General features: G+C 65.8%; 49 protein-coding genes, 2 tRNA genes and 1 pseudogene (2 of these 52 running past the window's edge). 21 read left to right on the top strand and 31 right to left on the bottom strand.

What is annotated here, in order from left to right:
- On the top strand, positions 1-1,304 hold the 3' portion of the coding sequence (gene pknB, locus AC5RVV_RS10345; RefSeq protein ID WP_494001215.1) for a Stk1 family PASTA domain-containing Ser/Thr kinase. It extends 619 nt beyond the left edge of the window; the window shows 1,304 of its 1,923 coding nt (coding positions 620-1,923); the start codon falls outside the window, past its left edge; it ends in the stop codon at positions 1,302-1,304.
- Between the two features lie 128 nt (positions 1,305-1,432).
- On the opposite strand, the gene AC5RVV_RS10340 is transcribed toward pknB, so the two are convergent.
- Positions 1,433-2,077, bottom strand: coding sequence for an anthranilate synthase component II (locus AC5RVV_RS10340; RefSeq protein WP_494001214.1), 645 nt, complete (start codon positions 2,075-2,077; stop codon positions 1,433-1,435).
- A 268-nt stretch (positions 2,078-2,345) separates the two neighbouring features.
- Here AC5RVV_RS10340 and AC5RVV_RS10335 point away from each other — a divergent pair, with 268 nt between their 5' ends.
- Together AC5RVV_RS10335 and AC5RVV_RS10330 are read left to right on the top strand one after the other, a co-directional pair.
- Positions 2,346-2,597 (top strand): cell division protein CrgA, encoded by a 252-nt coding sequence (locus AC5RVV_RS10335; RefSeq protein WP_494001213.1) that lies wholly within the window; start codon positions 2,346-2,348, stop codon positions 2,595-2,597.
- Positions 2,598-2,603: 6 nt separating this feature from the next.
- Positions 2,604-3,596, top strand: a complete 993-nt coding sequence (locus AC5RVV_RS10330) for a magnesium and cobalt transport protein CorA (protein WP_494001212.1) — start codon at positions 2,604-2,606, stop codon at positions 3,594-3,596.
- Between the two features lie 84 nt (positions 3,597-3,680).
- Here AC5RVV_RS10330 and AC5RVV_RS10325 read toward each other — a convergent pair whose 3' ends face one another.
- From AC5RVV_RS10325 to AC5RVV_RS10315, 3 genes are all read right to left on the bottom strand, one after another.
- Positions 3,681-4,856 (bottom strand): NAD(P)-dependent malic enzyme, encoded by a 1,176-nt coding sequence (locus AC5RVV_RS10325; RefSeq protein ID WP_494001211.1) that lies wholly within the window; start codon positions 4,854-4,856, stop codon positions 3,681-3,683.
- A 742-nt stretch (positions 4,857-5,598) separates the two neighbouring features.
- A complete protein-coding gene (locus AC5RVV_RS10320; RefSeq protein ID WP_494001210.1) occupies positions 5,599-6,456 on the bottom strand; it encodes a rhomboid family intramembrane serine protease in 858 nt (285 codons plus the stop codon).
- Positions 6,457-6,516: 60 nt separating this feature from the next.
- Positions 6,517-7,059, bottom strand: coding sequence for a peptidylprolyl isomerase (locus AC5RVV_RS10315; protein WP_494001209.1), 543 nt, complete (start codon positions 7,057-7,059; stop codon positions 6,517-6,519).
- 119 nt (positions 7,060-7,178) lie between these two features.
- Between AC5RVV_RS10315 and AC5RVV_RS10310 the strand changes: the two genes are divergently transcribed.
- Together AC5RVV_RS10310 and AC5RVV_RS10305 are read left to right on the top strand one after the other, a co-directional pair.
- A complete protein-coding gene (locus AC5RVV_RS10310; protein ID WP_494001208.1) occupies positions 7,179-8,192 on the top strand; it encodes a hypothetical protein in 1,014 nt (337 codons plus the stop codon).
- Between the two features lie 126 nt (positions 8,193-8,318).
- Positions 8,319-9,158: a glycosyltransferase family 2 protein gene (locus AC5RVV_RS10305; protein WP_494001207.1), complete on the top strand. Its 840-nt coding sequence runs from the start codon at positions 8,319-8,321 to the stop codon at positions 9,156-9,158.
- Between the two features lie 3 nt (positions 9,159-9,161).
- Here AC5RVV_RS10305 and AC5RVV_RS10300 read toward each other — a convergent pair whose 3' ends face one another.
- From AC5RVV_RS10300 to dnaA, 12 genes are all read right to left on the bottom strand, one after another.
- Positions 9,162-10,067, bottom strand: coding sequence for a DMT family transporter (locus AC5RVV_RS10300; RefSeq protein ID WP_494001206.1), 906 nt, complete (start codon positions 10,065-10,067; stop codon positions 9,162-9,164).
- Positions 10,068-10,175: 108 nt separating this feature from the next.
- A tRNA-Ala gene (locus AC5RVV_RS10295) sits at positions 10,176-10,248 on the bottom strand.
- 37 nt (positions 10,249-10,285) lie between these two features.
- Entirely contained in the window at positions 10,286-10,402 is a 117-nt protein-coding gene (locus AC5RVV_RS10290) for a DLW-39 family protein (RefSeq protein WP_494001205.1), read from the bottom strand.
- A 35-nt stretch (positions 10,403-10,437) separates the two neighbouring features.
- Positions 10,438-10,511, bottom strand: a tRNA-Ile gene (locus AC5RVV_RS10285).
- A gap of 60 nt (positions 10,512-10,571) precedes the next feature.
- Positions 10,572-11,135, bottom strand: a complete 564-nt coding sequence (locus AC5RVV_RS10280; protein WP_493978245.1) for a DUF3566 domain-containing protein — start codon at positions 11,133-11,135, stop codon at positions 10,572-10,574.
- Positions 11,132-13,807, bottom strand: a complete 2,676-nt coding sequence (gene gyrA, locus AC5RVV_RS10275) for a DNA gyrase subunit A (RefSeq protein WP_494001204.1) — start codon at positions 13,805-13,807, stop codon at positions 11,132-11,134. The genes AC5RVV_RS10280 and gyrA overlap by 4 nt, the downstream gene beginning before the upstream one ends.
- A 74-nt stretch (positions 13,808-13,881) precedes the next feature.
- A complete protein-coding gene (gene gyrB / locus AC5RVV_RS10270; RefSeq protein WP_494001330.1) occupies positions 13,882-15,906 on the bottom strand; it encodes a DNA topoisomerase (ATP-hydrolyzing) subunit B in 2,025 nt (674 codons plus the stop codon).
- A 315-nt stretch (positions 15,907-16,221) separates the two neighbouring features.
- Entirely contained in the window at positions 16,222-16,860 is a 639-nt protein-coding gene (locus AC5RVV_RS10265) for a DciA family protein (protein WP_494001203.1), read from the bottom strand.
- Positions 16,850-18,037 (bottom strand): DNA replication/repair protein RecF, encoded by a 1,188-nt coding sequence (recF, locus tag AC5RVV_RS10260; RefSeq protein WP_494001202.1) that lies wholly within the window; start codon positions 18,035-18,037, stop codon positions 16,850-16,852. Before recF ends, AC5RVV_RS10265 begins: the two co-directional genes overlap by 11 nt.
- A 10-nt stretch (positions 18,038-18,047) precedes the next feature.
- Positions 18,048-18,965, bottom strand: a complete 918-nt coding sequence (gnd, locus tag AC5RVV_RS10255; RefSeq protein ID WP_494001201.1) for a phosphogluconate dehydrogenase (NAD(+)-dependent, decarboxylating) — start codon at positions 18,963-18,965, stop codon at positions 18,048-18,050.
- 39 nt (positions 18,966-19,004) lie between these two features.
- Positions 19,005-20,129: a DNA polymerase III subunit beta gene (gene dnaN, locus AC5RVV_RS10250; RefSeq protein ID WP_494001329.1), complete on the bottom strand. Its 1,125-nt coding sequence runs from the start codon at positions 20,127-20,129 to the stop codon at positions 19,005-19,007.
- Between the two features lie 537 nt (positions 20,130-20,666).
- Complete coding sequence (dnaA, locus tag AC5RVV_RS10245) at positions 20,667-22,109, bottom strand: chromosomal replication initiator protein DnaA (protein WP_494001200.1); 1,443 nt, start codon at positions 22,107-22,109, stop codon at positions 20,667-20,669.
- Between the two features lie 401 nt (positions 22,110-22,510).
- On the opposite strand from dnaA, the gene rpmH reads away from it, so the two are divergent.
- The 8 genes from rpmH (at position 22,511) to AC5RVV_RS10205 (ending at position 28,271) form a co-directional block, all read left to right on the top strand.
- A complete protein-coding gene (gene rpmH / locus AC5RVV_RS10240; protein WP_127513203.1) occupies positions 22,511-22,648 on the top strand; it encodes a 50S ribosomal protein L34 in 138 nt (45 codons plus the stop codon).
- Positions 22,649-22,719: 71 nt separating this feature from the next.
- Positions 22,720-23,124 (top strand): ribonuclease P protein component, encoded by a 405-nt coding sequence (gene rnpA, locus AC5RVV_RS10235; protein ID WP_494001199.1) that lies wholly within the window; start codon positions 22,720-22,722, stop codon positions 23,122-23,124.
- Positions 23,121-23,519 (top strand): membrane protein insertion efficiency factor YidD, encoded by a 399-nt coding sequence (gene yidD, locus AC5RVV_RS10230; protein ID WP_494001198.1) that lies wholly within the window; start codon positions 23,121-23,123, stop codon positions 23,517-23,519. The genes rnpA and yidD overlap by 4 nt, the downstream gene beginning before the upstream one ends.
- A complete protein-coding gene (gene yidC / locus AC5RVV_RS10225) occupies positions 23,519-24,484 on the top strand; it encodes a membrane protein insertase YidC (protein ID WP_494001197.1) in 966 nt (321 codons plus the stop codon). The genes yidD and yidC overlap by 1 nt, the downstream gene beginning before the upstream one ends.
- A complete protein-coding gene (locus AC5RVV_RS10220; protein ID WP_494001196.1) occupies positions 24,481-25,047 on the top strand; it encodes a Jag family protein in 567 nt (188 codons plus the stop codon). The genes yidC and AC5RVV_RS10220 overlap by 4 nt, the downstream gene beginning before the upstream one ends.
- A gap of 34 nt (positions 25,048-25,081) precedes the next feature.
- A complete protein-coding gene (rsmG, locus tag AC5RVV_RS10215) occupies positions 25,082-25,723 on the top strand; it encodes a 16S rRNA (guanine(527)-N(7))-methyltransferase RsmG (RefSeq protein ID WP_494001195.1) in 642 nt (213 codons plus the stop codon).
- Positions 25,724-25,907: 184 nt separating this feature from the next.
- On the top strand, positions 25,908-26,909 hold the full coding sequence (locus AC5RVV_RS10210; RefSeq protein ID WP_494001328.1) for a ParA family protein: 1,002 nt from the start codon (positions 25,908-25,910) through the stop codon (positions 26,907-26,909).
- A gap of 84 nt (positions 26,910-26,993) precedes the next feature.
- On the top strand, positions 26,994-28,271 hold the full coding sequence (locus tag AC5RVV_RS10205) for a ParB/RepB/Spo0J family partition protein (RefSeq protein WP_494001194.1): 1,278 nt from the start codon (positions 26,994-26,996) through the stop codon (positions 28,269-28,271).
- Positions 28,272-31,235: 2,964 nt separating this feature from the next.
- Here the strand turns inward: AC5RVV_RS10205 and AC5RVV_RS10200 are convergent.
- The 6 genes from AC5RVV_RS10200 to AC5RVV_RS10175 form a co-directional block, all read right to left on the bottom strand.
- Positions 31,236-32,423: an N-acetylmuramoyl-L-alanine amidase gene (locus AC5RVV_RS10200; protein WP_494001193.1), complete on the bottom strand. Its 1,188-nt coding sequence runs from the start codon at positions 32,421-32,423 to the stop codon at positions 31,236-31,238.
- Between the two features lie 4 nt (positions 32,424-32,427).
- Positions 32,428-32,754, bottom strand: coding sequence for a thioredoxin (gene trxA / locus AC5RVV_RS10195; RefSeq protein WP_493978232.1), 327 nt, complete (start codon positions 32,752-32,754; stop codon positions 32,428-32,430).
- Positions 32,755-32,777: 23 nt separating this feature from the next.
- Positions 32,778-33,761, bottom strand: coding sequence for a thioredoxin-disulfide reductase (gene trxB / locus AC5RVV_RS10190; protein WP_494001192.1), 984 nt, complete (start codon positions 33,759-33,761; stop codon positions 32,778-32,780).
- A 142-nt stretch (positions 33,762-33,903) separates the two neighbouring features.
- Positions 33,904-35,430 (bottom strand): ABC transporter substrate-binding protein, encoded by a 1,527-nt coding sequence (locus AC5RVV_RS10185; RefSeq protein ID WP_494001191.1) that lies wholly within the window; start codon positions 35,428-35,430, stop codon positions 33,904-33,906.
- A 93-nt stretch (positions 35,431-35,523) separates the two neighbouring features.
- On the bottom strand, positions 35,524-37,224 hold the full coding sequence (murJ, locus tag AC5RVV_RS10180; protein WP_494001190.1) for a murein biosynthesis integral membrane protein MurJ: 1,701 nt from the start codon (positions 37,222-37,224) through the stop codon (positions 35,524-35,526).
- Positions 37,225-37,276: 52 nt separating this feature from the next.
- A complete protein-coding gene (locus tag AC5RVV_RS10175) occupies positions 37,277-37,801 on the bottom strand; it encodes an NUDIX hydrolase (RefSeq protein ID WP_493978228.1) in 525 nt (174 codons plus the stop codon).
- Between the two features lie 103 nt (positions 37,802-37,904).
- On the opposite strand from AC5RVV_RS10175, the gene AC5RVV_RS10170 reads away from it, so the two are divergent.
- Together AC5RVV_RS10170 and AC5RVV_RS10165 are read left to right on the top strand one after the other, a co-directional pair.
- Positions 37,905-39,371 carry a CCA tRNA nucleotidyltransferase gene (locus AC5RVV_RS10170; protein ID WP_494001189.1) on the top strand — a complete coding sequence of 489 codons (1,467 nt, stop codon included), beginning with the start codon at positions 37,905-37,907 and terminating at the stop codon, positions 39,369-39,371.
- Position 39,372: 1 nt separating this feature from the next.
- Positions 39,373-39,975: a histidine phosphatase family protein gene (locus tag AC5RVV_RS10165; protein WP_494001188.1), complete on the top strand. Its 603-nt coding sequence runs from the start codon at positions 39,373-39,375 to the stop codon at positions 39,973-39,975.
- Positions 39,976-39,978: 3 nt separating this feature from the next.
- Here the strand turns inward: AC5RVV_RS10165 and AC5RVV_RS10160 are convergent, their stop codons facing one another.
- Entirely contained in the window at positions 39,979-41,217 is a 1,239-nt protein-coding gene (locus AC5RVV_RS10160) for a DUF418 domain-containing protein (RefSeq protein WP_494001187.1), read from the bottom strand.
- A gap of 606 nt (positions 41,218-41,823) precedes the next feature.
- Between AC5RVV_RS10160 and AC5RVV_RS10155 the strand changes: the two genes are divergently transcribed.
- The 3 genes from AC5RVV_RS10155 to AC5RVV_RS10145 all read left to right on the top strand — a co-directional run bounded on the left by AC5RVV_RS10155 (position 41,824) and on the right by AC5RVV_RS10145 (position 44,813).
- Positions 41,824-42,294 (top strand): hypothetical protein, encoded by a 471-nt coding sequence (locus AC5RVV_RS10155; RefSeq protein WP_494001186.1) that lies wholly within the window; start codon positions 41,824-41,826, stop codon positions 42,292-42,294.
- Positions 42,295-42,617: 323 nt separating this feature from the next.
- On the top strand, positions 42,618-42,878 hold the full coding sequence (locus AC5RVV_RS10150) for a GlsB/YeaQ/YmgE family stress response membrane protein (RefSeq protein ID WP_493978224.1): 261 nt from the start codon (positions 42,618-42,620) through the stop codon (positions 42,876-42,878).
- Positions 42,879-43,124: 246 nt separating this feature from the next.
- A complete protein-coding gene (locus AC5RVV_RS10145) occupies positions 43,125-44,813 on the top strand; it encodes a formate--tetrahydrofolate ligase (RefSeq protein WP_494001185.1) in 1,689 nt (562 codons plus the stop codon).
- Positions 44,814-44,840: 27 nt separating this feature from the next.
- On the opposite strand, the gene AC5RVV_RS10140 is transcribed toward AC5RVV_RS10145, so the two are convergent.
- From AC5RVV_RS10140 to AC5RVV_RS10105, 8 genes and pseudogenes are all read right to left on the bottom strand, one after another.
- Positions 44,841-45,941 (bottom strand): acyltransferase, encoded by a 1,101-nt coding sequence (locus tag AC5RVV_RS10140; RefSeq protein ID WP_494001184.1) that lies wholly within the window; start codon positions 45,939-45,941, stop codon positions 44,841-44,843.
- Positions 45,942-46,029: 88 nt separating this feature from the next.
- Complete coding sequence (locus tag AC5RVV_RS10135; RefSeq protein WP_494001183.1) at positions 46,030-47,115, bottom strand: inositol-3-phosphate synthase; 1,086 nt, start codon at positions 47,113-47,115, stop codon at positions 46,030-46,032.
- Positions 47,116-47,244: 129 nt separating this feature from the next.
- Entirely contained in the window at positions 47,245-48,492 is a 1,248-nt protein-coding gene (locus AC5RVV_RS10130) for a DUF6716 putative glycosyltransferase (RefSeq protein WP_494001182.1), read from the bottom strand.
- Entirely contained in the window at positions 48,489-49,604 is a 1,116-nt protein-coding gene (locus tag AC5RVV_RS10125; RefSeq protein WP_494001181.1) for a hypothetical protein, read from the bottom strand. Before AC5RVV_RS10125 ends, AC5RVV_RS10130 begins: the two co-directional genes overlap by 4 nt.
- A gap of 10 nt (positions 49,605-49,614) precedes the next feature.
- On the bottom strand, positions 49,615-50,967 hold the full coding sequence (locus AC5RVV_RS10120; protein ID WP_494001180.1) for a polysialyltransferase family glycosyltransferase: 1,353 nt from the start codon (positions 50,965-50,967) through the stop codon (positions 49,615-49,617).
- Positions 50,964-51,935 carry a glycosyltransferase family 2 protein gene (locus AC5RVV_RS10115; RefSeq protein ID WP_494001179.1) on the bottom strand — a complete coding sequence of 324 codons (972 nt, stop codon included), beginning with the start codon at positions 51,933-51,935 and terminating at the stop codon, positions 50,964-50,966. Before AC5RVV_RS10115 ends, AC5RVV_RS10120 begins: the two co-directional genes overlap by 4 nt.
- Before the next feature lie 9 nt (positions 51,936-51,944).
- A complete protein-coding gene (locus AC5RVV_RS10110) occupies positions 51,945-52,862 on the bottom strand; it encodes an N-acetylneuraminate synthase family protein (RefSeq protein ID WP_494001327.1) in 918 nt (305 codons plus the stop codon).
- A 114-nt stretch (positions 52,863-52,976) separates the two neighbouring features.
- A pseudogene (locus tag AC5RVV_RS10105) lies at positions 52,977-54,089 on the bottom strand (cytidylyltransferase domain-containing protein); the annotation flags it as partial.
- A 139-nt stretch (positions 54,090-54,228) separates the two neighbouring features.
- Between AC5RVV_RS10105 and AC5RVV_RS10100 the strand changes: the two are divergent.
- The 3 genes in view from AC5RVV_RS10100 to AC5RVV_RS10090 are tightly spaced (at most 39 nt apart) and all read left to right on the top strand, a layout consistent with a single transcriptional unit that may run on beyond the window.
- Positions 54,229-55,818: a glycosyltransferase family 87 protein gene (locus AC5RVV_RS10100; RefSeq protein ID WP_494001178.1), complete on the top strand. Its 1,590-nt coding sequence runs from the start codon at positions 54,229-54,231 to the stop codon at positions 55,816-55,818.
- Complete coding sequence (locus AC5RVV_RS10095; protein ID WP_494001177.1) at positions 55,815-57,254, top strand: phytoene desaturase family protein; 1,440 nt, start codon at positions 55,815-55,817, stop codon at positions 57,252-57,254. The genes AC5RVV_RS10100 and AC5RVV_RS10095 overlap by 4 nt, the downstream gene beginning before the upstream one ends.
- A gap of 39 nt (positions 57,255-57,293) precedes the next feature.
- Positions 57,294-57,671, top strand: the beginning of a protein-coding gene (locus AC5RVV_RS10090; protein WP_494001176.1) for a PHP domain-containing protein. Its footprint extends 642 nt past the window's final position; only the first 378 of its 1,020 coding nucleotides appear in the window; the start codon lies at positions 57,294-57,296; its stop codon lies off the right edge, out of view.

Raw genomic sequence — 57,671 nt, 5'->3', positions numbered from 1 at the left:
CCTGCCTGCTCTACGAAATGCTTGCCGGTCGTCCGCCCTTCATCGGTGACAGCCCGGTGTCCGTGGCCTACCAGCACGTCCGCGAACTCCCCGAACCGGCGAGCCGCTTCAATCCTGACGTTACGCCTGCCTTGGATTCCGTGCTGGAACATGCGCTGCAAAAAGACAAGGCGGACCGGTTCCAGACGGCCGCTGCCTTCGCGGACGCACTGCGTGCGGCGCTGGGCGGGACGCCGCACCAGGCGGCCGGGCCGGCGACGGAAGCGTTTCCCGCACTGGCTCCCGCCACCGAACTAATCACCCAGCCGGCCCACGCCGTGGCCGGGGAAACTCCTGACCTGTCCCACACCGCCTACTCGCCTGATGACGACGCCGGGCCGGAAACGGCCTCCTACGACCGCGGGCAGTTTCCCACCGCCTTGGCCGTGGGCAGTGAAGACGACATCGAACCCGAGCGCCGGGCCAAGCGCCGGGCATGGATCGTTACGCTGATCATTGCCTTGCTGCTGGTCCTGGTGGGCGGAGGCTACTACGTCTACAACATGCTGGTGCATAACGCCGTCCCGGATACGGTTGCCGTTCCGGCTGTGGCGGGGATGGACCAGAACGCCGCCACCAACGCCATCTGGGCAGCGGATCTCAAGCCACGGGTTGAACAGGAGTTCAGCGACGACGTCGAGGCGGGCATGGCAACCCGAACCGATCCGGACGTCGGAGAACAGCTGGAACCGGGCAGCCAGGTCGTGGTCTACATCTCCGAGGGTAGCGAATTTGCTACCATTCCCAAGGACCTGGCCGGCCGCACCGAGGCGGAGGTCCGGGACAAGCTCCGGAATCTGGGCCTGGAACCGGGGGAAAACGTCCCGGCGAACAGTGCCTCCATGCCGCGCGGGAATGTGGTGACCACCAAGCCCGCCCCCGGCGAGAAGGTCAAGACCGGTTCCACGGTGGACCTGGTCATCTCGAACGGCATGGTGCGCGTTCCGGCCCTGATGAACAAAACTGTTGAAGAAGCCGGCACGATGCTGGAAGACGCGGCCGTTGCCCTGCCCTACCGGGTACAAGAGGTCGACAACGAGGTGGTCGCACCCGGCACCGTCGTCGGCCAGAGCGTTAAAGCGGGAACGGACGTCGAACAGGGGACTGAGATAGTCCTGACCGTTGCGGTTGCACCGCCGCCGCCCGAGCCCTCCGAAACGCCTGCGCCCGACCCGGATGAGGGCTCCGACAGAGGCAACAACTCCGGCAACGGGAACGGCCGCGGCAACGGGAACGGCCGGGGCAACGGGAACAGCGACGACTGACAGCATCCGTGGCAGCCGGTCCCGCGACCGGCATCCGCGTTCGGGCCGGTCCCGTGTTCGGGTTGGTTCCGCGTTCCGGAGCGGTCCCGCCTCGGTGGCCCCCCGGGTGGTCCCGCCCCTGGAGCGGTTCAGTGGGTAATGAGCGGGCTGAGCGTGGCGGCGCGTTCGGCCGTTCCCTCCGCACCGAGCGACTCCAGCCAGTTACCGAGCATCAGGTAGCCGCCTTCGGTCAGCACCGATTCGGGATGGAACTGCACGCCCCACAGCGGCGCGCTCCGATGGGCCAGCCCCATCACGACTCCGCTGTCGGTCTCTGCGGTGATTTCGAGTTCGGCCGGGATGGTACTGCGCACGGCCGCCAGCGAGTGGTAGCGGGTGGCCGTGAACGGGTTCGGCACGCCCAGGAAGGCGTTCTGGTCGCCGTGAGTCACGTGCGAGGTCTTCCCGTGCATCAATTCGGGGGCATGGGTGACGGTGGCGCCGTAGGCCTCGGCCAGCGCCTGGTGGCCCAGGCACACGCCGAACATCGGCTTTGCTTCCCGGCCGCACCAACGGATCAGCTCGATGCAGATGCCCGCCTCGGACGGCGTTCCCGGGCCGGGGGAGACCAAGACCCCGTCGCGGACTCCGGCCAGTTCAACAGCTTCCTCGAGGGTGACGTCATCGTTGCGCACCACAGTCGTTTCCGCGCCGAGTTCCTGAAGGTAGCCGACCAGGGTGTAGACGAAGCTGTCATAGTTGTCGATGACGAGGATGCGCGGAGTCTTGCTCATGTGACGGTCGTGCCAATCGTGGAGTTGTTCCGGGACGGGGGACTGCGGGAGCCGGTCGGCACTCCGTCGGGGGAACGGGAGCCAAGGCGGCAACAGCAGCACTCACACTATGATCGGTCCCGCGCGGTGATCCCGGCAAATGCGCGGCGGCGAACGTCACATACATTGGCTAGACTAAACAGCTAGACGGTCGGCGGCGGCGGACTCGCGTGAAGATCGCGGCCCCGGCCAGCCAGTGCCAACCACCCCTTGATGCCCCGGAGGATCTGTGCCCGAGTCGAAGCGCCGCAAGAGGACCGAACGGCGTCCCGAGGAATTGACCGCCAAGGGCAATAAGCCCAACCCCGTGTGGTTCAAACCGGTCATGTTCGGCCTCATGATCATCGGCCTGCTGTGGATCATCGTTTTCTACATCACGCAGGGAGCGTGGCCGCTGCCGGCAGCAGGGTCCTGGAACATCATGATCGGGTTCGGCATCGCCATCGCGGGCTTCCTGATGACGACCAGGTGGCGCTCGTAGGCAGTCATGCTGGTTGATAACGGCATCTACGTCGACGGCGTCCGTGCCGCCACGCCCGAAACCCTGGAGCAGACGTTCAGCGAGCTGCACCGGTACTCGGGCATGGCGTGGATAGGCCTCTACCGGCCGAGCGAGCCGGAGCTGGCCGCCGTGGCAGCGGAGTTCGATCTTCACCACCTGGCCGTGGAGGACGCCTTGCGCGGCCATCAGCGGGCCAAGCTGGAACAGTACGGCCGCACGCTGTTCACCGTCCTCCGGCCCGCGCGCTACATCGACGAAACGGAGAAGGTGGAGTTCGGCGAACTGCATGTCTTCATGGGCCGGGACTTCCTGATCACCGTCAGGCACGCGGAGTCGCCGGATCTGGCCCACGTGCGGCAGCGTATGGAGTCCGTGCCCGACCTGCTGGCGACGGGACCGCAGGCGGCGCTCTACGCGGTCCTGGACCAGGTCGTCGACGAGTACGAACCCGTGGTGCTCGGCCTGGAGAACGACATCGATGAGATCGAAGACCAGCTCTTCGGCGGCGATCCCGACGTTTCCCGACGGATCTACGAGCTGCTGCGCGAAGTCATCGAGTTCCAGCGTGCCCTGCACCCGCTGGAGGGGATGATCGCCGTCCTCGAACGAGGCACCAAAAACCCTGACCTGGACCTTGAGGTGGCCCGCGGCCTGCGTGACGTCGAGGACCATGTGATCCGGCTGAACGAGCGTGTCGACGCCTTCCGTGCCGTCCTGCAGAACGCCCTGAGCCTCAGCTCCACTCTGCAGGCCCAGAAACTCACCGAAACCAGTGTTGCCCAGAACGAACAGGTCAAGCGCATCTCGTCCTGGGCGGCCATACTCTTCGCCCCGACTTTGGTGGCCGCCGTCTACGGGATGAACTTCACGGTGATGCCGGAACTGGACTGGGCGTTCGGCTACCCGATGTCGCTGGTTCTGATGTTCCTGACGGCCCTCGGGCTTTACTGGTTCTTCAGGCGCAACCGATGGCTCTAAAGCCCGCCTGACCGGGCAGGTGCGCCGGAAGCCCGCTCCCGGGATACGGGAACGGGCCCCGGCAGGGCGGCTGCCAGGGTAGGCTCAGCCGACGTCTGCGGCGGCCATCACGGCAGCGGTAACGGCCGGGGCCACCCGGGGGTCCAGCGGGCTGGGGATGATGTAATCGGCCGCGAGGTCTTCCCCAACGATTCCCGCGATTGCCTCGGCCGCGGCAACCTTCATGGCCGGGGTGATGCGGCGGGCGCCCGCGTCCAGTGCGCCGCGGAAGATGCCCGGGAAAGCCAGGACGTTGTTGATCTGGTTGGGGAAATCGCTGCGGCCGGTGGCCACAACCTTCGCGAACTTCGCGGCGGTCTCCGGGTGTACTTCCGGATCCGGGTTGGACAGCGCGAAGATGATGGCGTCGTCGGACATCTTCTCCAGGGTCTCTTCCGGGATCGTGCCGGAGGAAACCCCGATCAGCACGTCTGCCCCGTCGAGTGCCTGCGCGCTGCCGCCGGTGACTCCGCGCGGGTTGGTGCGGGCAGCATAGGCGGCCTTGACCTCGGTCAAATCGCCGCGGTCGCTGTGGATGATGCCGCGCGAATCCAGCAGGATCACGTCGGCAACGCCGGCTGCCAGGAGGATTTCGGCGACGGCGATGCCCGCCGCGCCCGCACCGGAAATAACCACCTTGAGCGACGCCAGCTCGCGGTTGACCACCTGGGCGGCATTGGTCAGCGCCGCAAGGGCTACGACGGCGGTGCCGTGCTGGTCGTCGTGCATGACCGGCATGTCCAGGGCCTCGATGAGGCGGGCTTCGAGCTCGAAGCAGCGTGGCGCCGAAATGTCTTCAAGGTTGACGGCGCCGAAGCTCGACCGCAGCCGCACCAGGGTCTCAATGATCTCGTCGACGTCGGTGGTCTCGAGTACCAGCGGGATGGAGTCCAGTCCGGCAAACTGCTTGAAGAGGGCAGCCTTCCCCTCCATCACCGGCAGTGAGGCAGCCGCCCCGATGTTGCCCAACCCCAGCACCGCGGTGCCGTCGGAGACCACTGCCACCAATCGGGCGGCCCACGTGTACTTCCCGGCCATTTCCGGGTCGGCGTTGATGGCGCGGCTGACTTGGGCCACACCCGGCGTGTAGGCGATGGAGAGATCGCGCTTGGTTTCCAGCGGTGCGGTGAGGCCAATCTGCAGCTTGCCGCCCTCATGGGCGCTGAAGATCTCCTCGCGGGTGAGGTCGATTCGTGTGGAGTTGCCGGTTTCGGTAGTCACGTAGATTCCTTCTGTTGTTCCTTCCCTTCACGGGAGGGAGCTTGGACGGCCCGGCCTGCGACAGGCCGGCAGGAAGCAGATCCTCCGAGAGGCCGCGGCTGGCCGTTCACAAGGCATGGGGCGCGGCGCATTCGATCCGACTATCGCCTGGGTCCGGGACGGCCGCGTGGGCCCCGTGGCTGGTCGAGCGAGGGGACCGGATTTCAAGGCTACCTGAAGGCCGGTTTGCAGGGTCTGCATATGTCTTCGGCCGGAGGAATGTTTCGCCTTTTCCGCTGCAGTGCTCGGCTAATTGCAGGGGCTGCAGGCTTAGTTGTCCACGTTTTCACAGTTGTAGACCGAAGTTATCCACAGGCGTGCATAACTTTGGGGATTACTTCCGTCCACCCCTTCTGTCCCCCGCCATCGCGTTATCCACAGCTGTGGAATTACATGTGTGTAACTTATCCTCACTGTGCATAACTCCTGTGGATAACATCCTTTCACCTCAGGGAGGGCCGCGGAACTTTCCACAGCCAGCCCACAGGATGGGGAAAGCAGGTTGGGGAAAACGCGCAGTTGCACGGCACGCGCGCCGGAGGGAGTGAGAGGGGCTCGGGCACAGCGTGCGCCTACAGCCAGCCCCCGGGCGGGGTTGCCCGGAGATTGCCGGTCCGGCCAACGGGACCACACAGGAAAGGCGGGCAGGAACCGCGTCCTCCAGGACACTTTTCCTGCCCGCCTTGGCGGAAGCCGGCCGGGGTTACGTCATCGCCTTCAGGGCAGTGACCGCCACCAGCACCAGGAGTATGGCAGCCAGCCCGGTGAACTGGACGACGCTTCGATTCTTTCCCTTCGGCGCGTAGGCCAGCACCACAGCGGACAAGGCACCAACCAGCAGTCCGCCCAAGTGCGCCTGCCAGGCAATGCCGGAGACCACGAATCCGAGCACCGCGTTGATGCCGATCAGCACCAACAGCGATCTGACCTCGCCGCCGCGTTGCCGCTGCACGATGAACAGTGCGCCGAAGAGGCCGAAAATGGCCCCTGAGGCGCCGACCACGGGAATGTTGGGAGCGGAGAGCAGGAGTACGCCGACCGAGCCGCCGAAGCCGGAAAGCAGGTACAGCGCAAGGAACCTCAGCCGCCCCAACAGGGGCTCCAGGTGCCGGCCCAGGATCCACAAGGCGTAGAGGTTGAAGGCAATGTGCAGGAGGAAATTCGGCGAATGCAGGAAAGCCGAGGTGATCATCCGCCACGGTTCCGGCGCGTAGAACGGATTTGGAAGGGTGTAGACCGGCGCGTACAGGAACCTTTCGGTGAAGCCGGGAACGACCCACTGCAGCAGATAGGCAACGGCGCAGATGCCGATCAGTGTCAGCGTGACCACGGGACGGCCGACCGCGGCCACCCCGCCATAGACGGTACGGACAGTCGGCATGCTGCGCGCCGCTTCGTTGACGCAGTCGACGCACTGGACGCCAACCGACGCCGTGCGCTGGCATTCCGGACAGGCCGGGCGTCCGCAACGCTGGCAGCGCACGTAGGAGACGCGGTCCGGATGCCGCGGGCAGACGGGGACATCGGTCTGCGGCGGTTCGGCCGGCATTCCGTAGGACATGGAGGCGCTCCTGCTGGGAAAAGGTCCCCGCCCGGGTTCCGGGCGGGGACATTAGGCAACTTAGAGCTGCTCGACCGTGATGTTCTTGATGACCACGTCTTCCAGCGGCTTGTCCCGCTGGTCGGTAGCCACCGCGTTGAGGGAATCGACGACGGCGCGCGAAGCTTCGTCCGTGACGTCGCCGAAGATCGTGTGCTTGCCCTGCAGCCAGGTGGTGGGAACGGTGGTGATGAAGAACTGCGAGCCGTTGGTGCCGCGGCCCCCCTGGATGCCGGCGTTGGCCATGGCCAGCTTGTAGGGCTCGTTAAAGTTCAGGTCGGGGTTGATTTCGTCGTCGAACTGGTAGCCCGGGCCGCCGATGCCCTGGCCCAGCGGATCGCCGCCCTGGAGCATGAAGTCCTTAATGATGCGGTGGAAGATGACGCCGTCGTAGAGCGGTGCGTTCGTCTCTTCGCCGGTCTGCGGGTGCTTCCAGGTGATCTCGCCGGTGGCCAGCCCGATGAAATTCTTCACGGTTTTCGGGGCGTGGTTGCCGAACAGGTTCACCACGATGTCGCCGTGGTTGGTGTGGATAGTGGCCTTAGCTGTAGCAATAGCAGTCATGGCACCATTCTTCCACGGCGATTCCCCTGGGTTCCCGCCGGCGGCCGGTTCCGCGATGAGTGAAAATCCCGCGCGTTTCATCGCCGGCATAGCCGTCTGCAAGTGCAGGAAGTAGGCTGATGAACGACCGTCACCATTTCCGGGAGGTAGTAGTGAAGAAGACCAAACGAATAGCTCACGACGCAGAAGGCAATGTTTTTGTCCTCGTGGGAACAGCCAAGGACTGGGCCTCTCCCAAGATGGCAGCCGCGCGGAATTGGGCCGTCCCGCGGATCGAAAAGAGCATTGAGACCGCTTCACCGCGCATCCAGGGGGGGCTGCAGAAGGCCGCCAAGGATCTTTCCCACTCCGTAGTAACTGTGACGCCGAGGATCCAGGAGGGATTGGACAGCCTGGCCCCGAAGATTTCCCACGTTGTGGATGAGGCTGCTCCGCGCATCCAGGAGACCCTGGACCGGGCGGCCCCCGCCATCACACATGCCCGGGACAAAGTAGTCGACGAGTACATCCCGACCGTCTCAGCACGGCTCGCCGCTACCGCAGACCAGGTCGCGAAGACACTGGACAAGACCGCGCTGCCCGTTTCGGTGCAGGCCGCCGTCGTCAAGGCGGGCGGATCCAAGCGCGCCCTCAAGAAAGCCCAAAAGGCAGCCGCCGGGCATGCCAGGAAGGCTGCCAAGGAGCTGAAAAACCAGCAGAAGTCCGGGGGCGGCAAGGGTTGGCTGATCGTGGGCATCCTCGCGGCCGCGGCGACGGCGGGAGTGGCCGCATGGCGGGCTGCCCGGCCGGTCGAAGATCCGTGGAAGACGCCGGTCCAGCCGACGAGTGCGACTCCGTCACCGGGTCAGGTTTCCACCACCACCAGTCCGTCGAGCTCGAGCTCCGCCTCGACTTCCACAACTTCCACCTCGACAGGTACCGCCGCGGCTGCCGAGACCGCAACAGCCAAACATGCTGCAGCCCCGGCCACCTCGGATGCCGCAGCGGGTACCTCTGTCTCCGATAAGGGTTCCGACGCCGCAGCAGCCACGGCCAAGACGACCGGCAACGGCCCCACCCGCTCCGCGCGGGCGGCCGGCCAGAAGGCTGCCGAAGCTGCCGACGCTGCCGCCGAGAAGGACACCAAGAAGTAGTTTTCCTTCAGCACACGCCGTAATGGGAGCTCCCCGATGGGGGAGCTCCCATTGTGCTCTCCCGGCCGATCCCCTTCACGACCGGCTTCCCGGACTCCCGGCAAGCCTGCTGGTAGATTTCATGCCGTGAGAAGTGCTGCGCCCAGCGTGTCGATCGTCATCCCGGCCTTCAATGAAGAGTCGGTTATCCGCCAATGCGTCTACGCCGCGGTATGCCAGTCCGTGGCACCCTGGGAAATCATCGTCGTGGACAACAAATCGACCGACGGGACAGCCGACCTGGTCCGGGCCATGCAGGCCGAATACCCCGATGTTCCCCTGATCCTGCTCGAGCAGGATGCGGAGCAAGGCCTGATCCCCACGCGCAACTTCGGCCTGGACCATGCCACCGGAGAAGTCCTGGGCAGGATCGACGCTGATTCCGTCCTGGAGCCCGACTGGGTTGAGCGCGTGCAAGCGGCTTTCGCCGACCCGGAAGTGATGGCGTGCACCGGTCCGGTGCTGTACTACGACATGCCGCTGCGGCGCTTCGGCCTCCAGGCCGACGACCGCCTGCGCCGCTTCGTTCTGAAACTGGCCAAGAAGCAGTACCACTTCCTCTTCGGATCCAACATGGCCATCCGCCGCGGAGCCTGGGACATTATCCGCAACGAGGTTTGCCGTGATGAGGCGGACGAGATGCACGAGGACATCGATATCTCCGTTCATCTGGCCGACCACGCGCTCAGGATCCAATACGTGCCGGAAATGATCAGCGGCATGTCGGCCCGGAGGCTGGAAGATTCGCCCAAGGACTACCGGTACTACGTCACGCGCTTCGAGCGCACCTATAACGTCCACAAGATCGACCGCCGCATGGCGCGGGTGCCGATGCTGATCTTCATGAGCGTCTACTACCCCGCAAAGCTGCTGCGCCGGGTCCACCAGGCCCGCACGCAGGTCCGCGTGACGCGCGGCGGGCTGTAGCCGTTAGTCCCTCCCGGGTCCGCTGGCTTCCGGCACCGGGTTGCGTCCCTGCACCTTCGACCTGTTCTGGGAAAGCACGACGGCGGCCAGGCCCGCCAGGATCAGTGCCAGCCCCGCGTAGGTGCCCCACGGAAGGGTCTCGCCGAGGAACAGGGCCGCCAGGGCGGCGGCTCCGGGGATTTCCAGCAGGATGATCATTGAAACCACCAGCGGACTCAGGACAGCCAGCAGGTGGTTCAGCACCGAGTGGCCCAGCAACTGGGCCACCACGGTCACGGCCAGGATCCCGGCCCAGGCTTGGGGCGGGAACCCGGCGAGCGGCTGTCCGAAAGCCAGCGCCATAGCCAGCAGGATGAGTGCGCACAATCCGTAACAGATGGTGGTGTACGGTCCGGTGGACAGCCGGCGCCGTACCCGGCCGCCGGCCATCGTATACACCCCTGCCATGGCCCCGCCGACCAGGCCGAGCAGGTCGCCCAGCAGTGCCTCCCTGGAGAGCCGCAGGTCGAACCCGGAGATCACCAGTACGCCGGCGAACGCGAGCCCGACACCGCACAAGATCAGCCGGGACGCCTTGATGCCGCGCAGCCGGTTGAACAGGACGATCCAGGCCGACTGCAGGCAGACCAAAGCAGTCGCCGCCGCAACCGAGGTCAGCTGCAACGCGGTGATGAAACACGCGAAGTGGAGCGCCAACGCGACGGCCGCCACCGCGCTGAAGCCGATGTCCGACGTCGTCAGCTTCCGGAACTCCTGGCGCCGGCCGATCGCCGAGGGTACTCCCATCACGACGGCGCCGATGATGTTCCGCCAGAATGCGATGGCCAGGGCGGGGGCGGCAGTGGCAGCCATGATGGGACCGGACGCGGAGATGCCGAGCACAGCCAGTGTGGCCAGGAAGATGATCACACCTTCAGCCTAGGGGTGAACCCGGCCAACCCCCATCCCGCCGCGGCCCTAGGAGGGGAGCGAACGCAGCGAGGCCCCGATCCGTAGATCGGGGCCTCGCGTTTCCGGTGGAGGCAAGGGGACTCGAACCCCTAACCCCCTGCTTGCAAAGCAGGTGCGCTACCAATTGCGCCATGCCCCCGGAGGGTCCGGCCGGTCGGACCGGCCGATGCTTTGAGTCACTCGACCTTGTCGGTCGCGCGGCTCCAAGCGGATTTCTCCGCTTCGGATTCCTGCCACTTCTTGTACGCGAAGACACCCGCGGCCGCGGCCGCCATCAGCAGCAACTTCTTCACGGTGTCCTCCCGACATCGGTGGGATCAGTCATCCGTGGGCGTACCAGGACTTGAACCTGGGACCTCTTCGTTATCAGCGAAGCGCTCTAACCGCCTGAGCTATACGCCCCCTGCCCTTGCGGGCCGAGATACGACTTTACAGTACGCCGGGCCGGAACTTCAAATCCGCTCAGTCGTCTGTCAGCGTGACCCCGATGCCGCCGACCAGCGTCGCCGAGATGTTGTAAAGCACCGCGGACAGCATGGCCAGTGCGGTCAGCAGGACCACGTTCACGACGGCGATGATGGTGGCGAAGGACGCTACCTGTCCCAGCGAGGCGTAGGACCGCAGGTCGAATCCGCCGCCCTCGGTGCCCGCGACTTCCGTCAGCAGCCCGTTGACCCGGTCAAAGATGCCCGTGATGTCCAGCGTCGTCCACAGGACGATGGAGGCCACCACGGTGACGATGCCGAGGGCGACGGACAGCAGGAAGGCCATCTTCAGCACCGACCACGGGTCTACCTTGCTGACCAGCAGGCGGGCACGGCGGACCTTGGCCTTCGGGGCCGGGCGCACGAGTCCTGGGCGGGCGGGCTGGCCGGCGGGGCGCTGGGCGCCGTTGGCCGGACGCTGTCCGCTGTTCGCCGGGCGCTGGGCCGGGCGTGCCGGCGTGCCGCCGCTGCGAGTGGTAGCCCGGGGCGCGTTGGCCGGCTGCGGGCGCGTGCCCGGCCGTGGCGTTTTAGGTGTACTCACTCGTTACCTCCGATTTCCGGCGCCGGCGTTTCGGCTGCGGACTGCGTCATGTCTGCGTTCAACGGTACTTCATCGGTTGCCTGCTGCGCAGATTCGGCGCCGGTTGTGCCGCCGGTTTCGGGACCTTGGGGCGCGTCCGGCGTGTCGGTGCCTTCCTCGTCCGCGGCCAGGCCTCGTTCGGAGTTCCGGGCGACGGCGATGATGCGGTCTTTCTTGTCCGGCTTGGCGAAGATGACGCCCATGGTGTCGCGGCCCCTGACGGGGACACCGGCGACGGAGGAGCGGACCACCTTGCCGCTTTCCATCACCACCAGCACCTCGTCTTCCTCCTGCACAATGAGTGCGCCGACCAGATGCCCGCGTTCTTCCTGGTACTTGCCCACCTTGATGCCCAGGCCGCCGCGCCCCTGGACCCGGTATTCGTCTGCCTTGGTCCGCTTGGCGTAACCGCCGGCGGTCACGATGAAGACGTAGGAGTCCTCGCGCAGCACGCCGGCCACCAGCAGTTCGTCGTCCTCGCGGAACTTCATGCCGGTCACACCGGACGTGGCGCGTCCCATCGGCCGCAGTGCCTCGTCCGTCGCGGTGAAGCGCAGGGACTGGCCGCGCCGGGAAACCAGCATCATGTCGTCGGTCTCGGCGACCAGCCGCGCCGAAACGAGCTCGTCTCCGTCGCGCAGGTTGATCGCGATGACGCCGGCGGAACGGTTCGTGTCGTAGTCCTCCAGCCGGGTCTTCTTGATCAGGCCGCGTTTGGTGGCCAGCACCAGGTAGGGGGCCTGCTGGTAGTCCTTCAGGTCCATGACCTGGGCAATGTGCTCGTCCGGCTGGAAGGCCAGCAGGTTCGCCACGTGCTGGCCCTTGGCGTCGCGGCCGCCTTCGGCCAGCTCGTACGTCTTGGCCCGGTACACCCGGCCCAGGTTGGTGAAGAACAGCAGCCAGTGGTGCGTCGTGGTGACGAAGAAGTGCTCGACCACGTCGTCGCCGCGGAGCTGGGCGCCGCGTACTCCCTTGCCGCCTCGCTGCTGGGACCGGTAGTTGTCGCTGCGGGTGCGCTTGACGTATCCGCCGCGGGTGATGGTCACCACCATCTCCTCTTCGGGGATGAGGTCTTCCATGCTCATGTCCCCGCCGTAGCCCATCATGATCTGGGTCCGGCGGTCGTCACCGTACTTGCCGGTGATCTCGGCGAGTTCCTCGCTGACGATGCTGCGCTGGGCTTCTTCGGACGCGAGGATGCGGTTGAACTCCTGGATCATCCGCTCGAGCTCGGCGTGGCGGTCCTGGATCTTCTGCCGTTCCAAGGCGGCCAGCCGGCGCAACTGCATGTTCAGGATGGCCGAGGCCTGGTCCGTGTCGATGTCCAGCAGCTGCATCAGGCCGTCGCGGGCTTCTTCCGTGGTGGACGAGGCGCGGATCAGGGCGATGACTTCATCGAGCGCATCCAGGGCCTTGAGCAGGCCACGCAGGATATGCGCTTCTTCCTCGGCCTTGCGCAGCCTGAAGCGGGTGCGCCGGACGATGACTTCCAGCTGGTGGGTGACCCAGTGGCGGATAAAGGCGTCGAGGGTCAGGGTGCGGGGCACCCCGTCGACGATCGCGAGCATGTTGGCCGCGAAGTTCTCCTGCAGGGAGGTGTGCTTGTAGAGGTTGTTCAGCACCACCTTGGCCACGGCGTCGCGCTTGAGCACGATGACCAGGCGCTGTCCCGTGCGGCCGGAGGTCTCGTCGCGCAGGTCGGCGATGCCGGCGACCCTGCCTTCCTTGGCCAGCTCGGCGATCTTCATGGCCAGGTTGTCCGGGTTCGCCTGGTACGGAAGTTCCGTGACCACCAGGCAGGTCCGGCCCTGGATTTCCTCCACGTTGACCACGGCGCGCATGGTGATGGAGCCGCGGCCGGTGCGGTAGGCGTCCTCGATGCCCTTGTGGCCCAGGATCTGAGCGCCGGTGGGGAAGTCGGGCCCCTTGATCCGCTGGATCAGCGCTTCGAGGAGTTCTTCACGGCTGGCGGTGGGATTGTCCAGGTACCACTGGACGCCGTCGGCCACTTCGCGCAGGTTGTGCGGCGGGATGTTGGTGGCCATGCCGACGGCGATGCCCGAGGAGCCGTTGACCAGCAGGTTCGGGAAGCGGGCCGGCAGTACGGTCGGTTCCTGGTTCTTGCCGTCGTAGTTGTCCTGGAAATCGACGGTGTCCTCGTCGATGTCGCGGACCATTTCCAGCGCCAGCGGCGCCATCTTGGTTTCCGTGTACCTGGGGGCGGCCGCGCCGTCGTTGCCGGGCGAGCCGAAGTTGCCCTGCCCCAGCGCCAGCGGGTAGCGCATGGTCCAGTCCTGGATCAGGCGGACCAGGGCATCGTAGATGGCCATGTCGCCGTGCGGGTGGTACTGGCCCATGACCTCGCCCACCACGCGGGCGCACTTGTTGAAGGATCGCTCGGGGCGGTAGCCGCCGTCGAACATCGCGTACAGCACCCGCCGGTGCACCGGCTTGAGGCCGTCGCGGACGTCCGGCAGGGCGCGCCCGACGATGACCGCCATGGCATAGTCCAGGTAGGACCGCTGCATTTCGGTCTGGAGGTCGACCTGCTCCACCCGGTCGGTCAGGATTTCGCCCTCGATCGGCTCATCGCCGGTGCCTGCGGGCAGGTCGGGCGTCTCTTCGTCGCTCATCGTTTAAGTTTCCTTTGCGTCAAAACCTTGGTGCGGCCCGGTCAGCGGCCGGCGGCCGGCCGGCTGCGGCGGGACTAAATGTCGAGGAAGCGGACATCCTTGGCGTTCTGCTGGATGAAGGTGCGCCTGGATTCGACGTCTTCGCCCATCAGGATCGAGAAGGTCTGGTCCGCGGCGGCGGCATCCTCCATCGTCACCTGCAGCAGCGTCCGGTGGTCGGGGTCCATGGTGGTGTCCCACAGCTCCGTGTAGTCCATTTCACCGAGGCCCTTGTACCGCTGAATGCCGTTTTCCTTGGGCAGCCGCTGGTTGTTCGCCAGGCCGCGGCGGACGGTCTCGTCCCGCTCACGGTCGCTGAAGACATAGTCGTGGGGGTGGTTGGACCATTTGATCCGGTAGAGCGGCGGCTGCGCCAGGTAGACGTAACCGTTCTCGATCAGCGGGCGCATGTAGCGGAACAGCAGGGTCAGGAGCAGCGTGGTGATGTGCTGGCCGTCCACATCGGCGTCGGCCATCAGCACGATCTTGTGGTACCGGGCCTTCTCCACGTCGAAGTCCTCGCCGATGCCGGCGCCGAACGCGGTGATCATGGCCTGGACCTCGGCGTTACCCAGCGCGCGGTCCAGCCGGGCCCGCTCCACGTTCAGGATTTTGCCCCGCAGCGGCAGGATGGCCTGGGTCTCCGGGTTCCGGCCGCGGACGGCCGAACCGCCTGCGGAGTCGCCCTCCACGATGTAGATTTCCGACTTGGATGGATCGCGGGACGAGCAGTCCTTGAGCTTGCCCGGCATGCCGCCGGATTCGAGCAGCCCCTTGCGCCGGGTGGATTCGCGCGCTTTCCGGGCGGCCAGCCGGGCCTGCGAGGCTTGGATCGACTTGCGGATCACGTCGCGGGCCGGGCCGGGATTGCGCTCCAGCCAGTCGCCGAGTTCGTCCGTGACCACACGCTGCACAAAGCCCTTGGCCTCGGAGTTGCCCAGCTTGGTCTTGGTCTGGCCCTCGAACTGGGGCTCGCCCAGCTTCATGGAGATGACGGCGGTGAGGCCCTCGCGGATGTCGTCGCCGGTGAGGTTTTCTTCCTTCTCCTTGATCAGGTTTTTCTCGCGCGCGTAACGGTTGATCAACGAGGTCATCGCGGCGCGGAAGCCTTCTTCGTGCGTGCCGCCTTCGTGCGTGTTGATGGTGTTCGCGTAGGTGTGGACGCTCTCCGAGTAGGAGGTGGTCCACTGCATCGCGACTTCCACCGAGAGCTTGCGCTCCGTGTCCTCGGTCTCGAACGCGATGACCTCGGGGTGGATGACCTCCACCTTCTTGGAGGAGTTCAGGTGCGTGACGTAGTCCAGCAGGCCGTTGTCGTACTTGTAGACCACCTGGCGGTGTTCCGCGGTGGTTTCGACCTCGGTGCCGGGCGTCGTGTCCAGGTCCACGTCCTCGGCGTCCGGTGCGTGGACTTCCGGACGGCGCTCATCGGTCAGGACAATTTTGAGGCCCTTGTTCAAGAAGGCCATCTGCTGGAAGCGGGCGCGCAGCGTCTCGAAGTCGAATTCCGTGGATTCGAAAATCTCGGGGTCCGCCCAGAAGGTCTGCGAGGTCCCGGTCTTGGTGGTCTCCTCGCCGCGGCGCAGGTCGCCCACCGGGAGGCCGCCGTTGGCGAACGACTGGTGCCACACGTAGCCCTGCCGGCGGATCTCGGTCTCCACCCGCGCGGACAGCGCGTTGACCACCGAGATGCCTACGCCGTGCAGGCCGCCGGAGACCGCGTAACCGCCGCCGCCGAACTTGCCGCCTGCGTGCAGGATGGTCATCACGACCTGTACGGTCGGTTTGCCCTCGGTTGGGTGCATGTCCACGGGAATGCCGCGGCCGTTGTCCACCACCCGGACGCCGCCGTCGGCCAGCAGCGTGACGTTGATGGTGTCGCAGTAGCCGGCCAGCGCTTCGTCGACGGAGTTGTCCACCACCTCGTACACGAGGTGGTGCAGCCCGCGCGGACCGGTGGAACCGATGTACATGCCCGGGCGCTTGCGGACGGCTTCCAGGCCTTCAAGGACGGTGATGTCGCTGGCGTCGTAGTGCTTGCCGTCGTTGCCCTCTGTCATTTGGGGTTCTGCGCCGGTGTTTTCCAGCTCATTGTCCTCTGCCACAGTTGCCGTTGACTCCTTGTGTTCCGTCCGGGGGACTCGTGTGTCGGCGCCCTTCCGGATAGAGGACGGGCGCCGCCTAGTCAATTCTACCGTGTCAGGGCGGTGAATCCTGCACGAACATGGCTCTATGCGGCACGGAAACCGGGTTTTGACGCCGCCGCCGGGTGCCCGATGGGACCGTGTATGTCCGCGGACGTCTCCAGCGTCCTACACGCCGTCTAAGCGAGCCGGTGCCGGCTGCTTCCGGCCGGCCTCCCGCGAGGGGCGAAATCAGCCGTAGGTGTCCCGCGGTCCGCGGCCGCTCACGGACCTCTTGCCCTTGCGCCAATTGGGCGCTGCCGGCGCCAGCACCTGGATTTTAGTGACGACGCCGGGGCCCAGCTTTTCGTCGAACCGCTTCAGCAGGGCGGTGCTGAGCAATCGCAGCTGCGTGGCCCAAGCCGTTGAGTCGCAGCGGACCTGCACCGTGGTTTCCTCGAAGCTCTCCGGACGGCAGTGGGCGGCGATGTCCGCGCCGACCAATTCATCCCACCGCGAAATGACCGAGCCGACGGCCACCGGGGAGTTCCAGCCGCGTTCTGCGACGAACCGGTCGAACACGCGCCCCAAGCCCTGGGGGTCGCGGCCGAAATCCTGCGGGCCGGCGGACGGCCGCGCCCCCCGGGATGCGCGGCGGCGGCTGTTGGCCCTCGTGCGCACGTCGCCGCGGGCCGCCGCTGCAAGGCGTACCCGGTTCAGGACGGCTTTCGCGGCGTCCAGGTCTTCGACAGCTCCTTCGTCACGGGACGGCTCCGCTCCCGCCGGTCCCGCGGGCGGGGGAGGCACCGCCGGATCGGGCAGGCCCGGCCGCCGTCCCGCAGGCGCTGCCGGCTCCTGCGGCCGGGCCCGGTCAGGTGGTTTAGTGGCCATTGGCCACGCCTCCCGGCACTACCATGAACTGTTCCCCCGCCAACGCGTCGGGGATGTCTTCGGCCACCGCGGCTGTGACGATCACCTGCTCGGCGCCGGCCACGATGTCCGCGAGTTTTGACCGGCGCTGGTTGTCCAGTTCGGCGAAGACATCGTCCAGGATCAGGACGGGAGTCGCGCCGGGCGCAGCGTCGTCGTCGCAGAAGACGTAGTACGAGGCCAGCCGGAGGGCCAACGCCAGAGACCAGGTTTCGCCGTGCGAGGCGTAGCCCTTGGCCGGTGCCTGTCCCAGCAGCAGCTCCAACTCATCGCGATGCGGCCCCACCAGCGAGATGCCCCGCTCCGTTTCCCGCTTGCGCTGCTGTTTGAAGGCGGCAAGGTAGAGTTCCGCCAGTTCGGCCGTTCCCAGGCTTGCCAGCGGGGGAAGGCCCGCCCCGCCGTCGTTCTCCACCTCGCCGTCATCCGACAGCTGGCTGTGGATGGTGGAGCGGTAGACGGCGGCCGCATGTTTGGAGCCATCGGTAAGGGCGGCGTACGCCGCGTCCAGGTGCGGCTGCAGCAGGTCCACCAGTTCCAGCCGGGCCTTCAGCAGGGCGGCCCCTGCCTGTGCCATGTGCTGATCCCACACCTCCAAGGTAGCTTCATGGGCGGCGGTAAACCGTCCGCTGGCGCGCGCCGATTTGAGCAGGGCATTGCGCTGTTTGAGGACGCGTTCAAAATCGCTGCGGGTGGCCGCATGGTGCGGGACCAAACTGGCCAGCAGCTCATCGAGGAAGCGGCGCCGGTTGGACGGGTCGCCTTTGACCAGCGCGAGGTCTTCGGGGGCGAAGAGCACCGTGCGCAGGTGCCCGAGGATTTCCCGCGCGCGCACAGGGTTGGCGCGGTTAATCCGGGCCCGGTTGGCCTTGCCCGGGGTGATTTCCAGTTCCAGCGAGGTGCTGCGCCCGCCCCGGTCCACCCGTGCCCGCACCAACGAACGCGGTTGGTCGAAGCGGATGAGGGGTGCGTCATTGCTGACCCGGTGCGACGAGAGCGACGCGAGGTAGCCGATGGCCTCGACAATGTTGGTCTTGCCGACCCCGTTGGCTCCGACAAACACCGTAATGCCGGGCTTCAGGGCGATGTCGAGCTGCGGGTAGGTGCGGAAATCGGTCAGGGACAGGTATTCAACAAACAATGCGTTACAGCTACTTCGACTCGTTGCTTCGGCCGGCCTGGTCTTGTGCAGGCTTTCTGACTGCGTGGCCGCCAAACTGGTTACGGAGGGCGGCCACCATCTTCATGGCGGGCGCGTCGTCTTGGCGCGACGCGAACCGTGCGAACAGCGCGGCGGTGATGGCCGGGGCCGGGACACCGTGTCCGATCGCCTCCTCGACAGTCCACCGGCCTTCACCGGAATCCTCGACGTAACCGCTGACCTGGCTCAATCCCGGGTCCTCGTCGAGGGCCTTCACCATCAGGTCCAGCAGCCAGGAGCGGACCACCGTCCCCTTTTGCCAGGCCCGGAAAGTCCCCGGAACATCCTTGATAATGTCCTTGGCTTCCAGCAGTTCGTACCCTTCGGCGTACGCCTGCATCAGCCCGTATTCGATCCCGTTGTGCACCATCTTGGCGTAGTGGCCGGCGCCGACGTCGCCCACGTGGGCGAAGCTTTCCTCCCGGGGGCCCTCCGGCCGCAACGCGTCGAAGACCGGCATCGCTGCCTGGATAAGGTCGGCGCTTCCGCCGGCCATCAGGCCATAACCGTTCGCCAGGCCCCAGACGCCGCCGGACACGCCGACATCAATGAAACCTATCCCGCCTTCGGCCAGGAGGGCTTCGTGCTTTTGGTCTTCGGTGAACTTCGAGTTGCCGCCGTCGATCACCACGTCTCCGGCGGAGAGCTTGCCGGCCAGCTCTGTGATGACCGTGTCGGTGACCTCGCCGGCGGGCACCATGACCCACACGGTGCGCGGAACCGGCAAGGCCCGGATCATTTCGTCAACGGTCCCGGTGTCACTGACCTCCGGGTTCCGGTCAAAGCCGGTTACCTCGATGCCGCCGTCCCGAAGACGCTGCCGCATGTTGAAACCCATCCGGCCCAAGCCGATCAGTCCGATGTGCATCCGAGTCACTCTTTCCTCTCGTCCATGGGTCGGCGGGTATTACTGGTTGGGCAACCTCACCGGCATGAGCAGGTACCGGTAGTCTTCCTTGTCGTCGCCCTCAAGGTCGTCCTGGGCGGATATGACCGCAGGCTTCGGCGGCGTGGTAAAGGAAAACCGGACGTACTTGCTGTCAAAGGCGCTCAAGCCTTCGGACAGGTAGTGCGGGTTGAAGGCGACGGTGATTTCATCCCCGGAGAGCGACGCTTCGATCGCCTCCGACGCTTGGGCGTCTTCGCCGGTTCCCGCGTCCAAGGTCAGGAGGCCGTCGGTGAAGGCCAACCGGACCGGGGTGTTGCGCTCGGCCACGAGCGACACGCGGCGGACGGCTTCGATCAGTGTGGTCGTTTCGACTGTCGCATGGATCGGGGTGTTGTCCGGGAACAGTGAGCGGATCTTGGGATAGTCACCGTCCACCAGGAGCGACGTCGTGCGGCGTCCGCCGCTTTCGAAACCGATCAGTTCGCTATTGTCCGAAAGCGCGATGTTCAGGTCGCCGGAACCACCCAACGTCTTGGCTACTTCGCTCAAAGTCTTGGCTTTGACCAGCGCGCTCGTGGAAATGCCCGGTGTGGCCGGACGCCAGGACAGCTCCCGGAGGGCCAGGCGGTAGCGGTCGGTGGAGAGCAGAGTAATCAGGTCGTCTTCGATTTCCATCCGGACGCCGGTCAGGATGGGCAGGGTGTCATCGCGGCTGGCCGCAATGATGACCTGGCTGACAGCCTGGGCGAATGCTTCGCCGTCCACGACCCCGCTGACTTCCGGCAGCGCAGGGAGTTCCGGATAATCGCCCTCGGGCATGGTGGCGAGGTTGAACCGGCTGTTGCGGCAGGTGAGGGCAACCTTCGAACCGTCGGTTTCGATGTCGACAGGCGCCGACGGCAAGCTTCGGCAGATGTCTGCCAAGAGGCGTCCGGAGACCAGGATGGTGCCTTCTTCAGTGACGTCCGCCGGGATCTGGAGACGGGCGGAAATCTCGTAGTCGAAGCTGGCAAGGCTCACCATGCCGCCTTCGGCCCGGATGAGCAGGCCCGACAGAACGGGGACAGGCGGACGTGGTGACAGGGAACGGGCTGTCCATGTCACGGCTTCCGCCAGAACATCCCGATCAACTCTGAACTTCACTGAAGTAAGCCACCTTTCACAACGAACATGCCGGGGAAGACCGCCTGCGTCTGGCCGGGGTGCAGCGAATGGGACTGCGAACACCAGGTTGAAGCAGATGGCAACGATTCTCTGTGCAAGCTTAGCCGCAGCAACCGTCATTGCGCACCGAGAGTGCGCGGAGGTCCTGTTCGGCCGATTCGGCACGATGCATGGGAACCGGAACAGGGTCAAATGTTATTTGGAAGAACATCAATAAATGGGATTCGTAGTGTTAATAACTGCTGTGGATACTGTGGAAAACCTCGGTACGGCCTGCGCCTGAGCCGAAGTTGGGTGTTCACAAGATGTGCAGGGCGGTCGTCGCAAGCACTGGCAGCCTGTGGATGCAGATCCTTGTAATTTCGGGCGTCCACAGGGGACAGGGCACTTTTCCTCTTAAGGACTCGGGTTGTCCACTTAAGAATCCACAACCTTATCCACACCTGTTAATTTCACCGGTGTAGTTCCGGGCGGGGGCCGCCGCAGCCGCAGCCTCGGCCGCAGCCGCCCGGGAAGCTAGCTTTCGCGCTGTTGCTGCTTGATGCGGTTGGTCAGCTCCGTGACCTGGTTGTAGATGGCTCGACGCTCGGCCATCAACTCACGGATCTTCCGGTCGGCGTGGATGACGGTCGTGTGGTCGCGGCCGCCGAGTTCCTGGCCGATCTTCGGCAGGGACATGTCGGTCAGTTCACGGCACAAGTACATGGCAATCTGGCGCGCAGTTACCAGCGTCCTGGTCCGGGACTTGCTGGTCAGCTCCTCCATGCTGAGCTTGAAGTACGCGGCGGTCTGGCCAAGGATCGTGGCCGATGTGATCTCCTGTGCCCCTTCGTCGGTGATCAGGTCTTTCAGAACTATCTCGGCGAGACCCATGTCCACTGCCTGCTGGTTCAGGCTGGCGAACGCGGTGACGCGGATGAGCGCGCCCTCGAGCTCACGGATGTTGGTGGAGATCTTCGAGGCGATGTACTCGAGGACCTCGTCGGGGACGGACAGCCCCTCGCTGATGGCCTTCTTGCGCAGAATCGCAATACGGGTCTCCAGCTCCGGCGGCTGGATATCGGTCAGCAGTCCCCACTCGAACCGGGACCGCATGCGCTCCTCGAAGCCGGAGAGCTGTTTCGGCGGCAGGTCGGAAGTGATGACCACTTGCTTGCTGTGGTTGTGGAGGGCGTTGAAGGTATGGAAGAACTCCTCCTGCGTCGCGTCCTTGTTGGCCAGGAACTGGATGTCGTCGATCAGCAGGATGTCGACGTTGCGGTACAGCTGCTTGAAGCTGGCGCCCTCATCGTCGCGGATGGAGTTGATGAAATCGTTCGTGAACTCTTCCGAATTCACGTACCGGACGCGGATGCTGTTGTAGAGATGGCGCGCATAGTGCCCGATGGCGTGCAGCAGGTGGGTTTTTCCCAGGCCCGAGTCGCCATAGATGAATAGCGGGTTGTACGCCTTGGCCGGCGCTTCGGCCACCGCGACGGCCGCCGCGTGGGCAAAGCGGTTGGATGAACCGATGACGAAGGTGTCAAAAATGTATTTCGGGTTGAGCCTGCCCAGTTCAGGGGAAGCGGCTTGCGCCGCCGGCTGGGGAAGTGACTCGCTGCGCACGACCGCCGGGGCCGGGCGGGGCTCCTGTTCAGGTTCCGGTTCCGCCTGCGGAGCCATATCCGTGTCGACGCTGAAAGCGCAGAGGATGTCGTCCTTGAAGACTTCGAACAGGGCGTCGTGCAGAGGGTCTTTGAGCTGTTGCGACTGGAAGACTTCGCGTGTCAGTTCGTTGGGCACGGCCACCAGCAGGGTTGTGCCGATCAGGCCTTTGGCCTGCGCCAACACGATGAAGCCGCGCTGCCGGGGGGAGACACGATCGTCCTGTTCCAGCGTCCGGACCACTTTGCGCCAGGAACTTCCGACGTCATTTATCTGGTCCGTGTCCACGTAGTACCCCTCAGAAATGCTCAGCATGCTTCGGCATTTGCCGACAGCCAGCCCGAAATCCACAGACTTATTCACAGACGGTGGATAAGGGGCTCCTGCCAAGAGTAGAGCATGAATCTGCTGGACGACAGTTGGGATGCAGGCCCCTGTGGACGTCGCTTTCGAGAGGCGCTCCGGCCGCTCAAAGCGGCTTTGGCGTGGAGTTGTCCACAGGGGTTATCCACGGAAACGCCCGGGTGCGGAGAAGGCCGGTTTGACGGTACTCGCCGGCATCGCCTAACGTTGACTAGTCCTTCATGTCTACTTTGTTGTCCTTGTGCGTCCAACGCCCTGGCAATGGAATAGACCCCATATAGAGCGCCGACCTGTTCTTCCCCCTTGTTGCAATGGGTCCAACCGCATCTGTCGATCGTCTTGGAGTAACCACCGTGAGCAAGCGGACTTTTCAGCCGAATAACCGCCGTCGTGCCAAGAAGCACGGCTTCCGCCTTCGCATGCGCACTCGCGCCGGCCGCGCCATTCTGGCCGCACGCCGCAGCAAGGGCCGCACCGAACTGTCGGCCTAAATAGCCAGTTTGTCGACTCGGCTGTGAGGTTCAGTTCCCGCAGCGGCGTGTTTCGGCGGGCTGGGTAGCACATGCTTCCCAGCCAGCACCGGATGCGCACCTCGGCGGACTTCTCAACAACTGTACGTTCCGGCGCCCGCTCAGGGCGCCGGAACTTAGTGTTATATGCGGCGGCAGCAGACCCGGCCCGACCGGCATCTTTCGGCTTTATCGTCTCGAAGGCCGTCGGGAACGCCGTCATGCGCAACCGCGTTAAAAGGAGACTGCGGGAACTGGCAGCAGCCGGCTTAAGGGAGAATGGGTATTCCCGAGGGATCACCGTGGTTGTGCGGGCCCTTCCGGCAGCTGCCGACGCAGACTTCAACGCTTTGGAACTGGATTACCGGAAGGCTCTCAAGGCCGCCCTCGGCAAGTTGACCTTAACGCGCACCGCAACGACGGAAGCTGCGCACGGAGAGAAGGGGAGAGCCGAATGAGTGCCCGTGCCGTACCGGTTCCCGCCCATGCCGCCGTGCCCAGGAGGACCACGAGTCCCCTGCAGTATGCGCTGATCGGCGTGCTGCGCGTGTACCGCAAACTCGTTTCGCCCCTGTACGGCCAGGTGTGCCGTTTCTTCCCGTCCTGTTCCGCGTACGCATTGGAAGCAGTGACGGTCCACGGGGCCGCCAAGGGCAGCTGGCTGGCCGCCCGCCGCCTGCTCCGATGCCACCCATGGAACCCCGGCGGCGTGGATCATGTTCCGGCGTCTGTATCCTTCAACCTGTGGCTGCAGGAGAACCCTTCCAGAATCCCCCGGATCGTGGAGCTTAACCACCCACTCATTCCGGCCGACGATGAAGGCCGCGGCGCGGCCCGAGGAGCAAATCAGTAATGGACTTCTTAAACACCATCCTGACCCCGTTCACGTGGGTCGTCTCCGGGATCCTGTGGGCCTTCCACGCCGGCTTCTCCTGGCTTGGGATGGACCCGGCCAACGGCTGGACGTGGACGTTCTCAATCATCGGGCTGGTGCTGGTGATCCGCGCGGCCCTCATTCCGGTCTTCGTCAAGCAGATCAAGGCCCAGCGGGGGATGCAGGCACTGCAGCCCGACCTCCGGAAGCTGCAGCAGAAGTACAAGGGAAAGACCGACCAGCTGTCGCGTCAGGCCATGACGCAGGAGCAGATGGCGCTGTACAAGAAGCACGGCACCAACCCGTTCTCGGCCTGCCTGCCGATGCTGGTGCAGATGCCGTTCTTCTTCGCGTTGTTCAGCGTGCTGAACAACGCTTCGCGCGCCAGCGAGAACGGCGAGGGCATTGGCGCCCTGTCGCCCGAACTCATCCGTCAGTTCGACGACTCGTCCATTTTCGGTGCGCCGCTTTCCGCATCCCTCCTGCACGGCGGCGGGGGCGAGCAGCAGGTCGCCGTGGTCATCCTGTCGATCATCATGATCTTGGCGATGACTGCCTCGCAGTTCATCACGCAGAAGCAGATCATGGCGAAGAACATGTCCGCCGAAGCAATGCAGTCACCGTTCATGAAGCAGCAGCAGATGATGCTCTACATCCTGCCTCTCGTGTTCGGCATCGGCGGCATCAACTTCCCCATCGGTGTGCTGATCTACTGGACAACCACCAACGTGTGGACCATGGCACAGCAGTTCTTCGTGATCCGGCGCATGCCCACTCCGGGTTCGCAGGCTGCCCGCGAACTGGCAGAACGCCGTGCAAAGAAGGGCCTGCCGATGGTACCGCTGCTGGGCGAGCGGAAGACCGAGGCGCCGGCGGCCGATTCCCCGGCAGAGGTGAAAGGCCAGCGCCAGCAGCCACAGCGGAAGAACAGGAAGAAAAAATGAGCAGCGAAAGCGTATCCGAAGTGACTGAAGAACTTCCCGACGAAGAGGCTGCAGCGGACGAACAGCAGGAGGAAGCTGTTTCGAATTCTGCCAAACGTCTGGAAGAAGAAGGAGACGTGGCTGCGGACTACCTGGAAGAGCTGCTCGACATCGCCGATATCGATGGGGACATCGACATCGAGGTCCGCAACGGCCGCACCTACATCTCGATCGTCTCCGAAGAGGAAGACAACGACGCGCTCAAGGCGCTCGTGGGACCGGATGGCGAAGTCCTCGAAGCCTTGCAGGAGCTGGCCCGGTTGTCGGTTCTCACGACGACCGGCAACCGTTCCCGCCTTGTTTTGGACATCACTGGCTACCGCGAAGGACGCAGCGAAGAACTACAGAAGATCGCTGAAGACGCCGTCGCCGAAGCCAAGGAAACGGGCCGCGATGTAGCGCTCGAGCCGATGAGCGCGTACGAGCGAAAGATCGTCCATGACGCGGTTGCCGAGCTCGGCCTGATCAGCGAATCCGAGGGCGAAGGATCCAACCGCCACATCGTGGTGTCGGTGGAGTCCTGATCTTGTCCGGCGGAATGGTCTGATAGGCAGAGGTATGTCGGTAGTTGAAATGACTGTGGCAGAGTCCAGGGCTGCCCACGCGGTTTTCGGTGAACGCCTGGGCCTGGCGGAGCGATACGTTGCGCATTTGGCCACCTCAGGCATCGAACGGGGTTTGCTGGGCCCCCGGGAAGTTCCGAGATTGTGGAACAGGCACGTCCTCAACTGCGCCGTCGTCGCACACCTGATAGGGCGCGACGCCGCGGTCGCGGATGTCGGAAGCGGGGCCGGCCTGCCAGGACTGACGTTCGCGTTGGCGCGACCGGACTTGCGTTTGACCCTGATCGAGCCGTTGGAACGAAGGGTTGCCTGGCTCAACGAAGTCATTGAGGATCTCGCGCTGGACAACGTCACGGTGCTGCGGACGCGGGCAGAGCTGGCGGGGGACGACGTCACAGCTGACGTCGTGACGTCTCGAGCGGTGTCGGCACTCGACAAGCTCGCCCGCCTCTCAATTCCACTGCTGCATGGCACGGGCGAAATGCTGGCAATCAAGGGCCGCAGCGCAGCTGACGAGGTTCAGAAGGCCGAAAAGGTCATCAGGAAGCTCGGTGGCCGAGAAACAGAGGTCTTGACCGTCGGGGACGATCTCTTGGAAGAGCCGACGACGGTAGTCCGCATCCGTGTTGATGCTTGACCTGGTCCCCCACACACCCATGCAGCGCCCCGTGAATCCGGCCGCGCAACGATAGGCTAGGAGAGGTCGGTGGCGGACAGTGAAAGCGGGCGGAATCCAAGTGGCGATCAACAACACGGTGTCGGGTTTCACCGGGACCAAAGCCGAAGAGTCGTCGCACCTCGGAGTGGCTGAACAACCGAACATGGTTGCGCTCATACCCCCTAGCGGTCCTGTTTCACGTGAAACTTCCCCTGGGAACGAGGCTGAGATAGCCAACTCCAACATGAAGATAGAGGCTACGGTTTCAAACGTTATGGATTCGATTGACGAAAGCACACCGCTCGCGCAGGAATTGGCGAGCGAAAACCGCCGGCGTGAGAGGCTGAAGGCCAAGGAGCTTCCCAGGCCCGCCCAGACCAGGGTGTTGACGGTCAGCAACCAAAAGGGTGGGGTCGGCAAGACCACGACAACGGTCAATATCGCTGCTGCCCTTGCTACGGCCGGCCTGAACGTCCTGGTCATCGATATCGACCCGCAGGGGAACGCGTCAACAGCGCTCGGGGTCGAGCACCACGCTGACGTCGACAGTATCTACGACGTGCTGATCAACGATATGCCGCTCGGGGACGTGATCGCACAATGCCCCGATATAGCCCACCTCGTCGTCGCACCCGCCACGATTCACCTGGCCGGGGCCGAGATCGAATTGGTGTCGTTGGTGGCCCGTGAACAGCGCCTGCGCCGCGCCATCGAGGTTTACGCGCAGGAACGTGAGACGGCAGGACTGCCCCGGCTGGATTACGTCTTTATCGACTGCCCGCCCAGCCTGGGCCTACTAACAGTTAACGCTTTCGTCGCCGCCCAAGAGGTACTGATTCCCATCCAGTGCGAGTACTACGCCTTGGAGGGGCTGAGCCAGCTCCTCAAGAACATCGAAATGATTCAGAAGCACCTCAATGCTGGATTGGTTGTTTCTACGATCCTGCTGACGATGTACGACGGACGAACAAACCTCGCAGCTCAGGTTGCAGCAGAAGTGCGGGAACATTTCCCGAATGAGGTTTTAAGTGCGGTCGTACCGCGCTCGGTCCGCATCTCGGAGGCTCCGAGTTACCAGCAGACAGTGATCACCTATGATCCGTCGTCCAGCGGGGCCCTTTCCTATCAGGAGGCCGCAGCCGAAATCGCCGAGCGCGGCAAGTAACTGTGAAGGCGTACTGCAACGGTAGAATTACGCCTTAAGCGAGCATGTGCATGCTAGCTCGGCGCATGACGGAAGAGGGTCCAGATGAGTGAAAAACGTCGCGGCTTGGGAAGAGGCCTGGGCGCATTGATACCCAGTGCTCCGGCCCCAGCGGAGACCGAGTCCACCGAGGGGCAGGAAGCCTCCGCCAAACGTCGGACTCAGCGACCCGTAGACGTTTTCTTTCCCGCTTCCAGTCGGAGGGAAGAAGGGGACGCCGCCGTCCTCACGACGACTGACTCCGAGACCGTAACCGGATCGAGCGCCGCGCAGGTAGCCGAAGTGTTGCGGGCCCCGCGAAAGCTTGCGACTACTGGCAGCAAGAAGCCGGCGGCAAAGAAGTCTGTGAAGGACGATTCTTCCCGAGCGAATGGCAATGGCGCTGCCGGCGAATCGCACGCTTCCGCCAAGGACTCGGCCGAACCGGTTGGCAGGGACAGCGCCGGAGCTCCCTCGGCTCCTACCGAAGTTTCAGTTCCACGTGAAACGTCGGGGGCCGACCTAGTCGAGGTTCCCGGTGCCACTTTTGCCGAAGTCCTCGTTACTGCGATCCAGCCAAACCGCAAACAGCCTCGCACCGTCTTCGATGAGGAAGACATGGCGGAGCTGGTGCATTCGATCCGTGAGATCGGCGTCCTCCAGCCGATCGTTGTGCGACCTTCCGATGATGGCGGCGCGCAGTACGAGCTGGTTATGGGCGAACGCCGCTGGCGGGCCACCAAGGCTGCCGGCCTGGAAACGATTCCGGCGATCATCAGGTCAACCTCCGACGATGACCTGTTACGGGACGCCCTGCTCGAGAACCTGCACCGCAGCCAGCTGAATCCGCTGGAAGAGGCTGCGGCCTATCAGCAGTTGCTTGATGATTTCGGTTGCACGCATGATGAGCTTGCGGATCGGATCGGTCGGTCAAGGCCGCAGGTCTCCAACACTTTGCGGTTGATGAAGCTCCCTCCGCTGGTTCAGCGGCGGGTTGCGGCAGGCGTGTTGAGCGCTGGCCATGCGCGCGCCCTCCTTGGACTCACTGATCCTGGAGAAATGGAGAAGCTGGCGCAAAAGATTGTCGCCGAGGGCCTTTCCGTTCGGGCGACCGAGGAAATCGTTTCCCTGAGCGACGGCGTGCGACGGCCCAAACGCGAAAGCAAGCCCCGTGAGGGAGCTCGGCACGAACGGCTAGACTATCTGGCTAGTTCCCTGTCGGACCGCCTTGACACCAGCGTTAAGATCACCTTGGGTGCCAAGAAGGGCCGAGTAAGCATCGAGTTCGCCAGTGTTGATGACTTGAACCGCATCATGGACGTGCTGAACCCGGCGACGCCATAGCCTTCGTTCCACGTGAAACAATGGGCTCCGTTCCACAAGGACGGAGCCCATTGCTTTGCCCCGAGGTGCAAGTCCGGGTTGGTTCGGGTTCGCGGACATGCTTGGTGCACATCGCTTAAGCAAGCCTATTGACCTAGTTTGTAGAACCCGCGGTCGAATTCCGGTCTCGCCTGAACTTTTGGCAGCTGCACCCAGTGCGGAGTGTGGGAAGGGACAGGGGGAGTGTCGGTTCCCCTCCTCCCATTAGGGATCGGGACCACCGCTCTTGCGAGAACTCTGTTTCCGACTTGGACGTCTGTTTGGCGCGTTCTGCTAGCTCGTCGGCGTGGCGCTAGCAAGCCGGGTCTGTTACTAGGTGTTTCACGTGAAACTCCGGCGCCCGGGAGCAACGGCACGTGGCATCCTCGACCTGCAAAAGGTGAAGGAAGCGCCAGGTGCGTAGTAGCCACTGCGCCCCGCGCATTTGCACCTGCCGCAAAGTAGGTTTGGGGATGGCTGAAAGCGACATCCCAAAACGCCAGGAGTATGAGATACGCACATCAAATCCTGGCCGCTACGGGCACGGGCCGATAGGTGAGCTTGCAGAATCGGTAGGCCGCACGGGTTCGACCTCGGAAAGCGTGTTCGGGACGAGCAGGTGTAGTCCTAGCTCGCACTTCAACGTCGCCTTTCTTGGGGCTGAGCCTCAGCGGCCAGGCTCTGTCTCTTCTCCCGGAGGGCGACGCTGACATCCGACCGCTCCGAGCAACAAGAAGGTGAGCAGGCTCAGCCGAGCAGGGGAGAGGTTAGTTTCACGTGAAACTCCGGGTGCAGCCGCTGGATCATGTCTGATCCGCCTAGCGTCGCCCCTTCAGGCACCAAGCAATTGTGTCACCTGGACATCTAGCGTCCGAGAATAGTGCGCGGCGCTTGAGGCATAAGTTCTAGACATGAGCCTCACCCACACTGAACCCCCATGTCGTACGTTGCCGGCGGTGAGCAGCGACCTCATGTGTTGGAGATGTAGCTTCAGCTCCGCTTCGCAGGAGTGTTCAGCGGTGGCAAATGGGCAGATGCTCTTCCCGAATGTGCTGTGGAAGTAGAGCTTCAGCAAGGGCGGTGGATGCTCGGATAAACGCGGGAAGTGTTTCACGTGAAACTTGGGCAGTAGTTGGGATCTCATCCTCGACGTACGACGTGGCGGGGGCAGTTGGACAGATCCCATACGCGCCGGTTGTTCAACTGTTGTCCGGCCAGCCTCCCTGCCCTTTCGGGGCATGCATACTTCGCGTAGTCCCTGGAGCTAAAGTCCGACTATAGGGGAGGGCTGGCACCGCATAACGCCAACCCCCAAGGAGAAAAAGCGTGTTTCACGTGAAACCCCCGAGCGGCAGAGCAGAACCGGAAAGTGGACTAGCGAGGCGTCGGTGTTCGCCAGTTGCTCTCTGGAGCAACGGTTGGCCAGAAGCCCCTCCCGAGCACCGCATTTCACGGCGACAGTAGCCGCCGCGCTAGCAGCATCTTGCCTTGCCAGGCAGCCGTTAAACGGGAAGAAATTCTGGATGGTATCGGCTCTAGTCCGTGACCGTAGCTGCGGACAGCCAGATGGAAGGGGTAGACATGGCTCTCCCACTGCCCTTTCCGAAAGAGCCGGGAGGGCTGACGCGTTCGGTTGCTTTCCTATCCAAAATTCCGAGGCGTTCGCAGGGCGTCGGCCGGCGCAATAGCGCTCGTCGGAGTGGCCAGCAGACAATCGATTCTAGTGTGCAGCATCGCTCGGCCCACAAAGCGACCCCACATGTTTCACGTGGAACGAACCACGCTGGGTTCGGCCAAGTGGGAGGACCTAAGCATCAATGATCCAGGCCCGACGGCGGGCGGTTTGCCGCATGAAACCCAAGAACGCTCGCCAAAAGACGGTCAGCGCACTCGAACCTGGCGAAGGGCTCGATTGTCCCGAGCGCTAGGGCGTGGACGCCGGTCGTCTCAGCGACGGAATTGTCGTCGACTGGCTGAGCTGCATAGCAGGTCGGACCGGAGATTGAGCGTGCACCACCGCCCCGCAGAGGATGAAGCGGTCGCACTCCAGTATGTCTTCCGAGAGAGCTCGGGGCGCCTCATCCTGGAGTAGCGACACCAAGGGGCCAGCCCCGCAACTGAAGCTAACCCCCGAGCGGGGAATGCTCACGCGGAACCGTCGGTCCTCGGCGCTCCCATACTTATAGGCCCTTATCGCGCTAATTCAAATCAAAAAGCTTTCCGCATCCTTCCTCGGCGGCGTGGGCGAGCGCTCTCGCACCGCCATGCGAGGGAGGCGGATGAGGCAACGCAGTGAAGGGGCCCTGGATGCCGCTCCTCGTCGCATGTAGAAGCAAGCAGAAGCCCTAGCCTTTGAAAGTCGTGCAGTCGCAGTCCTAGCGTCCACCAAACGCGCACGATGAGCGGCGTGCGGTCTTCAGCGCGATCGCTGAGCAATTTGGACACCGAAATGGCCCTTGCTGTAAGTTTCACGTGGAACGATGCACAATCCGGGTCCGCCCGGTGCAGCCGTTTCTAGATGCTTTGTCTGACGCGGGATAGGCGGGATCCGAGGCGGACAGTCCGGGCATGGGGGAAAAGACAACCGGTTCTTACAGTCGACAGGCCGATAGCGGGGGAGAGGCGAACTTCGGTCACAGGCTTCCATTACCCGCGTATTCGCTGCCAGACACCTACAGGAGCAGGGACGACAGCGACTCGCCCACGTAGACTATCCACTTTCGAGTCCAACAAGAACGATAGTGCCAGACGGATATCCAGTAGTACCCACATTGTCGTGCTTCCCGGTCCGTCGGAGGCAATGGCCTCTGGATCCTCCCCCCGGGTGCAGCGGGGAGACGGGGCGAGGGCACGGTTAGCGGTACGTTTCGTTTCACGTGAAACGGCCGACAATGAAAACCTGCCGCGCCTGTTCCACATGAAACAGGGGAGTGAGGCGCCCGGGAGTCAGGTACCTGGATTGAAGCGGAGAACGTCGTCGAGCGCCAAGGTGCCTGTCGGCTCGTCGTCCTCTTCCAGCAGATAAAGCCGCTGGATGGCGATGACAATGGAATCGGCCAAGACCTGCCGGTAGATAGGATCAGCGAGCCGGCGGGAGTCGAACGGGCTGCTCAAATAACCGAGATCCAGCTGCACCGAGGGGGTGCTGGGCAGGCGCAGGATATCCCAGCTGCGACCGTGGATACCCAGGTTGGTAGACCCTGTGCGGGCCACGATCTCCTTCAGGATAAGTTCGCCGGCGCGGTGCCCAATGGGAGAACGCACTTCACCCGATTCAGGACGGCCCCAAAAAAAGGCGCTGACGCCGTTGGCTGCCTCTTGCGGCAACCAGTCACAGTGGAGGGCAATGCTCAAGCTCGGAGAAGACCTTTTGATAAGCAAAGTTCGGTCTAAACCACCGCCGTCGGTTGGCTTGTCAATGATTTCCACGCTGGCACCGAGCTCGGTCAGGATCTTCTTTACGCGGCTGGCGACGTCGCCGGCGACGAGTTTCTCGGTCAGACGACTGCCGGAGGCAACGTCGGGGCTGTCTGCCCAGTGCGCTGCGCCGGCGCCGGGAGCGAGGGTGATAGTCCGGCCGCGCAGTGCCGCAGAGGCTTGGTTGAGCCGTTCGTAATCCCGGAGCGAGAACGCCTGGCTCGGACTGATCGTCCTATTAATGCGTTCCATCGAGGCAGTCAACTGTTGATCCGCGACGCCGGAAGGTTCGAGCCCTAGATTCAGCTGCAGCTCGCGGACCGCGTGGTAGGTCCGCTCCCCATACTCGCCATCGATGTGACCGTAGTAGAAGCCGAGGAACGACAATTGGCGCTGGAGCTCGGTGACATCGTCGCCACGAAGAGGCAACGCGTCCAGCGTGAATATCAGCGGACGGTCCCCGAGCTTGAACTGTGCCTCAGCCAGGGCTCGTTCGGTCTCCTGACCGACCACGCCATCAACCATCAGCCCCCGGGCCTGCTGGAAGGTGCGTACGGCCGCATCTACATGGTCGTCAAAGACCGTGGGGTTGTTTACTTGATCCGGCGCTAAATAGGCCATGGAAATGCCAGCGCGTAGTAGCCCTTCACGAAGGGCTACTACGCGTCGACTATTGTCTGAACGGCGCAGGCTCTGGTCTGCAGCGTCGTTTTCCATCTGGCTAGTTAAGGAATTCTGCGAATTCCTGCTCAATGACCTGCTTCGGCTTGGCGCCGATGGATGTCGCGGCCACCGCACCGTCCTTGAAGACATAGACGGCTGGGATGGAGGTGATGCCGTATTGGGCTGCGGTGGCCGGGTTGTCGTCCACGTTGAGCTTGACGACCTCTACCTTGTCCGAATGCTCAGCAGCGATGTCATCGAGAATCGGCGAGAGCATGCGGCAGGGACCGCACCACTCCGCCCAGAAATCGACGATCACGGGCTTCGCGGACTGCAGGACATCCGCGTCGAAAGTAGCGTCAGTGACATCTTTTGCGTTGCTCATGCTTTTCTCCTTTTACAACCGGTTCAGACTGTTGCGGGTTCGGCGACGTCGGCCAAGGTGTCTGCGCGCTCAGCGAGATAGTGTTCCACATCGATGGCAGCCGCACAGCCGCTGCCCGAGGCGGTGATGGCCTGGCGGTAGGTGGGGTCAATAACGTCGCCGGCAGCGAAGACGCCCGGCAGGGAGGTGCGGGACGACCGGCCCTCGACGGCGATCGTGCCCTCGGGGGTCAGTTCCAGCTGGTCCTTGACCAGGGAGACCCGAGGATCGTTGCCGATGGCGACAAACACGCCGGTTACCGGCAGCACCGACTCGGAACCGTCGACCGTGTTCTTGAGCTTCAGCGCGCTGACCTTGGTGTCGCCTTCAAGCCCGACGACTTCCGAGTTCCACACGAACTTGATCTTCTCGTGGGCCAGGGCACGGTCCTGCATGATCTTCGAGGCACGCAGGGTGTCCCGCCGGTGGACCACAGTGACAGACTCCGCGAACTTGGTCAGGAAGAGGGCCTCTTCCATCGCGGAGTCGCCGCCGCCGATGACGGCGATGTTCTGGCCCTTGAAGAAGAAACCGTCACAGGTTGCGCACCAGCTGACGCCGTGGCCGGCCAGGCGCTTTTCGTCGGGCAGCCCCAGTTCCCGGTAAGCGGAACCGGTGGAGATAATCACGGACCGGGCCAGGAAGGTTTCGCCGGAGCCGATGGTGACCTTCTTGACCGGACCTTCCAGTTCAAGGCTCGTGACGTCTTCAAACAGGATTTCGGTGCCGAAGCGCTCGGCCTGCTTCTGGAAGTTCTCCATCAGCTCGGGACCCAGGATGCCGTCAGGGAACCCGGGGTAGTTTTCCACGTCGGTGGTGTTCATCAGCTCGCCGCCTGCCTCTACGGAGCTGGCGATGAGCAGTGGCTTGAGATTGGCACGCGCGGTGTAAACAGCTGCCGTGTAGCCGGCCGGACCGGACCCAACGATGATGACGTCGCGGACGGACGGTGTGGTATCTGTGCTCACTGCCTGCGAACCTCTTCCTCTGATGTTGATGTAACCCTAAGGGCCGGCCACCCCAAAGGAGCGGTTAGCCCGGCACTTGTCTCAACGGCCGGTGCCCCCGGCTTATTCCGGGGAGGTTATTGAGCAGCCGCTCCTGAACGGGCTAGGAGACTTCGATCTCGGCCATGCGGATGCCGAAGGGCATGCCGCCCATGGGGTTGGACAGCCTCGGCAACTGCGTGAAGTTGATCAGGACGTACTGCGCTTTGGGCGCCGCGCCGTCCTGTTCAGGCACCGGAATAGTGGTCTTCTGTGCCGTGAAGCTTCCCTGCGCGACCTGGTCGGCGCCGTCCAGCGTCGGTTCATCGTTCAGGAGCACGGAGAAGTTCCCTCCGGTGCCGCTCAGTTGGGTCAACACTACCGAGCTGATGCTTGAGGACTCTTCCAGCTCGACAACCAGCGCCATGTTTCCGGCGTAGCCGCCGAACTGGTCCGACGCGTACTGGTAACTTGCCCAGTAAGTGGCGGGGTTGCCGTCGATGGCTTCGGGCAGTTTGCCGTCGTTCTCCACGTCGAGTTCCGGCAAGTCCGGAACCTGACGGGTGAGACCGGCGATGACCGGCTCGACGACTTCATCGGCCGGAGCCGACGTTTCTTCTGCCGCACCGGTCTCTGCGGGGCCGGATGCGGCCGCGGTTTCGTTTCCGCCCTGAGAGCCGCCGGCGACGGGGCCGCCGCGGAACAGATTCAGCTGGCTCACCGCCACCACGATCGCGATCACCAGCAAGACGGCGAGCAGCCCGCCCACCAGCAACCTGGAAGACCTCGGGCTGTTGCGTTCCTCGTCGTCGTATTCGTCGTACTCGTAGTCATCGACCGCGGGTTCGCTGCTGCTGCGTGCGGCGGACGGGAACATGCCGGCCGACCGCACACCGGTCGTGTCGTCGTCCCCGGGCCACAAGCTGACTTTGGGCTTGTCTGCCGGAGCCGGAGCCGCAGCCGGCCGGCCGGCCGCCGGAGCCTGCGACACCGGCGCCGTGGCGGGGCTCGCGGCCCGCGGAGCCGGGGGAGCGGAGGGCGGCGGCGGCACGTGCGCCCCGGCAGATGCTGCGGCGGCCGCAGCTCCCGCAGCGGGCCCGGCGCCGGAGGCCGGGGTTCCAGGACGGGCGCCGAACCGGGGCTTGGACGTCCCGTCAGTGCCGTTCCGGCCCAATTTGGGCAGGTCGAGCTTGTTCAGCCTCTCGCGCAGGCTCTGCCGAGGCTCTTCGTCGTAGTCCTCGTACTCGTATTCGTCCTCATACGGCTCCGGCTCCGTGGAACGGGCCTGGCCGAAGATTTCCGAACCGAGTGTGTCGGTGAAGAAGGGCTCTACATACGGCCCGTCCTGCTGTATGACCAGGTCCAGGAGGTCGGCCGCCTGGGCCCCGTTGGTCACCAGGTAGGTGAACCCGTCGGCATTGCCGAGGTCCAGCACCTGGACGTTGCCCGCCCGTTCGCCGGTGGCGATCTCGCGGGCGCTCATGGCGACCTGGCTGGCATTCTCCGGCGCTGCCACCAGGATGCTGACCGGCCGGTTGAGCACCTGGTCAATGCCGTCCAGGACCAGATCGTTTTCGGCGGACGCAAGCACTTGGGCAGTGACCTTGTAACGGCCACCAAGCAGCATGCCCACATCAACTGGCTGCGGCACTAGTTCCTCCCGGCGAAATGTCCTGGGCGGGTGCCCGTGACTGGATAATTTGGTTTCCATGCTATCCGCTGCCGGGCCCGATACCCGCTTCTGTCAGGCGCGTCCAGGCAACCGTTTAAGTAACGGCCGCAGGAAGTCCTGCAGCTCCTCGACCCGAAGCGCGCGCAGGAGCAGCAGGTATACCGCGGCCATGACCAGCCCGACGACGGCGATGGTCACCATGGCGGTGGCGATGGACTGCCAGGCGAATCCGCCGTTGGCGTAACCGCCGAGCAGCCACAGGACCGCTGCGCCCACCAATCCGGAGCCCAGGCCGGCATAACCGAGCCGGATGTAGGTATCCACGACGCGGCCCGCGCCGTAGTCGCCCAGCCGGCGGCGGGCAAAGTGGTGGGCAAGGACCGCCGAGACCACGTGGAACACCGTGAACAGCAGCGCCAGCGCGTAGACCACCAGGGTGGGATCGATCAACCAGGCGATCAGCACGGCCAGCACCACCGACGCGCCGGAGCAGATCGCCTGCATGATCAATGGCGTTTTGGCGTCTTCCTCCGCATAGAACACCCGGCCCAGGAAGAAGTAGATGCTCATGAAGGGCATGCCGGCCGCGAGGATGGTCAGCACCTGGCCCATCGACGCCGCGGAAGCCGCCGCGGTGGGGCCTGACCCGGCAAACAACCGGGCCAGGGGGCCGGCCAGCACCACCACGGAGGCGGCCCCGAAGACGGTGGCGACGCCGATAGTGCGCAGCCCCGAGTTCACGGTGTGCCGCACGTCGTCCACCGCCCCGATCGATTGCTGGCGGGACAACTGGTTGAACAGCACCGTGGCCACCGAGAGGACGAAGACCGAGTGCGGCAGCATGGCGATCAGTTGGGCGGTATTCAGGGCGTACTCGCCGGGGACCGAGGCGCCGGGCCCCGCCAGCTCGGCGCGCGCGGCCGTGGCGCCGGAGGCGATGGACCCGTAGAAGAGGTAGGCGGTGTTGGCGATGACCATGGTGGCCAGGCTCCACATTGCCACTCTTCCGGTGGCGGCGAAGCCCATGCCGCGCCAGCCGAGCTTGAGCTTGAGGCCCATCCCCAGCCGTCCCAGCGGCCACAACAGGATCAGCGCCTGCAGCACGATGCCCAGCGTGGTGCCGCCGGCCAGCACCATCGTCTGGGCGCCGGTCCAGAGCTCCGGGTTGTCCTTGCCGGGCAGGTAGCGGCCGTACAGTGCGATGTACAGCGCCAGCGTGCCGATGGCGACGACGTTGTTCAGGGCGGGGGCCCACATGTACCAGCCGAACCGGCCGTGGGCGTTGAGCACCTGGCCCACCACGGCATACAGCCCGTAGAAAAAGATCTGCGGCAGGCACCACACGGCGAAGACGGTGCCGAGTTCCAGCATGACCGGCGTCCAGCCGCGGGTCAGGACGGAGATGATCGGCGCGGCCAGCAGGGTCGCCAGCAGCGCGATCCCGGCCAGCACCAGCAGCGTCAGGCTCAGCAGCCGGCTGACGAAGTCCGCCCCGCCGTCGCTCTTCTGGCTGGCCTTGATGATCTGCGGCACCAGCACCACGTTGAACACCCCGCCCGCCAGCAGCAGGTAGATGATGTTCGGGATGGTGTTGGCCTTCTCGAAGATGTCGCCCATCGTCGTGTTGGCGCCGATCGCGACCGCCAGCAAGGCGGTGCGGACAAACCCCAAAACGCGGGACACCATGGTCCCGGCCGCCATGATGGCACTGGACTTGGCTGTACTGTGCTGCTGCACGGACGGGCTGGGGGAGGGGGTCTGGGTCTCGGACATCGTCCTCTATGTTCTCACCTGAAAACGGCGGGATTGCCGGATCCGGCCGGGCTCAAAGGTGCCCGGGCAGGACTTCCCGGGCCAGGTCCACGATCCGCCGCTCGTTGGGGAAGGACAGCTTCCGGCCCAGCTCCGCCAGCGGAACCCAGGCCACGTCCACTGCCTCATGGTCCGGATCATTCTCGATCGTCAACAGGCCGCCGGTGGCCTCAAGCAGGAAATGGTGCACGGTCTTGTGGACGCGGTGGCCGCTGACGGTGAACCAGTAATCGATGCTGCCCAGCGTGGCCAGCACGCGGCCCTTGATCCCTGTTTCTTCTTCGACTTCCCGGACGGCGGCCTCTTCATTGGTCTCCCGGCCCTCGGGGTGGCCCTTGGGCAGGCACCACTCGAGCCGGCCACCGCGGTTGAAGCGGGCGATGATCGCCACGTTCAGGTCCGGGGTCGACGTATCGACCACCACGCCGCCGGCCGAGATCTCCTCGACGGTGGGCAGGGAATGGTGTCCGGGCGCGGCGCTGCCCACTGACGCTGTCAGCGGGGTGCGCTTCGGGGCGCTCGGAACCGGGTGTGCCATGCAGTCCACTCTAACGATTTTTGTTAGGGGCCGATGATGCCGGGGCCGAGCCGCCGGGACTTTGTTAAACATCGCGCCCCGCATCTGGCACGCTTAAGTCACTATGGTTCACCTTTTTGGTTCGCAGTTCGCATCAGCACCCGGTTCCAGCGTCCCGTCCCTGCCGTTGCCGGACGTCGTGATCGAACTGGGAGAACTGTTTGCGGCAGCGGGCCACGAACTCTCGCTGGTCGGCGGACCGGTGCGCGACCTGTTCCTGGGCCGGATCTCCCCGGACCTCGATTTCACCACCGACGCCGATCCGGATGCCACCATCGCCGTCGTCGGGAAATGGGCGGACAAGTTCTGGGAGATTGGCCGCGATTTCGGGACCATCGGCCTGCGCAAGGGCCAGCACATGATCGAGGTGACCACCTACCGGGCCGAGGCCTACGACCCGGATTCCCGCAAGCCGGTGGTGGCTTTTGGGACGTCCCTGGAGGACGACCTGTTCCGCCGCGACTTCACCATGAACGCCATGGCGCTGCGGCTGCCGTCGCTGGAACTGGTGGATCCGCACGGCGGCGTCAAGGACCTCCACGCGGGCGTGCTCCGCACCCCGGGCGCGCCGTCGGCGTCGTTCTCCGATGACCCCCTCCGGATGATGCGTGCCGCGCGGTTCGCCTCCCAGCTCAACGTGGCCGTGGCACCCGAGGTGGAGGAGGCCATGACGGACATGGCCGCGCGGATCGAGATCATCTCCGCCGAACGCGTCCGCGACGAACTGACCAAGCTGATCAACGGCAAGGACCCGCGCGCCGGCGTGGACCTGCTGGTGGACACCGGCCTGGCGGATTACGTGCTGCCGGAGGTCGCGGCGCTGCGGCTGGAGATCGATGAGCACCACCGGCACAAGGACGTCTACCAGCACTCGCTCACCGTGTTGGAGCAGGCCTGTGCCTTGGAGACGGACGACGACGGCGCGGTGCCGGGTCCGGACTTCGTCCTGCGGTTCGCGGCCCTGATGCACGACGTCGGCAAGCCGGCTACCCGCCGGTTCGAACCCTCCGGTGCGGTCAGCTTCCGCCACCACGACGTGGTGGGTTCCAAGCTCACCGCCAAGCGGATGAAGAAGCTGCGATTCGACAACGACACCATCAAGGCGGTGTCCCGGCTGGTGGAACTGCACATGCGCTTCTACGGCTACGGGGAGGCGGGATGGACGGATTCGGCCGTGCGCCGCTACGTCAACGACGCCGGACCGCTGCTGGAGCGGCTGCACCGGCTGACCCGCTCCGACGTGACCACGCGGAACAAGCGCAAGGCGGAGCGGCTCGCCTTCGCCTACGACGACCTGGAGCAGCGGATCGCCACGCTGAAGGAGCAGGAGCAAATGGACGCCGTCCGGCCGGATTTGGACGGCGCCCAGATCATGGCGTTGCTCGGGATCCAGCCCGGCCCGCTGGTCGGCCGGGCCTACAAGTTCCTGCTGGAAGAGCGGCTGGAGAACGGTCCGGCGGCGCAGGAAGAGGCAGAAGCGAAACTGCTGGCCTGGTGGCGGACGCAGCCGGAATACGCGGAGCAGGCATAGCATGGCCGCGGCCGAACCGCATGATTTCCCGGTGTTGTGGCTGATGCGCCACGGCGAAACCGAGTGGTCGCGCGACCACCGGTACACCGGGTTGGCCGACCTTGAGCTGACTCCCGCCGGGGTCCAGCAGGCCCGCGACGCCGCGGCGAAGCTGGCGGGAGTCCGTTTCCACACCGTCTTGACCTCCCCCTTGGCGCGTGCCCGCCGGACGGCCGAACTGGCCGGCTACCCCGAAGCGGAGGTGGTGGCCGAAGCGCATGAATGGGACTACGGAGACTATGAAGGCCTGCAGAGCGCGGCCATCCGGGCCAAGGATCCCTCCTACCTGATCTGGACCCACGGCGTACGCGGCGGCGAGTCCCTGCAAGAGGTGGCCGACCGGGCCGACCATGTGATCGCCAAGGTGCTGGACGGCCCTTCGTCCGAACCGCCAGGGCCACGCCAGGTCTTGCTGGTGGCACACGGGCACTTCCTCCGAGTGCTTGCGGCCCGTTGGCTCGGCCTGGAAGCCATCGAGGGCCGGCACTTCGTGCTGGACACCGCTGCCGTCTGCCGGCTGGGGTGGGACAAGAAGACGCCCGCTATCGCGGGTTGGAACCTCTAGCGGCTAACGGAGCATGGCCGGACGCCGCCAGTAGGTGAGCCAGCGCAGCAGCCACTCCAGCGGCCCGTACCGGAACCTCTGCACCCACCACTTGCTGGCCAGCAGTTGCGCCACAAAGAGGAGCACCGCCACGCCAAGCACCGCGGGCGGGGCCAATCGGCCGGTCAACGCCAGCCCGAAACCGGTGAAGACCAGGACCATCAGCACGGACTGTCCCAGATAGTTGGTCAGCGCGAGGCGGCCTGCGGGCGCCAGCGCGGCGCACAGGGCACCGCCGGCCGGAGTGCGGAAGGACAGCAGCAGCACAGCGGCGTAACCGGCCGTCAGCAGCGGCGCGGTCAACGTGGAAATGCCGAAGGCGACTACGGTCACGGCAGGACCGCCAACGCCGTGTTGTAACCACGCCTGCAACGCTGAAGCGGCCAGCCCGGCCGGCAGCGCCGTGAAAGCCAGGCGGCGGAGCGTGCTTGCTGAGATGCCCCGCTCGAGCAGCCGTCCCTTGGCACACGCCAGGCCGAGGTAGAACGCGCCGAGGGCAATCGGGCCCTGGAGGAGCACGGCATTGGGCTGCGTCAGCGGATACAGCGACGCGTTCTGGGCCAGAACGTCGGCGGGACAGCCGGCCAGCCCGAACGCCGGCGCGGGCCCCGCGGCGGCGCTGCCGTCGAAGGGTCCCGCGGCCGCCGCGATGAGTCCCAGCAACAGGATGAACACGCCCATGCAGCCGATCACTGCCACTCCGGCCGCGGCGGCGGCCCGCGCGGAGAGCGAGCGGGTACCTAGCAACACCAGGCTCAGCAGGCCGTAGGCCAGCAGGATGTCCCCGTGGAAGAGGAGCAGGCCGTGGAGCACCCCGAGCACCACGAGACCTGCTGCCCGGCGCATGGTCCTGACGACGACCGGCTGGCCGTCCGCCACGGCGGAAGCCCACTGCAGAACGAAGCTGTAGCCGAACAGGAACGAGAACAGGATGTAGAACTTGGCCTCGAACAGGAGGCTGACCGCGAAGCGGACCGCGGTGTCCGCGCCGGATTGGAACGCCGGGTCCGAGCCACCGGTTACGGCATACGGGTCGGCGAAGTACCAGATGTTCACGCACAGGATGCCCAACAGCGCGAAGGCCCGCAGGGCGTCAAGCTCGTCGATGCGGGCCGGGGCCTTTGGGGCCGCAGGTCCGGGCACGGGTCCCGGCGGAGCTCCAGCTTCCATGTCGTCGTCCCGTCCGGGGGTGGGTGCTGACATCCGGGTCCAGTCTAGGGACCCTGCCTGGCTACTGGAACGGGCGGTCAACCGGGCGTCAGGCGGACGGGACGCGAACAAAGTGGTCGCCTAAAGGGGGAGCCCACGCTCGTCAAGGGGTGGCGCCGCCGTCGTTATCCGGCGTGTTGCTGGCGACACGCCGGTGCAGCGGGAAAAAGTTCAATAAGTTCCCGGGCGTGGCTAGGCAGAAGCGGGAGCAATCGGGTACGTTGGATGAGTCCGATTGAACTTTCTCAATCAGGAGCTTCAACCCGGACGGTATCTATTGGCGCTATCAGGAAAGGGAGGTGGGAATCGTGAATATGACCAAGACGCCGGGCGGAGTGTTTAACTCCTTCGCCGCGCTCCGACGACCCGCCTCCGCCATTTCTGCGCAGTAGAACCCTGCTGATTGGGCCGGTTCAACTCTTGAACCGCTGCCGTTTCTCAATCACCGCTCTTCTCTAGCTCTCCCGCGCGGAGGCCTCACTTTCTGCCCTGAGGACTTCGCTAATGAGCACCCTTACCGCATTACCTGCTGCCGCCGCGGCGGCCCCCGCTGCTGCTTCGAGCACGGACACCGGCCCCGCCCCGGCAACGGCAACCCCCATGGATACCGCCATGCTTCCTGCCCGAAATCCAGCCCGATCCGGAGAAAACCCCGCCCACCCCAGAGAGGAACCCCTCATGAAACCGCTCGATGCAGCCGTATTGCCTGCACCGGAACGATCCATCCGTCCGCCCGGGCCGGTGCAGGCCCGGGAAACGGAGCGGCGCGGTCACGGCGACGTGATCACCGCCGGAAGCCTGCGCGGCCTTGACGCCGGCAGCGACAGTTCCGGCGACGCCGGTGCCCTGAGCGGGGGTTCGGACCTTGCCGGGCCGACTCCGGCAAGCCAAAAACGCTCCGCAGCAGCGGACATGCCGAATTTCTTGGCCAGGCAGGAGGTGAATGCCATGATCCGCAAGCTCCGCCAGAGCGTCTCGCTGTGGGAACGAATACAGAACGTGGGTGTTGACGAACAGCGCCTGGAACAGGTGCGCGATGAATTGCTGTCGCACCGCCAGCTCATCCGCTGAGTTCCAGCCCGCACGTGCAAATAAATACGCCGTCCTGTAGGGGACACATCCGCGAGGAGGATCCGATGAGTCGCATTGGACCCCATGTAGCTTCAGGCCCGCGCCCGGGTTGCTCCAGGCGCGGGCCTCGGCCTTTAAGCACCTCCGCCTTCAAGTATTAGTCGCCGCTCCAGTGCCGTGGTGTTTCATCGCTAAGCGGCGTTCCGGAGGCCGCGCGCCGACGCCGTCTCAGTGGCGCCAAACCGACATCACCCAGATGAAACGTTTTGCGTCCGATCACTAAGTATGCTTATTGTGGTTCCATCGCAACCTGAGGAGGCAACATGATCGGTTTCATCATTGCAGGGCTGGTTATCGGAGCACTCGCCCGCCTTATCAAGCCCGGAAAGCAGAATCTGGGGCTCGTGGCCACGCTCCTGCTTGGCATCGTCGGAGCAATCATCGGTGGTGTCATCGCAAACCTGCTGGGCACAGGCGACATCTTTGAGCTGAACGTGCTCGGATTCATCGTCGCCGTGATTGCCGCGGTACTTCTGATCGGTGTGGCAGAAAGCCTGTCCGGTCGTCGGGCGGTGCGCCGCTAACGGCTGCAAATAAACACGAAGATGGCCTGCCGCGTGCTTATCGCGCGGCAGGCCATTTTTGTTCCTCGGACGAAGAGCCGGACGCTTCGAGGCGGCCATTCGCATAGGTGCTTCCAGCCAGCTCACCAGGCCTCGTTCTGCGCTTCTCTTCTCCCCGGAAGGGACCGGTGACGGCGGCCTTCTTGGCTGATACGTTGGCTGTGGCGGTACTGCCGCCATGGCCCTATGCGAGGAAGAAGGACGACGATGTCTGAACCGGCTCCGCTGACCGACCTGGAGATTGCCCGCCGCGCCACTTTGCGGGCCATTACCGCCATTGCCGACGCCGCCGGCATCCCGGCGGAGGCTCTCGAGCTGTACGGCAGCTACAAGGCGAAGGTTGATCCCGCCAAGTTGGGGGAGGGCCACCAGGAACCGCGCGGCCAGGTGGTTCTGGTGACCGCCATGTCGCCCACCCCGGCCGGTGAGGGCAAATCCACCCTGACGGTGGGCCTGGCGGACGCCCTGTCGAGGGCAGGGCACAAGACCATGGTGGCCATCCGTGAACCTTCCCTCGGACCGATCTTGGGCATGAAGGGCGGGGCAACCGGCGGCGGCTATTCGCAGGTGCTCCCGATGGATGACATCAACCTGCATTTCACCGGGGACTTCCACGCCATCACCTCGGCGAACAACGCGTTGATGGCGCTGGTGGACAACCATATCTATCAGGGCAACGCGCTGGGCATCGACCCGCGCCGGCTGACGTTCCGGCGGGTGCTGGACATGAACGACCGGGCGCTGCGCCAGGTGGTGATCGGTCTGGGCGGGCCGACGCAGGGAGTGCCGCGGGAGGCGGGCTTCGATATCACCGTCGCCTCCGAGGTCATGGCGGTTTTTTGCCTCTCGTCCGACCTCGCCGACCTGAAAGCCCGGCTGTCCCGCATCACGGTGGGCTACACCTACGACCGCAAGCCGGTCACCGTGGCGGACCTGGGTGTGCAGGGCGCGCTAGCCATGCTGCTGAAAGACGCCATCAAGCCGAACCTGGTCCAGACCATCGCCGGCACGCCCGCCTTTGTGCACGGCGGCCCCTTCGCCAATATCGCCCACGGCTGCAACTCGCTGCTGGCCACGCAGACCGCCCGCCGGCTCGCCGACGTCGTCGTCACCGAAGCCGGGTTCGGGTCCGATCTCGGCGCCGAGAAGTTCATGGACATCAAGGCGCGCGCCGGCGGTTTCGCCCCGTCCGCCATCGTGGTGCTGGCCACCATCCGGGCGCTGAAAATGCACGGCGGCATTCCGAAGGAGCAGCTGAAGGAACCGAATCTGGAAGCCGTGCAGGCCGGCATCGCCAACCTTGAGCGCCACGTGGACAACGCGCTCAAATTCGGCGTCACGCCCGTGGTGGGCATCAACAAATTCACCACCGACAGCCCCGAAGAACTCGACTGGGTGCTGGACTGGTGCCGGCAGAAGGGCGTCGAGGCGGCTATTGCCGATGTCTGGGGCCAGGGCGGCGGCGGCCCCGGCGGAGACGCGCTGGCGGCGAAGGTGGCGGACGTCCTGCAGCAGCCGCAATCATTCTCCCCGTTGTACGACCTTGACCTGACCGTGGAGAAGAAAATCGAGACCATCGCCCAGCAAATCTACGGGGCGGACCATGTTGAGTTCACCAGCCCGGCCCGCAGGCGGTTGGCGGAGATCGAGGCGAACGGGTGGGGCAAACTGCCGGTGTGCATGGCCAAGACGCAGTATTCCTTCACCGACAACCCCGCGGTCCTGGGCGCCCCGAGCGGATTCAGCATCACCGTGCGCGACCTGATCCCGAAGACCGGCGCGGGTTTCATCGTGGCGCTGACCGGCGACGTCATGACCATGCCGGGCCTGCCGAAGGAACCGGCGGCCGGCCGGATGGATGTGGACGACGACGGCGTCATCACGGGACTCTTCTAGCCCTGCACCGCTGCGGTTAGCTGCGGCTTAAAACAGCCGCCGCAGCACGGGGATCCGCAACGCAACCAGGGTCAGGACGAAGGCGCAGGCCGTGGCCACCGAGAACTTCAGGAACAGGAGCGGCAGCGTCGGCTCGCGGTCCGGGAAGACTTGGAAGGTGAGCCACGTCAGGAACAGGTAGTGGCACAGGAACACGCCGAACGAGGCGTTGGACAGCTGGACGAGCAACCGGCCCAGCAAGGCCGGCGGCTGCCATCCGGCCAGCAGGTGGTACACGGCGGCAAAGATGCACAGCGCCGCCGCGGTGACACCGAGCCCCACGTAGCTGGACGGGGTGATGACGTTGAGCAGCGGCGTGGAATCCTGGTTGATCCAGTGCCAGATATTGAAAACGGAGAGCACGACGGCGGCGCCTCCCGCCGCCGCGGCGGCACCGCGCGGGAAGCGCACCTGGGTGAGCACCCAGCCGGCCATGAAGTACCCCAGGTAGGGAAACCATTGGGTCAGGATGTTCCACGGGTACTGCCAGCCCCACTCGTACTGGATGCTGGCGGCCTGGAGGCTGAACAGCGCGAGGGTCAGGACCAGCACCCCGCCGGTTGCGGCGGCGGCCCGCCGTAGCGTCACCCGCTGCAGGTAGCGGGCAAGCGGCGGTGCCACCAGGTACAGGCCCAGGATCAGCCACAGGAAGTACAGGTGCGGGTACACGTGGGTGTCGAAGACGGACACCAGCACTGCGGCCGGTTCGAGTTCGCGACCGAGCATCAGGTGGCTGCCCAGGAAGATGTAGGCCAGGTGCCAGGCCACGAGGGCGGGCAGCAGCCGCAGGGCGCGTTTGCGGTAGAACGCCAGTGCGCCTTCCTTGTGCGTCCGCGGCGCCAGCACCAGGGCGCCCGAGATGATGACGAAGACCGGCACCACCCAGATGAAGGCTATGTCGATGATCGCGGCCCAGATCCAGTCCGGCTGGTGCCGGCGGTCGTCGTCGCCGGCCAGCTCGCCGAACGAGTGGATGGCAACCACGCCCACGATGCTGATGATGCGCAGGATGTCCAGCGCGTAGTTGCGGCGGGGGAGGGGGGTCGGTCCTCGGAGCTCCCCGGCGGGGGACAGGGAGGGGACGGCCATGAGGCCAATCTACCCGGAAGCCGCCGCCGGCTGGCAACAGAAGAACCGGGGCGGCCCACTGGGCCGGCCCCGGTTCTTGCGGTGCGTCTTAGCGGTCGGAGTCGCCGCGGATGAAGGCTTCGACCTTCGCGCGGGCGGTGTCGTCGTCGTACTGCTCCGGCGGGGACTTCATGAAGTAGCTGGACGCCGAGAGGATCGGCCCGCCGACGCCGCGGTCCAGGGCAATCTTGGCGGCACGGATGGCGTCGATGATCACGCCGGCAGAGTTGGGGGAGTCCCAGACCTCGAGCTTGTATTCAAGCGAGACCGGGGCGTCACCGAAGTTGCGGCCCTCCAGGCGGACGAACGCCCACTTGCGGTCATCGAGCCAGGACACGTAGTCCGAGGGGCCGATGTGCACGTCGTCGTCGCCGAGCACGGCCGACGTGTTGGAGGTCACGGCCTGGGTCTTGGAGATCTTCTTGGATTCCAGGCGCTCGCGCTCGAGCATGTTCTTGAAGTCCATGTTGCCGCCGACGTTCAACTGGTAGGTGCGGTCCAGCACCACGCCGCGGTCTTCGAACAGCTTGGCCATCACGCGGTGGGTGATGGTGGCACCGATCTGGCTCTTGATGTCGTCGCCGACGATCGGAACTCCGGCCGCGGTGAACTTGTCGGCCCATTCCTGGGTGCCGGCGATGAAGACCGGAAGGGCGTTCACGAAGGCGACGCCGGCGTCGATGGCGCACTGCGCGTAGAACTTGGCGGCCTTCTCGGAGCCGACCGGCAGGTAGCAGACCATGACGTCCACTTCGGCCTTGCGCAAGGCAGCGACCACGTCCACGGGCTCGTAGTCGGACTCCACGATGGTCTCGCGGTAGTACTTGCCCAGGCCGTCCAGGGTGTGGCCGCGCTGGACCTTGACGCCGGTGGCCGGAACATCGGCGATCTTGATGGTGTTGTTCTCGCTGGCGCCGATAGCGTCGGCAAGATCCAGCCCCACCTTCTTGCCGTCAACGTCGAACGCGGCGACGAACTGCACGTCGTCGACGTGGTAGGCGCCGAACTTAACGTGCATCAGTCCGGGGATCGTTGCGCTCGGGTCGGCGCCACGATAGTAGTGGACGCCCTGGACCAGCGAGGCCGCACAGTTTCCAACACCGACGATCGCTACCCGGATGGGGTTCTCTGCCACGGTTCTCCTTCGAAACACTTCTGTAGGGCCGCCGCGCCGATGGCGGGCAGCCTATCCAGTCTACGCCGTGTTTCAACACATTGCCGGGCGCGCCCATTCCCGGGACGGCACGCGGCGCGGGTTAATCGCTCAGGCGGGCAGCCGCCGGGCGTTGCGCAGCCGCCGCACCAGCCTCAAGGCCGGCGCGGGCAGGACCGTGCGCAGCCTGGAGCGCAGCTTGCGCCGCTGCACCGCGGCCAGGCGATCCGGATCGGTCGCCAGCTTTCCGGCCCTGGCGCGTGCCGCGAAGTTGGCCAGCACTTCGTCCAGCCGCACCGGCTGGGCGTGGAAATAGTTGTCCCGCAACCAGCGCGGGTCGGGATGCCCGAACCGGCCTGCCACCAGGTCTTGCAGGTTGCCGACCAGCCCGGAACCGTCGAACACCTTGTTCAACATCTGCTCGGAGAGTCCGAAGTCGTCCAGGATGAGCACCGGCAGGCCGGCGTCGAGCGCTTCCAGGGCCGCGGTGGAGCTGACGGTCACCATGGCCGCTCCCGGGGTGAGCTGGTCGGACATGGGGCCGGTGCAGAACTGCAGTTCGTGTCCGGCCACCGCCCGCGCCGCCACCAGGTCAGACCACAACTGGTCGAACGGGTACTGCTCCGTGTGCGTCTGCGGCTCGCCCGCCCAGGCCCGCAGCTTCACCCGCACCGACAGCTCCGGCCGGCGCCTGGCCAACGCCGCGAGGGCCTGCAGGATCGCGACGCGCTGCTCCCGCTCCACCGGAACCTTGGCCTGCGGCGCGAACACCACCGAGTCCAGCGGCTTCTGCTGTGGCTCCGGGCGCCCGGCGGAGGCCAGGAACGGCAGCCGCGACACCAGGATCCGCTGCGGCAGCCCCATGGCGTCGGCCAAGTCGCTGAACGCCCGGCACTCGGCGTGGCTGTGGGTGATGAACGCGTCCCCGAGCGCCCGGTAGTTCAGCGCCTTGCGGGTGGCCGGGAAGGCCACTCCCGGCAGCGCGGATACCAGGGCGGGCCGCCGCGGCATCCGGGACGCCTGGGTGAAGATTTCTTCCACGATGGGCCCGGTGGCTGCCGCGAGCACGACGTCGGCGCCCGCCAGCGCGGCCCGCAGGCCGGAGGCGGGGATCACCCGCGGTGCCTTGCCGGCCAGGAAGGTCCCGGCGGTGGCCGCCTGGGTCTGTTCCAGGGTCGGAAGGATGGGGGAGCGCACCAGCAGCACCTCGCGCTCCCACCCGGCGCCGACGGACTCCAGCGTGGCGCAGGCGAACTTCAGGTAGGAGTCGCTGTCGGCGACTGCCAGCAGACGGAAGGGCCGGACCGTTTGCCGCCCGTCGGCCGCGGGCGCGGCGGGTTGCCACTGCTCCGGGTTCATCGCTCGCCTCCGTCCCGCAGGGAGCTGCTCAGGTGCCGGCGCAGTTCTACCGTCGTCCCGGGCAGCCACCAGTCGTCCGGTACCGGCTGCCCCTTCAGCGGCACGCCGGAAGGGGCCAGGATCAGGCGCAGCGAGGCCAGCACCGTGGAGGGCAGGGCGCGGACTGCCTGCCCGGGCCGGAGGCCGCGCAGGCGCATTTCCACCGGAATGGTGTGCTGCTTGACGCTGATCAGCGGATGCTCCGCCAAGGCGCCGAGGAGTTCCGGTCGTTCGCGGCGGTGCGGGAAATACGCCACCGGGCCATCGTCGGTCAGCGACCGGACCCACTCCACATAGGGCTCCGCCCGGATTAACCCGTCGGCGGGCATCGCCGAGCCCACCACGATGGTCGGCTCACTGATGTTCTCGGTGACCGGCTGGGTGCCCAGCCACTCGAAGCGGTGCCGTTCCAGATGCCCGCCGAGGGCCCGGAACTTCTTTTCCACTGCCGGCTGCACGGTCAAGGCTGTAAATACCAGCAGCCGGCCCTGGGAGGCCATCCTCCGCAGGGTCCACCAGGTGGCCAGGCCCAGCGCCTTGCGGCGGGCGGTCGGCACAGCCCGCGGCCGGATCAGCGGGACGGGCCGCACGCTGACGAGCATGTGCAGCAGGCTCAGCGTCGCCAGGCCGTCGTCCACGATGACCAGTTCGTCCGCGCCCACGCCGCGCAACAGTTCCGCCTGGACCTTGCCGGAGTAGGCATCGCCGGTGACCCAGCGGTCGAGCTTTTTATTGCGCACCGCCGGGAGGGTGGCCGCCGGCGGCGCGAACCGGACGCCGCTTGGCACTTGTTCCATCAGCGACCGCAGGGTGCTGTCCATGCCGACCGCATCGCTGCGCGGGTAGATGAGCGTGTCCCGGCCGAGCAGGCCGGCACCGTGCGCCTCGACGGCGCTGAGCAACTGCAACGGGGACTCGGCCCAGACGGCGGCCCTGCCAAAGCGGGGGCGGCGCACCAGTTCGCTCCGGCGCCCGCGCTGCGTCTTGGACCCGACGGGTGGACGGGTCTGATAACCCTCCGCCGCCGGTCCCAGCTGGGGAAGGAAGGCCGCGGTGATCGCCGTTTCCGTCATGGCGCCCGCCTCACGATGCTGCCCGGGACCGGAGCTTGCGGACCGCACGCCGGCCCAGCCGCCGGACTTTGGCCAGCGGGCGGGCGGCCACGGCAGCCGGCAATCCGCCCGGCAGTTGAAGCTTGGTCAGCCGTCGCCGCTTGAAGTAGCGCATGTGGGGTGCGTCCTGGATGTGCAGCAGATACGTTTCCGCGCTCGGGCGGCCTGCTGCCAGCGTATCGGCCTGCATGCAGTAGGAGACGGCGTCGACCAGTTGCTGCAGGCGGCCGGCAGGGGGAGTGTCTGCCGCCTCCTGGTCCGGGGCGTGGAAGTTCCGTTCCAGAATAGCGTCGATGATGGTGACCGGCACGCGGTTGCTGTTTTCGTACGGGGTCAGGCGCTCCAGCAGCAGTTCGGTTCCTACGGCCGCCGCGTCGATGCCGAACAGGTACCTGGCGGTCATGAGGGCGGTGGAGAAACAGCTGACCACCAGCCGGGGCTGCAGGCGCTGCATCACTACTTCCGCAGGCACCGGGGACTCCAGGATCTCCAGCCGTACCCCGAGCTCCACCGCCGCCGACTGGACGGAGCGCAGAGCTGCCGGTCCGGCGTTGGGATGGGGCTTGAAGATGCAGTGCCGGATCCCCCGCTCCAGGGCCTTTTCGATCATCCCTCGGTGCAGCGCCACTTCTTCCTCGGCCGACAGGATCCCGAGCTCGGACAGGTATTGGCCGAGCAGCAGCGCGCTGCCGGCGGCGGCACCGGGCTGGGACGCCGGAATCACCAGGGGCGGCACCGACCGGTCCAACTCCTCCATCGCGCGACGCAGGGAGGCCGGATCCACCGGCAGCAGCTTGGGTTCATGCTCGCGCAGCAACTGCGGGCGAAGCCCGGGGACGAGGTCCACATACAGCAGGGAATCGAGCCGCTGGGCCACGGCCAGCGGGACGGGGTTCCGGGTGGGCCCGTAGCTCATCAGGCCGTCCGAGTGTACCGAGACGGCGGCCTGGGCGAAGGTCCGGGCCAGGGCAATCGCAGGGTTGACCTGGATGGACTCGACGTAGAGGTGGACCGGGTCGCTGCCCAGGTCCCATTCCGAGCGCAGCAGCCTTTGCCACAGATCCAGGTCTTGTTCGCGGGGATTGAACTGTCCCGGCCGGCGGGGCCAGAGCAGCTCGCTGAGGTCGACCACGCGGTCGAACCTGCGGGCGGCCTCGGTGAAGCCCGGCGACTCGTGGAACGGGACGGTGATTTCCGGAATCAAGGCGTTGTTCGTCAACACCAGGATGCGTTCGGCACCGGTGGCCGGCAGGGTCCCGTCGTCGACGGCCGCCGCCAGCGAGACGACCTGGTAGAGGGTCGAGACGACGAAAAGTTCTTTCACTGCAGTGGTCCGATCGCTGATTCCAACTTCTGGCGCCGGTTCTTGTCCATGCCCGCCAAACAGCTGCCGACGGCGGGGGCCGGGAGGGCGGCCACAACGGCCCGGATCCCGGACGTCAGTTCGCGGCGGACAGCCCTGGTCATCTTCTCCGACCGCTCGAGGTGATGGCAGGCGATGGCCAGGAATTGCCGGATCGCCTTCGGCCGGAAGCGGTCTGCCTCGCGGTCCTCGGCCACCAGCCGGAAGACCTCGGCGTAGCTGCGCAGGAAATCCAACTGCCGGCGGTCGAAGATCTGGCTCAGGGACGTCGCTACGCCGCGGCGGTAGAAGGCACCCAACTGGTCCGAAACCGCGTAGGAGGTTGCCTCCAGGTGCAGGCGCCAAATCCAGGGACGGTCCTCGGCGGTATGCAGGCCGTCCACAAAGTGCAGCAGCCCGGCCTCCCTCAGCGCGCCGTCGAAGATGCCGAAGGGCGCGAACGGATAGTCCACCATGGATGAGGCGTCCATGGGTCCGATGTCCTGGCGGGGATCGAGGGCGACGCCGCGCACGGCCTGCGGCGCCCGGTGAATGGTTCGGATTCCCCCGGCGTGCCGCACGTGGTCCACCCGCAGGAAGTCCACCCCCAGCTCCCCGATCTCGGCCGTGATGCGTGACAGGTGGCCGGGCGCGTACCAGTCATCCGGGTCAAGGAAGGCGATATAGCGTCCCGTGGCGGCGTCCAGCCCCTTGTTGCGGGCCGCCGCCAGGCCGGTCGGGGCGTCGTTTCGAAGGATGTGCAGGCCGGGGAGCCGGCCGGTGAAGGCGTCGGCCAGCTCCCCGGTCCCGTCGGTGGAACCGTCATCGACGACGATGATTTCCATGACCGAGGGATCATCGAACTGGCGGGTCAGGCTGGTCATCGCGTCGCGGATGAAAGGGGCCTGGTCTTTCGCCGGGATGATGACGCTCAGTAATGGCTGGTTCATGGCGTGTGCTTAGCCGTCCACCCGGCGCAGGCGGGACAGCGGTGCCAGCTCGCCCGGGAAGACGCGCTTGACGCCGTCGCCCATGGCTTCTTCCAGGATCCGGATGTCGCGGATCAGCGCCTCGAAGCCCTTCGGCTCCAGCGAGGAGGCCTGGTCCGAGCCCCACATGGTCCGGTCCAGGGTGATGTGCCGTTCCACCGTCACCGCGCCCAGGGCCACGGCGGCCAGTGAGATCTGCAGGCCGCGTTCGTGCCCGGAGTAGCCCACCGGCACCTGGTAGCGCTCCTGCAGCGTGGTGATCATCCGCAGGTTCGCCTCTTCCGGCGGCAGCGGGTAGGTGGAGGTGGCGTGCATCAGGATCAGCTTGTCCGTGCCCAGGACCTCCACGGCCTTGTCGATCTGCTCGATCGTGGACATGCCGGTGGACAGGATCACCGGCTTGCCGGTCTCGCGCAGCGCGGTGAGCAGATCAAGGTCGGTCACGGAGGCGGAGGCGACCTTGTGGGTCAGCGCGCCGGCTTCCTCCATGAACGCGACCGAGGGCACGTCCCACGGCGAGGCGAAGCAGTGCAGGCCCCGGTCGGCGGCGTGGGAGATGAGCTTCTGGTAGATCGGCATGTCGAACTCGACCCGGTACCGGTAGTCCAGGTAGGTCATCTCGCCCCACGGGGTGGAGCGCATCTTGTCCCGCATATCCGCGGGGGTGGAAATCTCCGGGGTGCGCTTCTGGAACTTCACCGCGTTGGCGCCGGCCTCGGCGGCGACGTCGATCAGCTGCTTGGCGATCTCGATGTCGCCGTTGTGGTTGATGCCGATCTCGCCGATCACGTAAACCGGCTGGCCGGCACCGACCTGCACGTCGCCAATCGCGACGGGCGCCGGGGAACCGGCGGGAACATTGACGGAAACGGTAGCTTCGGTAGTCATCTGTGCACTCTCTCTGGTTGTTGCTGTGGTGGCTTGTTGAAGGCGGCGCGGGCCGCCGGCACCGCTGTGGGCGGCGAGGATGAGTTCGCAGATCTCGCGGACCGCGCCCTCGCCGCCGTGATGCTGCAGCACGATCCGTGCCGCGGCTTTGATCTCGGCGCGGGCGTCGCCCACAGCCACCGGCCAACCAACGACGCCCATGGCGGGCAGGTCGTTGACGTCGTTGCCCACGTAGGCAACCCGGTCGGGATCCAACCGGTTCACGGCCATCCATTGGCGGACCGCTCCGGCCTTGTCCGAGACGTCCTGGAGGACGTCGATGCCGAGTTTCCCGGCCCGGGCGCTGACCACCTTGTTGCGTTCGGTGGACAAAATCAGTTGCGGAATTCCGGTGCTGCGCAGCCGGGAGATTCCCATGCCGTCTTCGCGGCTGACGCGGACGAACTCTTCGCCGTCGGCGTTCACGAAGGCGTGGTCGTCGGTGTGGACGCCGTCGAAGTCCATGACCAGGGCGTCAACGTCGACGGCGCCGGCCTCCGCGGCGCGGTCCGGACCGGCCAGTGCCCGGACCACGGCCAGGTCTTCGGGCGAGTCGATTTCGACGGCCTGCCCCGCGGGCACTTCCTGCAGCTTCAGCCGACCGAAGAAACGGTGCCCGCGGTCAAGGAAGCCCTCGGTGCGCATGGCGTAGAACGCGCCTGTTTCGCGGTACTGCGGCCGGCGGTCCTGGCGGCGGGGCCGCACGTCGGCGCGGTGCCCGACGGCGGTGACGGCGCCGTCGTCGTCAAGCGACCAATGAAACGCATGGCTCGCGGTGACGGAGAAGGCGACGTCGGCGCGGTCCTCCAGCACGTCCTGGACGGCCCGGTCCAGGTGCTCCGGCTCGATGAACGGCGAGGTGCACTGCAGCAGGACGGTGACCGCCGGCTGACGGGGCAGCGCGGCGAGCACGTGGAGCACGGCGGATTCGCTGCTGGCGGTGTCTCCGGAAAGCTCCGCGGGGCGGACGATGACGCGGGCGCCGCAGCGTTCGGCTTCGGCAGCGATGTCCGGATGATCGGTGCTGACCACGACGTCGGTCACCGACGCGGCCGCCAGCGCGCTGTCGATGGCGCGGGCCACCAGGCTGCGGCCGGCCACGGGCATCAGGTTCTTGAACGGGATTCCCTTGGAACCGCCGCGGGCCGGGATGACGACCAAAACTTCCCGGGGATCGTTGTAACTCATTGGAGCCACGGTAGGAAGCACCGGTAACGGCCCGGGGTGGAGCAGGTTACGGGAAGGCGTGCAGCAGCGGACGAAACGGGTAACCTGCCGCCCGGGCCCGGATCTGTGGCCGGTGGGCCACCGACAGTAGTCTTGGACCATGCCCGGGTCCCGCTCTTCGCGCCGCACGCCGCTGCGCATCGTGGTGCCCAGCCGCAACGACCCGTTCCTGAAGCAGTTCACCGAAATGGTGGGCGGTCCGTTGGGCCGGCACAGCGCCCCGGGCCTGGTGTCGCCCGGATTTTTCACCGTGGAGCGGGTGCTGATCATCTTGACCACGCTCGCGGCGCTGCTTTCCGTCCTGGTCAAGACGCCGTGCCGGCTGGCCGGGTGGGAGCTGCCGGACTATTTCTACATGGGCTGCTACTCGGACTGGCCGGTGCTCTTCGAGTCCCGCGGGCTTGCCGGCGGCGTGATGCCGTTCGTCACCGCGGGAAGCTCCTTCGAGTACCCCGTGCTGCTGGGACTGGTGGCCGGGGCCACCGCGTGGCTGGTTCCCGGCGAGGGCACGTCTCCGGAGCGGGCCCTGGCCTATTTCGATATCAACGCCACCCTGGTGGCCGTGGTCTGGCTGGTCACCGTCATCGCGACGGCGCGGATGAGCCACCGGCGGCCCTGGGACGCGGCGATGGTGGCGCTGGCACCGGGCATCGTGCTCGCCGGGACTATCAACTGGGATCTCTGGGCGGCAATGCTGGCGGCGCTTTCGATGCTCGCCTTCGCCCGGCGCCGCCCGGTCCTGGCCGGCGCGCTGGTCGGTCTCGGCGCCGCGTTCAAGGTGTATCCGGTGCTGATCATCGGTCCCATCCTGCTGCTGGCGGTGCGGACCGGCAGCTACCGCCCCCTGGCCCGGGTTGCGCTGGCGGCGGCCGCGGCATGGATGGCGGTCAACCTGCCGTTCATGCTGCGCGACCTCGGGGGCTGGTTCCACTTCCTGGACTACAGCCGGCAGCGCGAAGCCGGTTATTCGTCCCTCTGGTACGCCTACAACCTGACGGCGCAGCGGCAGCAACTGCCCGTCCTCAGCCCCGAATTCATCAACGCCGCCTCCCTCCTGCTGTTCGCGGCCGCCTGCGCGGGCATCGCGCTCCTGGCTTGGACGGCGCCGCGGCGCCCGCGGATGGCGTCGCTGGTGTTCCTCGTGGTGGCCGCCTTCGTGCTCACCAACAAGGTCTACTCGCCGCAGTTCGTGGTGTGGCTGGTCCCGCTGGCCGTGCTGGCCCATCCCCGCTGGCGCGACTTCCTGATCTGGCAGTTCTTCGAGGCGATGCACTGGTGGGCCACCTGGATGCACCTGGGCCAGGTGACGAGCGGCGGCGAAGCGGCACGCAACCTGGACACGCCGTACTACGTGCTCGCCGTCGTCGCACATATAACAGCAACGGCATACATAGCGGGGAAGGTTGTCCGCGGCATCTGGCTGCCGGAGCATGATCCGGTCCGCCGCGTGGACACCGACGACCCGGAGGGCGGGGACTACGACGGCGCGCCCGACAGGTTCACGCTGGGGCTGCCGGGTGGCGCCACGGGGAGGGGCGCCGGACCGGCGGCCGCCGAGGGGAACGCGCGGGCCGAACATTCATCGTCGGGCATAGATGCCGTGCGGCGGCCCTCGACTTGGCCGGGCCTTGCCGGTGAGGCGGCGCAGGCCACAAGGTTGAAGCCCCAGCGGGAAGGAGATCCAACGTGACGGACGTAGCGGTAGTCGGCGCCGGGCCGAACGGGTTGGCGGCGGCCGTGATCATGGCGCGGGCGGGCCTCGGAGTCACGGTCTTCGAGGCGGCAGCCACGCCCGGCGGGGGCTCCCGCACCGTGGAATTGATGGAGCCGGGCCACTGGCACGACGTCTGTTCCGCGGTCCATCCGATGGCCGCGGCCTCGCCGTTTTTCCGGGACTTCGGGCTGGACCAGCGGATCGAACTGCTGGTGCCGGAGGTTTCCTACGGGCAGGTGATCGACGGGGCCGCCGCGGCGGTGGCCCACCGCGACCTCGACCGGACCGTGGCCGGGCTGGGAGCCGACGGCGGCGCGTACCGGCAGTTGATGGAACCGCTCGTCGCGCGGACCGATGCGCTGCTGGAGTTCACCATGGACCAGCTCCTCCAGGTGCCCGCGAGCCCGGTGACGGCCTTCCGCTACGGGCTCCGCACCCTGGAGCAGGGCTCTCCCGCCTGGAACCTGCGCTTCAAGGAACAGTTCGCACCGGCGCTGCTGACCGGCGTCGCCGCGCACACCCCCGGCGGGGTGCGCCGCCTCTCCTCCGCGGGCGCGGGGTTGATGCTTGGCGCGCTCGCCCATGCCGTGGGCTTCCCCCTGCCCGCCCGGGGCTCGCAGGCCATCATCGAGGCCATGGTCGAGGACCTGCAGGCCCACGGCGGCCGGCTCGAGACCGGGCACCGGGTCGCGTCGCTCGCCGAGCTGACCGACGCCGAGGCGGTGATGCTGGATACCTCGCCCACGGAACTCCTGCGGCTGGCCGGTGGCCGGCTCCCGTCCCGCTATGCGCGCGCCCTGCAGCGCTTCCGCTACGGACCGGGCGCGGCCAAGGTCGACTACATCCTGTCCGGACCGGTTCCGTGGGCCCATCCGGACCTGCGCCTGGCCGGCACCGTTCATCTGGGCGGCACACGGGAACAGATGGCAGCCTCGGAACGGGACATTGCCCGCGGCCGGCACTCGGAAGACCCGGTGATCCTGACGGCGCAGCCCGCCGTGGTCGATCCGTCCCGGGCGCCCGCCGGGCGGCACGTGCTCTGGACCTATTGTCATGTCCCCGGCGGTTCCACCCGGGACATGGAGCCGGTCATCACCGCTGCGCTGGAACGCGCCGCCCCCGGCTTCACCGACCTGGTGGTGGATTCGGCCAGCATGTCCGCGGCCGACTACGAGGCCTACAATCCCAACTACGTCGGCGGCGACTTCGGAACCGGGGCCGTCAGCCTGCCGCAGCTCGCGGCGCGTCCGGTGCTGAGCCGGAGGCCCTGGCAGACCCCGCTGCACGGCGTCTATTTGTGCTCGGCCGGGACGCCGCCCGGCCCCGGCGTGCACGGCATGGCCGGCTACCGCGCCGCCGAGCTGGCCCTGCGGGAGCAGTTCGGTCTCGCTGTGCCGTCCCTGAGGCCGTAAGCCATGGATCAGCGGGTGGTGCCGGTGGAAGATGGTCACATGGATCCTGTCGCGGCCCTGAACGAAATCGCCTTCTGGCTGGAGCGTGAACTCGCGCCCACGTACAAAGTGCAGGCGTTCCGGCGGGCGGCCGCCGTCGCCGGCGGGCTGGAGCCCGCCGAACTGGCCGAGCGGGCGCGCACCGGTCGGTTAAAGAGCATGAAGGGGATCGGTGCCAGCACCTTCGTGGTGATCCAGCAGGCGGTCGACGGCGAGGTCCCGGACTATCTGGCGAAGGTGCGGGAGCGCGCCGCCGCGCCCCTGGCCGAGGGCGGCCGCGAGCTGCACCAGGCCCTCCGCGGCGATTTGCACAGCCACAGCGACTGGTCCGACGGCGGCTCGCCGCCGGAAGCCATGGCCGATGCCGCCCGCTGGCTC

The sequence above is a fragment of the Arthrobacter sp. MDT2-34-1 genome (assembly GCF_059091365.1).
Note: the sequence above shows the minus strand (reverse complement) of the source record. Positions and strands in the feature narration are given on the sequence as shown.

Bases quoted from the DNA above. Each gene is read 5' to 3' on its own strand.
- gyrB (WP_494001330.1), bottom strand. From the start codon at position 15,906: ATGACAGAGGGCAACGACGGCAAGCACTACGACGCCAGCGACATCACC.
- AC5RVV_RS10140 (WP_494001184.1), bottom strand. From the start codon at position 45,941: ATGGCCGTCCCCTCCCTGTCCCCCGCCGGGGAGCTCCGAGGACCGACC.
- AC5RVV_RS10175 (WP_493978228.1), bottom strand. From the start codon at position 37,801: ATGGCACACCCGGTTCCGAGCGCCCCGAAGCGCACCCCGCTGACAGCG.
- AC5RVV_RS10265 (WP_494001203.1), bottom strand. From the start codon at position 16,860: ATGGCCACTAAACCACCTGACCGGGCCCGGCCGCAGGAGCCGGCAGCG.
- yidD (WP_494001198.1), top strand. From the start codon at position 23,121: ATGAGTGCCCGTGCCGTACCGGTTCCCGCCCATGCCGCCGTGCCCAGG.
- murJ (WP_494001190.1), bottom strand. From the start codon at position 37,224: ATGTCCGAGACCCAGACCCCCTCCCCCAGCCCGTCCGTGCAGCAGCAC.
- AC5RVV_RS10315 (WP_494001209.1), bottom strand. From the start codon at position 7,059: ATGACTGCTATTGCTACAGCTAAGGCCACTATCCACACCAACCACGGC.
- yidC (WP_494001197.1), top strand. From the start codon at position 23,519: ATGGACTTCTTAAACACCATCCTGACCCCGTTCACGTGGGTCGTCTCC.
- AC5RVV_RS10205 (WP_494001194.1), top strand. From the start codon at position 26,994: ATGAGTGAAAAACGTCGCGGCTTGGGAAGAGGCCTGGGCGCATTGATA.
- AC5RVV_RS10100 (WP_494001178.1), top strand. From the start codon at position 54,229: ATGCCCGGGTCCCGCTCTTCGCGCCGCACGCCGCTGCGCATCGTGGTG.
- gyrA (WP_494001204.1), bottom strand. From the start codon at position 13,807: ATGAGCGACGAAGAGACGCCCGACCTGCCCGCAGGCACCGGCGATGAG.
- AC5RVV_RS10170 (WP_494001189.1), top strand. From the start codon at position 37,905: ATGGTTCACCTTTTTGGTTCGCAGTTCGCATCAGCACCCGGTTCCAGC.
- AC5RVV_RS10320 (WP_494001210.1), bottom strand. From the start codon at position 6,456: ATGTCCTACGGAATGCCGGCCGAACCGCCGCAGACCGATGTCCCCGTC.
- AC5RVV_RS10145 (WP_494001185.1), top strand. From the start codon at position 43,125: ATGTCTGAACCGGCTCCGCTGACCGACCTGGAGATTGCCCGCCGCGCC.
- AC5RVV_RS10310 (WP_494001208.1), top strand. From the start codon at position 7,179: ATGAACGACCGTCACCATTTCCGGGAGGTAGTAGTGAAGAAGACCAAA.
- AC5RVV_RS10160 (WP_494001187.1), bottom strand. From the start codon at position 41,217: ATGTCAGCACCCACCCCCGGACGGGACGACGACATGGAAGCTGGAGCT.
- trxA (WP_493978232.1), bottom strand. From the start codon at position 32,754: ATGAGCAACGCAAAAGATGTCACTGACGCTACTTTCGACGCGGATGTC.
- AC5RVV_RS10330 (WP_494001212.1), top strand. From the start codon at position 2,604: ATGCTGGTTGATAACGGCATCTACGTCGACGGCGTCCGTGCCGCCACG.
- rsmG (WP_494001195.1), top strand. From the start codon at position 25,082: ATGTCGGTAGTTGAAATGACTGTGGCAGAGTCCAGGGCTGCCCACGCG.
- AC5RVV_RS10155 (WP_494001186.1), top strand. From the start codon at position 41,824: ATGGATACCGCCATGCTTCCTGCCCGAAATCCAGCCCGATCCGGAGAA.
- AC5RVV_RS10340 (WP_494001214.1), bottom strand. From the start codon at position 2,077: ATGAGCAAGACTCCGCGCATCCTCGTCATCGACAACTATGACAGCTTC.
- AC5RVV_RS10165 (WP_494001188.1), top strand. From the start codon at position 39,373: ATGGCCGCGGCCGAACCGCATGATTTCCCGGTGTTGTGGCTGATGCGC.
- AC5RVV_RS10150 (WP_493978224.1), top strand. From the start codon at position 42,618: ATGATCGGTTTCATCATTGCAGGGCTGGTTATCGGAGCACTCGCCCGC.
- dnaA (WP_494001200.1), bottom strand. From the start codon at position 22,109: ATGCTGAGCATTTCTGAGGGGTACTACGTGGACACGGACCAGATAAAT.
- AC5RVV_RS10115 (WP_494001179.1), bottom strand. From the start codon at position 51,935: ATGAACCAGCCATTACTGAGCGTCATCATCCCGGCGAAAGACCAGGCC.
- AC5RVV_RS10220 (WP_494001196.1), top strand. From the start codon at position 24,481: ATGAGCAGCGAAAGCGTATCCGAAGTGACTGAAGAACTTCCCGACGAA.
- AC5RVV_RS10200 (WP_494001193.1), bottom strand. From the start codon at position 32,423: ATGGAAAACGACGCTGCAGACCAGAGCCTGCGCCGTTCAGACAATAGT.
- AC5RVV_RS10130 (WP_494001182.1), bottom strand. From the start codon at position 48,492: ATGAACCCGGAGCAGTGGCAACCCGCCGCGCCCGCGGCCGACGGGCGG.
- gnd (WP_494001201.1), bottom strand. From the start codon at position 18,965: ATGCACATCGGACTGATCGGCTTGGGCCGGATGGGTTTCAACATGCGG.
- AC5RVV_RS10210 (WP_494001328.1), top strand. From the start codon at position 25,908: ATGGTTGCGCTCATACCCCCTAGCGGTCCTGTTTCACGTGAAACTTCC.
- AC5RVV_RS10110 (WP_494001327.1), bottom strand. From the start codon at position 52,862: ATGACTACCGAAGCTACCGTTTCCGTCAATGTTCCCGCCGGTTCCCCG.
- rnpA (WP_494001199.1), top strand. From the start codon at position 22,720: ATGCTTCCCAGCCAGCACCGGATGCGCACCTCGGCGGACTTCTCAACA.
- AC5RVV_RS10125 (WP_494001181.1), bottom strand. From the start codon at position 49,604: ATGACGGAAACGGCGATCACCGCGGCCTTCCTTCCCCAGCTGGGACCG.